Source organism: Rhizobium sp. ZX09 (assembly GCF_017357485.1).
Classification (GTDB): Bacteria; Pseudomonadota; Alphaproteobacteria; order Rhizobiales; family Rhizobiaceae; genus Agrobacterium; species Agrobacterium pusense.
Genome location: NZ_CP031363.1, coordinates 172,234 through 228,152, shown reverse-complemented (window position 1 = coordinate 228,152; position 55,919 = coordinate 172,234). Strand labels below are relative to the sequence as shown.

The following is a 55,919-nucleotide window of genomic DNA, read 5'->3' as shown; positions in this document are numbered from 1 at the left end:
TTTGCCTGGCGGATGTTCCAGACCATGATCGGGGTGACTGCCGCCATGATGATGAGCGCGATGACGGCACTTCGGCCGCTATCACCGCCGCCGCGGAACATCCAGTCGAACATGAGATTGGCCAGAACCATGGTGTTCCATTGCCCGTTGGTCATGGTCAGCACGATATCGAAGACCTTCAGCACGAGAATGGTGATCGTCGTCCAGACGACGGCGATAGTGCCCCAGATCTGCGGAACCATGATCTTCCAGAAGATCTGCCAGCCATTGGCGCCATCGATGACAGCCGCCTCGATGGTCTCTTCCGGAATACCGCGCAAAGCCGCCGACAGGATGACCATGGCGAAACCGGTCTGAATCCAGATGAGGATGACCATCAGGAAGAAGTTGTTCCAGAAGGGCATGGAAATCCAGACCTGCGGATTACCACCGAAAAACTCGACGATGGCGTTCAGCAGGCCGATCTGCACCTGACCTTCGGCGCGGTATTCATAGATGAACTTCCAGATGACGGAAGCGCCGACGAAGGAGATCGCCATCGGCATGAAGACGATGGATTTGGCGATGTTGCCCCACCAGATGCGATCGGTCATGACGGCGATGACGAGGCCGAAGAAGGTGCAGGCGGCCGGCACGACGGCGAGCCAGAGAATGTTGTTGAAGATCGACTGACGGAAACCGGCATCGAAAAACGCCCAGCGATAATTGGCGAGACCGACGAATTCGCTGCCGGTGCGGTCGTAGAAGGAGAGGATCAGCGTCGCTATGACGGGATACACAAGATAGACGAGCAACAGGATCAGCGCCGGGCCTATGAACAGCCAAGGCCGGACGGCGGCACGGCGATTGAGATTGCGGGATGCGTGAATGACGTCTCCCGAGCGGACGGGAAAGATTGCCTGCAACGCCTTATCGGATAGCCAGTAATAGGCAGCACAGGCAAAAACGCCCGCTACCATAACGCCGATGGCGGACACCAGTTGTTGAGCCATGTTCCCTCCCTGATCCTCTCCGCGCCGCGTTGATTTATGCGGCTGTCGGGCCGTTCCTGCGGAAGAGGCCCGGCAGCGAGCCGCCAGGCCTCGTCTTAATCCGTGTTACTTCAGGCCGTCCCAGGCCTTCTGGATATCGGCGGCGACCTGATCGGCAGACTTGCCACCGACGAAATCGATCATGCCGGTCCAGAAAGCGCCGGCGCCGATCTTGCCGGGCATCAGGTCGGAACCGTCAAAACCGAAGGTCGTCGCGGTGGTCAGGATTTCACCCTGACGCTTCATCTGCTCATTGGCATAGGTTTCGACGTTCACACCCTTGTACGGCGTCAGGAAGCTGGACTGCGCCATCCACACTTCATGGGCGATCGGCGTCTGCAGGAATTGTACGAATGCCTTGGCAGCGGGCGCTTCCTTAGTGATGGTGACGAGCGTGCCGGCACCGAGAACCGGCTTGCCGAGGTCAGGCTTTGAGGAATAGGTCGGCATGTAGAAGAAATCCGCATCCGTTCCGACCTTGGTGCCCTCAGGGAAAAAGGAGGGAATGAACGATGCCTGATGGTGCAGGTAGCACTTCGGCGGAATGTCGAAGAGGCCCTTGGGGCTGTCGCGGAAGTCGGTGGAGGCCACGGCCGCAACGCCGCCACTCACATATTTCTCGTTCTTGGCGAATTTGCCGAACTCGTTGATCGCGGCAACCACGGCCGGATCGGTGAATTTCACCTCGTTGGTCGTCCACTTCTGGTAGACATCCAACGGCTGCGTCCGCAGCATCAGGTCTTCCACCCAGTCGGTTGCCGGCCAGCCGGTCGCACCACCGGAGCCAAGACCAATACACCAGGGCGTGCCGCCATCGGCAACGATCTGGTCGGTGAGCTTGAGCAGGTCTTCCATGCTCTCGGGAACTTTATATCCCGCTTCCTCGAAATTCTCGGGAACATACCAGACGAGCGACTTCACGTCGGCCTTGAAGGGGAAAGCGAAATAGGCCTTGTTGCCGTCCTTGCCCTTATAACTGCCGAGATCGACCCAGGATTTACCCGCGCCGTAATTTTCCTCGACCCATTTGGCCGTGTCGTCGCCGAGCGGCACAAGAAAACCCTTGGCGGCGAGATCGGCGAGAAGGCCAGGCTGCGGCAAAATGGCAATATTGGGCGGCGAGCCGGCCTGTGTGTCGATGACGATCTGCTGCTCGTAGTTTTCCGACGAGGAATAACGGACATTCACGCCTGTCGCGTCAGCAAAATAGGCGAGAACGGACTGGAACAAAGCCTCGTCCTCACCACGCCACGGGCCGAAAATCGTCAGCGTCTGGCCTTTAAGGTCAGCATGGGCCGCCTTGAAGTCTTCGTAGCTTTTCCAGTTGAACTTGGCGTCCTGGCCCGGCGCGAATTTCAGATCGGCGGCAAAGGCCGAACCCGACAGCAGCACGATTGAAGCAGCCGTCGCCAAAAGGGTCTTCCGCATGTGATTTACCTCCCATCACATAAAAGGCTCAAAGCGTCCTCTCCAATCAAAGCGCTTTGGCTGCCTATTCATCTCATTGTCATCAAGATGGAGTCAAGAGGCTCTTTATTCGGAAACGCTGCCTAACCTTCGAAATAGTCATATTGATTTAGGAAGGCGGCTATCATTTTCGATTGAGAAAAGCGGATGGGGCTGTTAAAAATCTAAAGCGCTTTGGGAAAATGAGGAGTGGCTTTTGGCCTTTTCCGGGCGCGCGCATGGAGGAATGACAGACATGAACCTGAAACAGCTGTCGCAACTGCTGGGCATTTCGCAGACGACCATCAGCAGGGCGCTCAACGGCTATCCCGAGGTCAGCGCGGAAACGCGCCGCCGCGTCATGGAAGCCGCGGAGAAGACGGGATATCGCCCCAATGCCGCGGCACAGCGGCTGGCAACCGGCAAGGTCGGCTCCATTGGGCTCGTGATGCCGATTGGCGAACATCACCGTTCGGATGTGCATTTCGGCGAATTCCTGAGCGGTCTTGGTGAGGAAGCCTCGCGCAGCGGCTTTCATCTCGTCATCATGCCCACCGAGCCGGAAAAGGAACGCGAAGCCCTTCGTGGGCTCGCCGCTAGCGGCAGCGTCGACGGCATCTATCTCGCTTATATGAAGAATAACGATCCGCGCATCGCCATGATGCAGTCGCTTTCCCTGCCCTTCCTCGTGCATGGCCGCTCCATCGGCGTGGAGGAGGATTATCCCTACCTCGACGTGGACAATGAAGGCGCCTTCCGTGATGCGACCCAGCTTCTGCTTCAGCTTGGCCATACGCGCATCGGGCTGCTGAACGGTCCGGAAGGCTATGATTTCACCTATCGGCGCTGCCTTGGGGTGGAAAAGGCGCTGGCGGCAAACGGCCTGGCCTTGCATGCAAGCAATAAGAGACACGGCAGCATGACCGACGAGGAAGGTTATCTCGGCATGGAGGCCCTGCTTTCACGCCCGGAGAAACCGACCGCCATTCTCTGTGCCAGTACCGCGCTCGCACTTGGCGCGATCCGCTCGCTCAACCAGCGAGGCCTGAAACCCGGCAAGGATATTTCCCTCATCGCCCATGACGATGTGCTGCCGCTTTTGAAACCCGATAATTTTTCCGTGCCGCTCACCACCACGCGCTCGTCGCTGAGAGCGGCAGGCGTCCGCGTGGGCCAGCGCCTGATCAATCACATCAAGAACGACCAGACGGAGCCCTATCAGGAACTCTGGAAGGCGGAACTGGTGGTGCGTGCCTCGACGGGGCCGGCTCCGAAAGCGTAGCCGGCCGGTTTCAACCGCCTAGAACTTCGGTGCCGCCAGGCCTTCGGCGCGATGAGCGGCGATGACGGTGTTGGCCATCAGCATCGCGATCGTCATCGGGCCGACACCACCGGGAACAGGGGTGATGGCCGCGGCAACGGCGCTTGCTTCATCATAGGCGACGTCGCCCACCAGCTTCGTCTTGCCTTCACCCTTTTCGGGTGCGGGAATGCGGTTGATGCCGACGTCGATGACGGTCGCGCCGGATTTCACCCAGTCACCCTTCACCATCGCCGCGCGGCCAACCGCCGCCACCAGAATATCCGCCGTCTTGCAGATGCCGGCCAGATCCTTGGTGCGCGAATGCGCCATCGTCACAGTGGCGTTGGCATTGAGCAGGAGCTGGCCCATGGGCTTGCCGAACAGGTTGGAGCGGCCGATGACAACAGCGTTCAGGCCGGAAAGGTCGTCTCCGTGAATGCCGCGCACCAGAAGCATGGCGCCTGCGGGCGTGCAGGAAATGAGACCGGTGGCAAGATCGCCGGTCGCGAGCTTGCCGGCATTTAGCACGCTGAGGCCGTCGACATCCTTCTCGGGCAGGATCGACTGGATGATTTCATCGGAATTGAAATGTTTCGGCAGCGGCAGCTGAACCAGAATGCCGTGGATGGAGGTGTCGGCATTCAGTTCACCGACCAGCTTCAGGAGGTCAGCCTGTGTGGTCTCCTCCGGCAGCGTGTGCTGGATGGAGTTGAACCCGCATTGCTTGGCCATCTTGCTCTTGGAGTTCACATAAGCGTGGCTAGCCGGATCATTACCGACGATGACGACCGCGAGACCGGGCTTGACGCCCTTTTTCGCCTCAAGCGCTTCTGCCGATGCGCGGACCGCCTCCGTTACCGAGGCCGCCTTCGCCTTCCCGTCAATCACAACTGCCATGCGTCCTGCTCCTCATGGGTTACGTAGGCTCCGTATGGTGCCCCCGTCGCAGGAATGCAAGCTAAAATGCGGCGTTTTCAGGCGGTTTTGCGGTAGTCTTCTTGGTGGTCGGCATAATCGACGAGACGCTCCCTCAGGAGCGCCAATTCCCGTCGCAATTCCATCAGCTCCTCCGCTTCCGCCTGGGCATGATCGGCATGGCCGGCAAGCGCATCAGCCAGCAGCGGCGGCAGCGCGGACGGTGCCTGACCGGCGATCCCAACCGTGCGGTTGCCCATCAGAACCTGCCTTACACGCTCGTCGAGCGGCATGCGCTCATCGTCGTTAACCGCACCGCAGTAATAATCGGCGAAGCTCTCCTCGTCGTGGCCAGCATCCAAGCCGGCCGTTTCGGCATCAGGAGATTGCAGATCGTCAAACACAGCCGGTTCGATTGGCTCGAATTCCGAAAATTGCGCGGGTTCCTCCTCGGGGAGCCGGATTGCCGCTTCCGGTTCGAAGGCGGAGGCATCCTGCTCTTCCTCGTCAGGGCGACGGTACGTCAGAAGATAGAGACTGCCCAGCAACCCGATCAGGCCGCCGCCGCCCGCCATCATGGCGGCCTGGGCAAGATCACGCGATAGTTCTCCCGGACCTGCCTTTTTCGCGAGGCGGGTCTCAAGGGCGGGCGTCGCAGCAGAGGAGAGATCGCGGCGTTCGCTCGCCTCCAGATAGGTGTTTCTCGCCGTTTCGAGCTCCCCCTGCAGCCTGGAGAACTCTCCCGGAGCAACACCGAGACCATTCAGGCGATCAAGGTTCTTTTTCCGCTCGGCTTCAGCATCGGCGATTTCCTCAGCGAGGCGCTTCTCGTCCGCTCGCAGTGCGTCGAGCAGTTGGCGCAATGCTGGAGCAGCGAGTGCCTGTACGGCATCCTCCGCATTCCTGGCGGCGATGTGTCGGGGATGTTTCGGGCCGTAATCGACCGAGATGCTGGAAAGCGCCATACTGGCGGCGGCATGTTTCTGCCTGATGTCCTCGAGTGCAGAAAAGGCGATGCCGGAGGGAAGCGGTTTGGAGAACAGATCGTTGGGTTTCAGGGCCGAAGCCGCCGCCAGATCCGCCTGCAGCGACTGCTGTTGTCGGGTCGCCGCGGTGATTCTTTCGTTCACGTCACGCAATTGCTGCTCGAGCTGCTGCACCTCGGTCACCGCATCGCCATGGCGCATCTGGAAACCGCTTAGCGCCGCCTCGGCCTCGTCCATCCTTGTCCGTGCCCGCTCCATCTCCCGCATAGCGGGCGTCATGGTGCCGGCCTTGCCGTCCGCCATGATACGCATCGAAAGATAGTCGGTAAGCCGCATGGCCGCTTCTGGCGTCGCAGCCCTCGAAGTCACGATCAGCGTCGTCTCGTCGGGCGACAGTTCAAGCCCTATCCCATCTCCCACCGCGCTGTTAAGCGCCTCACGCGGGGAGAGCGGACGCGCATCCGCGCCGGTCAGAAGATCGACCAGCAGGTGAAATTCACCCTGTTTGCGAACGCCGACCAGATCGGCAGGCTTCAGCTTGAGATCGCTGCTGATCCGGTCCAGCCCGCGAGGTGAAAGCAGGGTGCGCCGCGCCATCGCCAGAAAGCGGGTCGCATCTGGTGCATCATAAGCGGTCTGTGATACCTCGATCTGCGCCTGCGAAACATAGCCGCGAAAACCGGAATCAACGAGCAGCAGCGGAAGGGCTGCGCCGGTTACCGTGGCGGCCGCGACGCATCCGGCGGTCAAAAGCCGAAGACAATGCCTGCGCCACTGCGACGCGGGCGCGGCAATCTCATCCCCTTCCGGGCGGGTCGCCGTCATATCTGGACTGTGATCAACCATCTGAAGCCGTCTGCCACCTTCGCCGCCGCCCGCGGACGGACAGCTGTCAAAACCTTACGAGAGGTTAAAGGATCGTGGCAAACAAATGGTTAACGGACCTTCGCCGAACTCGCCTCAGCCCTTGCCGAGAGCGATATGCCAGGGTTCGGCGCAAAGGCTGTAAAGCCAGCTCATATGCAGCCTGCGGAAGATTTCAGGCATGCCTGCCACTTCGGACGATAATATCTTGAAAAGCGGCCCGACTGCGATGGCGACTCGCGCGTCCTCGCGGTTGACGGTGCGATGCAGCCACATCTCCTGATTTTGCTTCGTCATTCCCGCCAGCAGCATATCCACTTTCACGCCGGACGTCTCGCCGCTCAGCATGACGAAGTCGTGCCAGGGCGCATGGCTACGCAGCTTGGCAAGAACGACACCGAGCTGGGCTGCATCGTCACCCGCAACGCCGATCCGTTTCGGTACTGCCATATAGGTGAGAAGCGCCATGACAAAGGCAACGCCATCGATCACGACCGGCAGAGGCTCACCATGTGCGCGCCGCGCGGCAGCGTTCAACGCCTTGCCCTGCGGGAAAAGCAGGCAGCTTTCGAGGACCTGCCGATAGCCGATGTCCTTGAGTGAAAGCTTTGCCTTTTCAAGGGTGAGAAATGAGAGCGACGTGTGTCCCTCAGAGGCGGAAGCCCTGTCGCTCACATGTTCCAGCGCTGCGTTCCAGTCGAGGTCGCAGAAGTGCAGCCCGTAAATGTCCCGCTGCTGTCCCGGTCGTGCAAAACCCGTCGTTACGTTCATACCCAGCCCCCGATGCAAGCCCCGCCCGTCACGCGCAGGTTTCTGCGGGTTCGCGGTTCATGGACCGTTTATACATGTGCTGGTTGAATTTACGCTGAAAGCAATCAATAGAATTCCAAGGCCCACGCGAAGGAATGATTAACCACGTGGATCACGCGACCGTCCCTTGCCTCTGGCCATGCCGAAGGCACGAAGCGGCGCGGCGCTATCAGTGGCCTGGCGCGGCGGCCGCTTCCTTGCCGGCGTCGGCTTTTTCACCTTCTACGATCTTGATGGAACGGGGTGTTCCATTCCCATTCTGCTCACGAATGTCGGCTTTGGACAGATAATCGAGTTGCTCGATCAGCACGTCCTCGACCACCTCATCATCGAGCCTCTTGTTCAGCCCCTCGCGGATGCGCTGCTTGAAGGCGTCGGGATCGAAAGTGGAGATATTGGCGATGTTGACCATGGAAGAACCCGCCAGGAGCGTGAACAGCTCATCGGTCATCAACTGGGTTGCCGGCAACTCGATTTTCGCCATCTTGTCCTTGTCGACGCGCAGCGAAATACGGCTTAGGAAGTAACCGTTTACCCCGCCATCATTGATGACGGGAATGGTGATGCTTTCGCCCTTGACCAGTTGCAAGCTGGCCTTTTTTGCGCCCGCCTCATCCGGCGCGGGCGCCGTCGCCATCTGGACGGAGAAATACACCGCGCCGAGCGTGACGGCGCAAACCCAGACGCCGGTGAGAAGAAGCTTCAACATCAGGAGGCTGCGCCGTACATGAACTGTTCCTGGGAGTAGGTACCATCCGTGTCGGCTTCCTGGATTGCGTTCTTCAGGAGGTCGGCGACCGCACGAACTGCATTCAGATGTGCCTCGACGCGGCTGGCATTGGTGGCGAGCTTGGACTTGATGCCCTTGACCTGCTCCATGTAACCGGCAGCGATTTCCTCGCGCGGGGTATCCCGGAACAGCATCGTCAGCTCATAAAGGCACCGGCTCTTATGGGCATTGGAGACCTTGAAGTCGAACCGCGGGTCCTTACCGATATTGTCGTTCTCATGGTCGATGATCATTTCAAGGCGGCCGAGAACGGATTGGATACGGTGGTCGTTCGACATAAGGTCCATGCTTGTCTCCTCGTTAGGGTTTTTCATTCTCAAGCCTCGTCCGTTTTCTCATTGGAAACGCCGAGGACCTGCCGCTCGAACTCCGCCACCATCCGAATTGCAGCATTATGGTCTTTTTCATTCATCGATACGTCGGTTATGCCTTTGCTTTCGGCCTTCCGAAGCGCATCCTTGTATGCCTGCTCTGCAATGCCAACACCGCCATTTCTGGAGATCGTGTCGGCAAACTGTTCGGCCATCATGCTCTTCCAGATTTCGCCGGCATTACCTTTGCCGTAAACTTCCTCGCTGTCTTTCGGCAGCATGTTGGCTACGAAGGTCTGGAGGACAGAGGCCTCATATTTGCGATATGTTTCAGGAATTTCGGTGCGAGCCGCGCGAATATTCGTATTGCCAAGGCCCGCCTTCGAGGAGGCGCCATCCAGCATATCCACCGCGGCGCCAAACCCCTTGCCGGCATCTGCAAGGCTGGTTGCGGCAAAAGCCGCCTTATTGGCCTTGAGTTTCTCCTGGGCAACCTGGACTTCCTGGGGGTCCGCAGCACGCACCACATCCATCACCAGATCACTTATAACCGATATCGCCACGTCCCGATCTCCCGAGCTGACGAACGCGCGGCACGAACCGGCACGTTCACCCAATCAAGAAACATCGCTTTAGGCGTCCTCAAAAAAACGCCCGCGATGCAACAATGGAGCAGACTATGAATCGCCAACCTTGCTGGAGGCTGGTGTCCGGGAAGCATTCGTAATTTCTAACAAATCATAGATTGCATTGTCGTCGGCCTCACGATCCTCGAGATCACGGGCCAGGTGCATCCTGTCCTCCAGCCTGTCGGCCTTGGTTTTTTCTTTGAGCACCCTGTTTTCCTGCAATTGCTGCACGCCGGAGAGCTGACGGTCCTTGACGACCAGACGGCCGTAACGATCCGAATAATGCCTCGAGAATGTCTGATGCACCGGCTCCATCGAACTCATGGCTTCCAGCACGCTGTCCATCGATTGCGCCACCTCGCTTCGCGTGCGGGTGGTGTCGGCCAGTTCGACCTCGGCCATTTTTTCCATGTGGCGCTGGACCGTGACCAGACGCTTGAGTTTCTCCGACCGCTTGTCTGAGGCCACCGCGTTTCTCCCGATCAAAAGCCGATGAAGACCGGGCCGAAGCCATCCACGAACTGGCGGATGAGGGCCGCGACCGACAGATAGAGCATGAAGATGCCGCCGGCGAGAACAAAGGGCGTCGATATGAAGTAGACGGGGATTTGCGGTGCAAGCTTGTTGATGAGGCCGACCGCGACGTTGAACATCAGACCATAGATCACGAAGGGGCTAGCAAGCCGAAGCATGATCGAAAACGACGCCCTCAGCGTGTCGGTCAGTGTAATCAGCATCTTCTGGCCGCTGATGAGCGCGCCGACCGGCGTGGCGGTATAGGAATCCACAAGGGCCTTGAGGACGATGTGGTGAAAATCCAGCATGAACAGCACCAGCAGTCCGCCGAAGGTGATGAAGTTGGATATCTGGTTTTCCTGGGCGTCTTCGATGACATCGGCGCCGCCGGGCGCACTGAGGCCGACCGATGCGCCGATAAGGGCGCCGGTGAACTGAAAACCAAGCGTGTAAAAGCGCGCGATCAGCCCGTACATCGCACCGATCGCGATCTCCGTGGCGATGAGGCCGACGACAGTGCCCTGATTCGCGCCGGAAATTTTCGGATAGATCGTATCCCACAACACCGGCAACAGGGCCATGGACACAGCCACACACAGCAACATGCGAATCTGCGGCGAAATGCGCGAGCTGGAAAAGCCCGGCATGGTCATGAAACAGGCGCCGATACGGCAGATGGCAAGGAACAACGCGATAATGGTTCCCTGCGGGTCGGTTATCATGAAATGGCGCCCAGGATCTTGATCTCCAGCCCCTTGGCAAGTTCCACATGCGAGAGAACCGGCAGGGTCGCGAAGAGTCGCTCGATAATCATGCGCACATAGGACCGCGTTTCCGGTGAGGTTACAAGCACAAAGGGCAGGCCGCGATCCATGAATTCACGGATAACTTTCGACGCCTGTTCGGAAAACTCCTCGAGATGGCGGGGGTCGATATCGAATTCGACGATTTCGCCCTTCTGGTCGCGCTTCAGCGCCTGATGGAAGACCATGTCCCACTTGTTACCGAGACGCAGGACGCGGAGTACGCCATTGTCGGCCAGATCACCGCAGAGCTGCTGCGACATGCGCACCCGCACATGTTCGACGATCTGTTCCGTCTTGCGCACATGCGGCGCAAGTTCGGCGACGGCTTCGAGAATGAGATGCAGGTTGCGGATCGACACACGTTCGGCAAGCAGCAGTTTCAGCACGGCTTGCAGGCCGGAATAGGACATGTGCGACGAACAAATCTCGTCGGCGAGCTTCTTGTATTCGGGATCCAGCCTGTCGATGAGTATCTTGACGTCCTTGTAGGACAGAAGCTGCGGCAGATTGTTGCGAATGACTTCGCTCAGATGCGTCAGCACCACGGAGACGTTATCGATCGGATGGAAGCCTTCGCGCTTGAGATCCTCGGTGAAGGTTTCGAGGATCGATACCGCCGGCATGCCGAAAGCGGGTTCGCGGATTTCGTCGCCCGGGATGCTCGGCTTGCGCCCTGCCCCTGTCACGACGAGAACATCTCCGACGCGCAGATTGCTCGATGCGATGGTCGTGCCGTGAACGCGGATCTGATAGGCCTTCTCCGGGATCATGATGTCGTCGGAAACCTTGATCTCCGGCACGACGAAACCGTATTGCGTTGCGAATTTCTTGCGCATCTTGCCGACGCGGAAAGCCAGTTCCTGATGCGCGCCGAGAAGGCGGGTCGAAACCTGTTTGCCGAGCGCCAGTTCGATCTCGGCGGTTTTCAGAACCTGCTTGACCGAGTCTTTTTCCGCCTCTGTCGTCTGGAGAATCTTGCTCTCCTCCTCCTGGCGACGAAGCGCGCTTTCGGCTTCAGCCTGGCGCGGAATATACCAGCTGCCGAACGCCATGATGCCACCGAGGAACATGAAAGGCAGGAAGGGCAGGCCCGGAATAATGGCAAGCAGGCCCATCAACATGGCAGAAACCATCAATGCGCGCGGATAACCGCTGAGCTGATTGACGACCGCCTGATCCGTCGACCCCGCCGTGCCGCCACGCGACACGAGCAGGCCGGCTGCCAGCGATACGATGAGGGCCGGAATCTGCGAGACGATACCGTCACCGACGGAAAGCTTGACGAAAACATCGGCCGCTTCGCCGATCGGCATGCCGTGCCGGAAATAACCGATGATGATGCCGCCGAAAATATTGATGGCGGTGATGATGAGGCCCGCAATCGCATCGCCGCGGACGAATTTCGAGGCGCCGTCCATCGAGCCGAAGAAAGAGCTTTCCTCTTCCAGCTCGCGGCGGCGGCGCTGCGCCTCCTTCTCATCGATGATGCCGGCGGACAAGTCCGCATCGATCGACATCTGCTTGCCGGGAATGGCGTCGAGGGTAAAGCGTGCGCCGACTTCAGCGATACGCGTCGCACCCTTGGTGATGACGATGAAGTTGACGGTGATCAGGATCAGGAAGACGATCAGACCGATAACGAAATCGCCTGACATGACGAGACTGGAGAAGCCGGCGATTACACCGCCGGCCGCCGTCGGACCCTCATTGCCGTGGGAGAGGATGACGCGCGTCGTCGCGATGTTCAGCGACAGGCGTATCATGGTCGCGATCAGCAGCACCGTCGGGAATGACGAGAAATCCAGCGGCCGTTGGATCCATAGCGCCACCATGAGGATGAGGACCGAAAGCGCGATGGAAAACGCCAGGCCGATATCCACCAGAACGACCGGAATGGGCAGGAACAGAACGCAGAGGATCGCCACGATGCCCAGTGCGAAGCCGATGTCACGCGTGCTCGGACTGACCTTGGGCAAGGAAATGACTGGTGGTTGCGCCATAAATTTCGTCCTGTCTCTTCATGAGAAGGGCGACGGAAAAGCCGCCGCACGGTTCCGCGGCATCGTTTCGCGAAATCGCTCACGCAATTCGGCCCGATGCTTCAACCTATCCCTAGCCGCCGAAGCTTGCGCGAGGATGGCATCCTGGCCGGATCGATATCAGAAGCCCGATTGCACGCGTGAAAAGACGAGATTGGAAAAAAGCGCTATCTGCGCGCCCACAAAGGGGGCGGCTACGCCGAGGACAATCATGATCGTGACGATCTTGGGAACAAAGGTCAGCGTCATTTCCTGAACCTGCGTCAGGGCCTGAATGAAGGCGATGGCGACACCGACGATCATCGCGGCGAGAACCGCAGGACCGGCCGCGACGAGAACCGTCCACACTGCCGCCTGCATGATATCAAGCGCATCGGCCTCGTTCATCGTCGCATCCCTCGTTCCGGAAAGGCGGCATTATACCGCCTTATCAATATCAGGAACCAGCTGGCGTATCCGAATCGGTTCCGCTATCAGATTTATCCGTGATCGGACCGTTGGAGAAGGTCACACCGGCCTGCAGCAGCACCTTGTCACCAGCTTCGGTGATGGCAACGACGCCGTCTGAATAGACTTCGACTTCCTTCACCACGCCCGTGACGGTATCGTCGGCGCTCTTTACCGTCTTGCCGACCAGATCCGACGCACGGGTCAGTGCTTCGGCCTGCAGCATGCTCTTCAGATGGGTGTTCGTCTTGATGGTCTGCTCGACCTGCGAAAAGCTTGCAAGCTGCGACATCTGCTGACCAGCATCCATCGGGCTGGTCGGATCCTGGTTCTTCATCTGGGCGATGAGGAGCTTCAGGAAGCTGTCATAGTTCAGCGAGGCCGCGTTCTTGTCGTTGCTGCTCGCCCCGGCATTCGCCCAGGGGTTTGCCGCCGCCGCATTGACTGCATCTACCGCCATGGTGCGATCTCCTTGCGAATCTGTTCGATCGTTGCAGGGGTCATTTCCTGATTGTTGAGGATTTTCTCCTCGATCGGGTAAAGGCCGCGGATGGCCTTCAGCGCTTCGAAAGCCTTGCCGGAGGCAACCAGCCCGTCGATGCGCTTGAGCTCCGCAAGGACCTCGTCATGCTGGAAGCAATTCAAGAGCATGCTCACGGACTTGCGGAACATGTTGGTGGACTGTTCCCGCCCCTCCGGATTGATAAGGATCATCTGCGCGATGAAATAAAGCTGTCTCAGCGGGGTGGTAGCCTGGTCGGGCTGCAATACGTGGTTCTCGAGCAGGAACGTGACATCGTTCAGGAATTCCAGCGCCACCTTGCGATCCACACGCAGAACTGCGCCGTTGATGAAAATCTTTTCGCCCGACTTCAGCGAAATTCGAAGTGTACTTTTCATTTCAGTCCATCCCTGATGATGGTTGTCACGTCAATTATGCCCTGGAAATTCGTCGACTGACGTTTCCGGATCAGTTCGCACTCTTTCAGTATCCAGATCGCGATCGAAATCAGATTGGCCCTCAGTTCCATGGCCAGTTGATTATCCGGCTGCTTGAGATCCTCAATGAAGCGGATCCAGACCCGTCGAGTGTAAAAAAGCGCTTCGATCGTGTGCCGCTGAGAAGAGGAGTCCTTCGCCTCCGCAAGCAGTTCGATCGATTTGGTCAACGCCTGTCGCTCGCGGTCTTTCGCGTTGGCGACACCATCCTCCATGATTTCGGCGTAGGAAAACTGGTACATTCATGTATCCTTTATCTGCCGCCACCCCTGTTCATCAGAGGTAGTTCACCAGACTCATTTTTTGCAGACGCGACGTGAGGCTGTATGCGATCTCAATCTGCTGCTGCAGCAGATCGAGACGGGTCTTCGCCTCGTAGGTATCGATCCCCTCGATATCCAACAGATGTGTTTCGATGATCTTCTTCTGGCCAGCCAGAGAGTCATTCGACTTTTTGACGCGCTCCTGCGAAAGGCCAAGACTGCTTGCCTGCTGGTTCAGCCCACTGATCGCCTTGCCGATAGTCGTCACCGACTGGGTGGCGACCGCCTCGCGGACCGTGCTCGAAACATTGTCCTTGAGGAAGGTCATCGCCGTGATTGCCGTCATCGCGAAGTAACGCATGCCCTGCGAATTGCTGTTGGTCGACGTTTCGACCACTTCGTTCTGGCTGATCCGGCTCGTCATGTTGGTATCGCTGGCGTTGGAACCGAACCTCGTCCAGAAATCGACATTCTGTCCCACAGCGAGACTGCTGTGCGGCGGGTTGGTTACGGTCGTCGTACCGTTGAATACGCCTTCCATATGCGTCATGAAGGCGTTGACCTGATCTTTGGACAGGTCCGAGATACTCCCCACGGCCGGCGTCTGTGTCGCCATGAAATGGTTCAGTTCGGCGTCATAGGCAGCTTTCAACGGCGAACCGTCGGCGAAATAATCCTGGACCGGCTTCACATCCGTATTCGTACCGGAAAACAGATACTCACCATCCACGGCCGTGTTGGCAAAGCTGGTGAAATTATTGAAGGCGATCGTGATTTTCTGGTTGACGGTGGCCAGCGTGGGCTGCTCGCTGCTCGTATTGGGCACCAGAACATTGAGGATTTCCTGGGCGGCCTTTGCCATGCCGTCCAATGCGGTCTGCGACGATTCAAGACGCTGTGTGGCGAAGGAGTTGACCGTGACGAGCGAGGAAATCCGCTCCACGTCCCTGTTGAGATCGAGGCTGCGGGCCGTATTGGCACCCAGCGTCACACCAAGATCCGCGTGCTTGCCCGTGGTCAGCTCGGTATTGAGATTCGTCATCTCAAGCTGAGCCTTGAGGATGGTGCTGCGCATGCTGTTCTGCATCGCCAGCGATGAAATGAATGACGTTTTCATCCTTACCTCACCATGTCCATCAAGGACTTGAGCATTTCATCAACGGTCGTCACCAGTTTCGTGGCCGCCTTGTAAGACTGCTCGATATCCATGAGCAGCGACAGCTCCTCGTCCAGGCTAACCGCCGTATTGTTCGAATAGGATGTCGCAGAGCGCTCATAAAGCGCGCTTTTCGCTTCGTTTGCCGAAGTCGCACCGGACCGTTCCTGTTCGAGCCAACCCATCGAGTTGGTGCCGTATTTCAGGATGCTGGTATTCGTATCGATACGTGTCGACGCGGCGAAATTCATGGGCGCGTCGAATGCGGTCACATAGCTGTCGATCAGAGCGGAAAACCCGGTTCCGCCCGTAGCTGCGGGATTGACTATATAAGCGGTACCGTTGATGCCGCCGTCGCGCAACAATTCCGGATTGCCACCTTGCGAAATAATTAACGCGGAGTTGACGGTAATGGTCGCAGCGAGCCCCGGTACGACGACGCCGGCGGGAGGAATCTCGCTCGTTGCGGTTGCCGTCGACCAGGTGAAAAGGCCGGGCTTCGCCGTCAGAGGCGTCGCAGGCGGCGCCGGCTGGGTAATCGGCTTTTCCGCAAACATCGTGATCAGGCCGCGCGCGATTTCGTCGAGCTGGCTCTGCATGGTCGGCGCAAGTTCATCGCGAACCTGCATCAAACCCTGAAGCGATCCTTCCGCCGTCGTGTTGCTGCCGCTGCCGGCCTTGAGCGCCACGCCGTCCACATAAATCGCGTTGCCGGTGGTCGTCGCGTCGTAGCCCGGCTGCGCCTTGAAGGTTACCGGACGCGGTACGATCTCGAACAGCGTCGCGCCGTCGGTCGTGTAAAGCGCGACGTCATTATTCGGGCGGTTGACGACATTGATGCCGATGATGGACGAGATGTCCTTCAGCAAGGTCTCGCGCTGATCGAGTGCATCACTCGGATCGCCGCCGATCGCCGTCTGCGCCTTGACCTCGTTATTGGCTTCCTCGAATTTCGCGAGCAGGCCGTTCAGCTTGTCGACCTGAAGGGAGATTTCTTTGTCGGCACGCAGACGCATCGCCTGCAATTCGGCAGACGCCTTGTTCAATGAGCTGGCGACATCCGCGGCGGACGTCACGGCCGTTGCGGCAAGAGCAGCATTGCTCGGCTTGGCGGCATAGCCGCTAAGGCTCTTGAGCAGTTCCTTCATGTAAGTGGACGGCGCGCTTTCGTAGTCGTTGCCGCCGAAAATACTCTTCATCTCCTCGAGACCGGTCAGAACAGTGTTCTGCCCGGTGGCCAGCGAGGCGCTGGAAATCGTCTGCCTGAGAAGACTTTCATTCTGGGCACGGCCATTGGAGACGATACTCGCTCCGGCCATGGTCGTGCCGAGAATGGCGGTTCGCTTGACGTAGTTCGCATTGCCGACATTGGCAATGTTTTTCGAGGTAACGTCCGTCTGCTTACCTGTATTATTGAAAATCGACTGCGCAGTATTCATTGCTGACGTGAGCGACATTCATCTGTCCCCGTAGGAATTACTATCTCTTCAGATTGATCAGGACGTCCATCAAATCCGATCCAGTCTGGAAGACCTTCGAATTCGCGGTATAGATGCGCTGGGATTCAATCATGTCGGTGAGTTCGCTGGCGATATCGACGTTCGAGCCTTCCAGCGCGCCCTTCTGGACGTAACCAAAGCTGCCCGATTGCGGGAAGCCGATGGTAACGACACCGGACTCGTTGCTCGGAAGATAAACGTTGCCGTTCTGCGGGCTCAGGTTGTCGACGCTCGGCACGGTGGCCAGCGCCAGCTGGTAAATGTTGCGGCGGCCGCCATCCTGGTAAACTGCCGTCACTACGCCATCCTTGCCGATTTCGACATCCTTGATCTGGCTCGGACCGTTACCGTTCAGGATCGCCGTGCCGGGCGTGAACTTCGACGAAAACTGGGTCATGTCGGACAGGTCGATGTTGATCGCCTGCGCCACGCCGCTGTTGTTGTCGTCGATGGTGATGGATTTGGGAGACGTAGTCGTCAGCTTGTTGGTCGCAGGATCGAAGGTCAGCGTGACGCTTTCCTGCACAAGGGATGCCGGCGCAGTCGCCGTATAGGGGAAGCCACCATTGGTCGACTGATCCTGACGGTAGACCGCCACTTCCCAGGTGTTGTCACCAGTCTTGGTGTAATAGAAGTCGTAGAGCACCTTCGCGCCGCCGCTATCGAATGCGGTCAGCGAAGTCTTGTTGCCGAACTTCGCCGTTGCGGAGTTGGTGCTGGGGAGCGACGCCGCCGCTACGGCCGTATCGTCGCGATTGAGGTTGGCCGGGAAGCTGCCCTGCGTGGAGGGCGATGCCGTCAGGCCGAAATTGTTGACGTTAATGGCTTCAAGACCTGTGAAGCCGTTAACGACGGCAGCCGGCGGGTTGGAACCGTAGGGGTAACCCATCAGCTGGAAGCCAGCGGCGTTTTCCAGATAGCCTTCCGAGTTTTTCACGAAAGAGCCGGCACGGGTGAGATAAGGCGTGCCTGCACCATCCTGGACAACGAAGAAACCGTTGCCCTGAATGGCAAGGTCAGTACCCGAGGTGGTGTAGGAGAGGTTGCCCTGCTCCGAAATGCTGTAGCGAACGTTGGACTGCACACCGCCGGAAGCGTAGCTGCCCGACGAGGAGGGCAGAACGAGCGACGAGAACGACGTCGATGCACGCTTGTAACCGGTGGTGCTTGCGTTGGCGATGTTGTCGCCAACGGTGCCCAGCTTGTTCGCCTGTGCATTCATGCCGGACACGCCGGTTCGCATAGTGCCGAAAATACTCATTCAAAAACCCTCGTGGTCATCTTTCAAGGAGAAGGTAAAGCGTTTGGCTTGCGTGAAGCTGTCTGAAATACCGCGTTTGAAAAAGACCACGCGGGTCAATGAAAATCATTGCCAATCAATGCTGTAGCCGAGGAACCGCTTGGAATCGACCGGGTCGTAGCCAAGTTTCTTGCGCAGCTTCTTGCGCAGCTTGCTGATGTGGCTTTCGACGACGTTTTCTTCGACGTCATCATCGAAGATGCCGTAGATGGCATTGAAAATCTGCGCCTTGGAAACGCGGCGTCCGCGATTGGCGATCAAATATTCAAGAATGCGGCGCTCGCGGCGCGGCAGGGGAAATACCTCGCCGCCCACTTCCGGGTCGCGTCCATCGGAGAAGACCCGGATCGGACCGGCGTCGGTGAAATTCGAAATGACCTGCAGCCGGCGGCGAATAGCCGCCGCACGTGCGAGGATTTCCCGAGGGTGAACGGGCTTGCGCACGACATCATCAACGCCGCTGTCGAACAGCGCGAGTGTCGCTTCCAGCGAGGGCTGGTCGCTCACCGCGATGACAGGCGCCGTCGTGCGATCCCTGATCGCCTTTGGCAAGGAGAAGCTCCGGTCGCCCTGGCCGATCAGGAAGGCTTCCACAGCCGCAAGATCGCTTTCCGCCGCCGTCGAGACCCATTCCCCGAATTCGACCGGATCGAACCCGGTCGAGGGAATGCCCTCACGTCCAAATAGAGATGTATAGCCGTCTTTAACGAGCTCGCGCTCATCAACCACTACGATCATTCGTCCGCCTCCGAATCAGTGTGGTGTTTTCCAATGAGGCATTGGTACGAATCGGGGGATTCAGCGACAACTGTAGGAAATCATCGATAGTTATTAATAATTGATTAACCATTTTGTGCCGATTTGATCTATATATAGTGGGTGTTAACCATATATGGCACAAAATTTTTGTGTAAAAATTTCCGAAATCGCTAAAAAACGCTTGAAACGCCTTTTTCGGGCTTTGTCTCGCCACATTTCCGATAGCGAGTCCCAACCCCTGATAAAGCAATTTCAGGTTGTTATCCGTCGCAGAAATTTTTCGCGTTGGGCGTCCATTTCCCGTAGCCCGTCGCCACCAGATTGGCGATGACCCGACAGACATATTTCTTCTGGGCCGGGTCATTATTGGGCCCCGCGTGATAGCGGGCAACCGCCATCGTCCAGGTCTCGTGCCTGTTGTGGAGGTTACGCAGGAACATGGCGGCATATTCTACATTGCGACGTGGATCGAACATTTCGCGCGCAGATGTGAAATTTTCGCCGTGGAAATAATGATTTATCTGCATGCATCCGAGGTCGATCAGCTTGGCGCCATTGCGTTTGGCAGCCTCAAAAGTCATCAAGGCCTCTTCGGTAGAGGCCGCAAATACCGGTTTTCCTTCGATATTCATGGCGTTGGGATCGAGCCGCCCCTTGCGGCCAGTCTCCGTCAGGCCCACTGAATAGAGAATTCCCTCCGGCACGCCGTACTTGCGTGCCGCAGACTGGATCTCTCTTTCACACACGCCTGACGTTGCCGAGGCCGATGCGTTTTCAGAGATAGACGCCATTGTCAGCAGAAGTGCGGGCAGAGCCAAGAGTGCCGTCCATGCCTTCATTATGCACCCCCAAATTATCGCCATTGCCTTGCCGGCCGCCTCGTGCACCGGACTCGTCACGGTTGCGGCCCGCAGCCGCCTGCTGGCCCTGTTGCTGCGCCTGCTGATTTTGCTGATTGTTGGCTTGTGTGCCCGTTTGGTCACTCTTATCAGAAGAAGCGATGCTGATCGTGATGTTATCGACCGTCAGACCCTGCGCCTTGAGGCCATCAAGGATGCTCTTGCTGTCTTCCTGGAGCTTTTTATAGGCCGCGACGCTCTCCACAGTCATATGCACGGCGAGTTCGTCACCGGCAAGACGCAGTGACATCGTCACCGATCCAAGTTCGATCGGCGTCATATGCAGCTTCAGCGTATGCACGACCTTGCCGGTGCTGCTCTGGGCGGCTGCGTTGGACAGCGCTGAACCGGGCTGCATGGCGCTGACCCATTCCGGATCATTGGCGATCAGGCCGGTCAGAGCCGAGGCATTGGAGGAGGGCGCCAGACCGATGAAGCGCCGGGAATCGAGAACCGTTACGGTATCGGCCGCCTTGCCGCTGCTTTCCCGCGTGTCGAACTCCACGCGGCCTTCGCGCTGAACCGTGCTCATATCAAGAGCGCGGGCTGCACCCGAACGCGGAGACGCGAAGCGGAATGACGAGGCATCGCCTTCGTTTTCCGAAGCCGAACCCGCCGCATCATTGGCAGCTGCAACCCCAGTCGGCATGTCTTTGGCCGGATGTTCAGCCTTGCTGCGGACAGGTTCAGCCCTGTCGGACTTGACCGTGTCGGTCTTGCCGGCAATTGCCTGCGCAATTTCTTCCAGCGGCGTCTTGGCCGTGGCCATTGCCCCGGCGCTGGCCGTAACCAGCTGCAGTTCGGCGAGCTTCGGATCGAGAGTATCCGTTATCGCCTCGGCATCCTTATCCGCCTCATCCTTGAGCTTCTTGCCAGGCTTGCCGTCCCCCAATTGTGCCCGCGAGGATTTGACCGCGTTCTGGAACTCGGCAGCTGTGTCGTGAACTCGACCGTCCCCGGCATGCTCGTTGACGATGACATTCAGGAAGGCTGCAGGCCGTTTGACCGGAACGTCCATCTTTTCCCCCTCGCCGTCGGCCTGTCCGTGCTGTTGCCCTGCTGAACCAGAATCGTCTGACCGCGAATGCGGCGCCTGCGGCGGTCGCTCGTCACGAACCGTGGAAAGGGCATCGCCAAAGCTGCCGCCTCTCGCCTCGTCACGTGCGGCAGCACTGCCTGCGCGCGGATCGGACGGTGGCGCATTCGTTAGCGCATTGATGGTTGCGTCGATCATGGTGCCCCCTCGCCTTTCTTCAACAGGCTGTCGATTTCATCGAGCTTGCTGCGGCCGCTTGTCACGAGCTGCCGGACATTCTCACCGCCATCGTCGGCCTTGTGGCTTTCAACCCGCCATATGCTTTTTTCCCCGCCAGCCACCGCATCATTTTTGGCTGCGTTCTGTCTGGCGCCCTGCGCCGCCGCGTCGACATCAGCACCTGATAGCGAGGGAGGACGAACCACCTGTTCGGCGATCGCCCTTGCGGCATCTCTGAGGGCCCTGTCCCGGTCCGAAAGCTGCGTTTCGGGAATTTGTCCGATCGTCTCGATCGCGCTCACCACATCGGGTGTTCCAATGTTGGAAAGGCTTTCGTAGAGATTGGCCTGCGCTTCCGGTTGATCCGGCGCGGCGGACGACAGCGTCTTCGCTTTAAGCGCCGCCATGCGGGCCAGCGAATCCTTGCCGCTGATCGCCGCAAGACGCGAAAGACGCAGATAGGCTTCCTTCTGCCTTTCCGCATCCATCATCGCGAAGGTCTCCACTATCGCGTCTTCGCCGACGGAATCAGAGCGTTTGACCACCAGCGAGACCAGAAGATCCGCGAACTGGCTTGCATAGGGCGAATGCAGGAACCGCCGCGCGTAACGCTGTGCGTATTCGACGCCGCGTTTTGCATCGCCGTCTTCAACCGCAATGGCGAGCGAGCGGCGCAATGCCGCCTCCTCAACGATTGTCCCTGGCGCTTCAAGCCGGGCAATGTCGTAAAAGCCGAGCGCGGCCAGAGGATCGCGCGGGATCGTGACATTGCCACCGATCAGCGCCAGATAAGCGCCTATCCGCGTGCCGCGATATTCAGGCACCATTGCCGCGATGCTCTGCGCCACCAGCGTCCCCTTGCCCGACAGATACTTGCGCAGGATATCGGCGACGCGGCTGTCGAAATTGCCGTCCACATCGCGCGCGACCAGCAATTCAAGCGTGGCGGGATTGCCGCCGCTCATCGCATAAATCAGCGCCGCATCGACATTGCGTGGGTCCTTGAAGATCGCCGAGGGCGCGCTTTTCAGCCGCTCGTCAATGGTCTGGAGCAGGAACCGCTGCATTTCCGTTGCCGAATGGTCTCCCTTGGCAACCGAATCCTGCACGAATTGCAGGGAGCGCAGCATGGCATAGGGCATGAGATTGTCTTGCGACTGCGAAAACGCCTTGAATGGTCCGGCACCGAGACCACAAAGCGTCGCCGCAAGAAGAAGCCAGCGTTTCGAGGTTTTCGTCACACTCACCCCCGATCAGCCTCAAGCAGGATTTCGATACGGCGGTTGGCATCCGCCAGGGGATCTGCCGGGACCTGTAATCTGCGGTCCGCAAACCCAGAAACCTGCTTTACCCGCTCTTCCGACAGGCCGCCGCGCACCAGCATGTAATAGGCGCTGTGCGCGCGGTCCATGGAGAGGCGCCAATTGTCGTTGGCCTCGCCCTTGAACTGCCGCCCATCCGTATGGCCGCGGATTACCACGCTGCCACCGCGCTCCTGAAGCAGTTTGCCGATCTTTTCCATGGCGAGAACCATTTCGCGCCGGGGAACGGCCGATCCGATATTGAACATCGGTGTTTCCGTCTGGTCGGAAATGGTCAGCAGCAATCCGCCTTCCGCAGGCGTCACGACCAGCCCTTCCGAGAGCCTGCCGGTTATGCCGGATATCTGTTTCTCGATTTCTTCGCGCAGCGTATCGGCCTTTTCCCATTCAGCATCGCTCGCTTTTTGCTGAACATCCTTCGCCTCTTGCTGCTGCTCGGGCCTGGGCCGTACAAGCGCTGCCTGCTCGGCGGCATCCGGCCGTTGCTGCGGTACAACCGAGGCGACGTCCATGGGCCTGCCGTCTTGCGCCTTGTCTTCCGGCGCCTGAGACGATTTAACCGCAACGGCCTGAGCGCTGTCGGCAGCATTCTCCTGCTTGTTTTCGGCGGCCTGCTGCTCAACCGGTTTTTGTTGCTGATCGGCGCGGGTGATTTTCACCTGTTGCGTCCAGAAATCAGGATCGAAGGGATCGCGATAGGCCTCGCCGCCGCTTGCGCCGGTTGCAGGGCCGGAATCGGCAGCACCGCCCTCGCCCTTGGCGCTGACATTGGCCTGCTGACCGACCTGCTGGGCGATTTCCGCCAGCACGGAATAGGGATTTTCGAAAAAATCCGCTTCGGAGAAATTCGACTGTTCACCTGTCTGGGACGTCAGGTCTTCGCCCGTCGCCGCGGCGGATCCCTTGGTCACTTTCTCTGCCTGAATGTTGGACTGGTCCTTTTTCTGGACGCCCTCTTCCTTGTCCACGGGCTTTTCCAGCCCCTTGGACGAGGGTTTCTCATCGGACAGTTTTATCGGATTGAAATAGCTCGCGACCGACGCCTTGGTTTCCTCATTGGCGGCATTGACCAGCCACATGACGAGGAAGAACGCCATCATCGCCGTCATGAAGTCGGCATAGGCGATCTTCCACGCACCACCATGCGCACCGTCGTGGCCACCTTTATGGCGCTTGACGATGATGATCTCGTTTTTGCCGTGGTGATGGTTTTCGCCTTCACTCATTTCATCACCTTGCGAAGACTGGAGGCCCAGGCGGACATGCGCGTCACGAAGACGCTCTCACCCAGCTCGACTGAAAGATCGATATCGGCGGTCTCGGTAAACTTCATCGTCTCTTCTTCAAAGCCGGGCTGGGTCTTCAACTGCTCGAACAAATCCTTCGGACCTTTCACGACAAGCGTGACGGCGTCACCATCCGGCATGGAAGCGCGCACCACATCCGCCAGCGCCGAGACTGCTTTAAGCGACAGTTCTTCCGTCAAAACCGGAGCAAGGATTGCGGCGGTCTGTTCGCTGAGGGTGGCGGCAATCGCATCAATGCCCTCTCGCAGCCCGCGCGACAGAAAGACCGCGATTTCCTCCAGATAGGCGGATCGCAGCGCCTCCAGCTCAGCCGAATGGGCGGACAGCAGCTCGTCGCGTTCCGCCTGCATCTTTTCGGTGATTTCGCGTGTCGCATCCTCATGGCCACGGGCGTAAGCGGCCTGCCTTTCACTCTCCACGTCGACGGTTTCGAATTCATCGAAACCGGATGCAGCGTCGGCAAATGGCGCAACGCCATCGGTATCCGCCAAGGGATCGCCGAAGGCCAGTCCTGCCGGCTGAGCGTCACCGAAGTCCTTCAGATATCTTGCGATGGAGGTGGTCATGCACGCCCCCGGCAAAACAGGGGACGAGACATGTTTCGCTGCCTGCGATCTGGAACGTTCTGTCGCATTTCCGGGCGGAAAACCGGGGTCCGCTTTTCCTGGAAATGCTCTAAGCCGTTTGGCGGCACCACCGTCATCCTTGCTACCCTGCCCGTCTCTTCCATGATTCCCGGAGGACCGCGCCATGCGATCCGCCCCATATTGCCCCGACGTTAGGTGTTCAAACTTGTGCGAGGATGAAGGCGGAACTGTTCAGCACGTCTGCGCCACGTTTCCGCGCATGCCCATGCGAGGAAGCTCCATTACTTGAAGAGCTGGAGAATATTTTCCGCGTTGGCGTTGGCGATGGAGAGTGACTGGATACCGAGCTGCTGCTGTGTCTGGAGCGCCTTCAGCTTGGTCGATTCCTCGTTCATGTCAGCATCGACAAGACGACCGATGCCCTTGTCGATCACGTCCATCAGGCTCGACACGAAGTTCTCCTGCATGTCGATACGGCTCTGCAGCGAGCCCAGGCTGGACGCCGCGCTGGTCATCGCTTCGAGCTGGCCGTCGACAAAGGACATCATCGCATCCAGCACGTCGGCTTCGGTATATTGCTCTCCCGTCATGGTTCCCATTTTCTGGGCGAGATCGGTGAGCTTGTTGATGTCGAGCGTGGAGACGGAGATTCCGAGTTTACGAGTGTCGGGGTCAATTGCCGCAGTGACATCGTAATACCAGTTGGTGCTCGGCGATGTCGTGGTCGCGACGGGAGTAGTGCTGTCGGTCGCCGGAGCGCCCGCCGCTGCCGGGTCGGTGGAGGTGAGCTTTACCCACACACCATCACCGATCTTCAAATAACCCTCCGTATTGGCGGCATTGGTATAGATGCCGGTCGCCTTGACGGAAAAACCTGCCAGTGCCGCCACTTCGCTATCTTTCAGCGTCGGAACGACATAATCCTTGTCGGTGACGGTGGGAGCGGCGGGTGCCGCGGGCGTATCGGTCGTGCGCATCGTCACGATCGTCTCGTTCTTGCGCAGGAATCGCGCTTCGGTGTCGAGAATGCCGAACTTGCCGCCGCTCAGATCGAAAAGCACCGTGCTCGAATCGAGTGAATAATCGACCGTCGTCACCCCGACTGCGCCTGCGGCGGTGCGGGTAAATGAAGCGACGATCTTCTTGATGACCGGCTCTTCCGCGGGCGGCGTCTTGCCGTCGCCGATCTTCGCCTGGAGCCAGTTTTCGCCGGAGAAAGACGCCGATTCGGAGATGCTCTTCAGCTGATCCTGGAGCTGCTTGATTTCTTCCTGGATCTTCGTCCGGTTGCTGCCCACACCATAAGCGGCAACCAGCTTCGCCTTCAGCGATTTGACCGTCTCAATAGCACTTTCCACGGCTTCGAAGGCGGTGTCGACCTTGGCGGCGCCGAGACCAAGTGCGTCCTGAACGGCCGAAAGCGCCGCATTGTCCGAGCGCATGGTCGTGGAGATAGACCAATAGGCCGCGTTATCCGCTGCCGTCTCGACGCGGTAACCGGAGGAGACGCGCGCCTGCGTGGTCTCGAGGTTCTTGTCGATCATGCGCAAGGTTTGCAGCGCGGCCATTGCCGCCGCATTGGTCATAATGCTGGTCATGGGTTCCACCCAAATCAAAATGTAAGAAATAATCCGGCGCTGCGCCGGAAACGAGCAGAGGCATCATGCGCATCGGCGGTGGTTAAATTGATCCACCGCGACCTGCCGTTCGTTAACAAATCGTTAATTCGATAGGTACCAAACAACAACGCTGATTTGCAAGGCGTTCCTCGCTTTCCCATAACGGTTTTGCGCGCGGTGGCAGGCTTCGGGCAAGGTCGGGTGAAAAAGCGATCAGGCAAAACCGTCGCGACCGCCGTTTCGGCAGTCGCAACCGGTCATCGGCTGGATATTCGGCGGATGGTTCAGGCCGCTTCGCCCTGGTGGGTCGAAACGAATCGGGCGGCCATCAGGCTATGGCGGAGGAACTCGGTGTTTTCGTCCGGATTTTCCGAAGGGTTCTGAAACGACACGTGATTGATTTCGACCGCCGCATGTTCATTGGCCAAGATCAATTGTGCATAGACCGTGGCGCCCATCGGTTTTATTTCGAGATCGAGAACGATCTCCGGCGCGCCTTCCCATTCGAGTTTATATTCGCCGCCGGCGCCGAAATTGATCGTACCGGGATGATAATAAAGCTCCGCAGCCGATGACACGAGATCGGCAATGCTGCCGTAGCACTCGAATCTGAGCAGCGAAATCAGGTCGGCCGGGTCTAGCAATCGTAGTTCTGTAGCGATCGGGTTGATCGCCTCTGCGACGATCATTTCCCGCTGTTCAGAATAGGCGGATTTTTTCATTGGTCTTATTGAACCCGTATTTTCGATGACTTCATGGCGTAAACCCGATGAACAAGCTCAGCCACAGCCTTGTAAAAGGCTGGTGGAATCACACTATCGATCGAGACTTGCGCAAACATGGAGCGCGCAAGCGGCGGGTCCTCAAAAACGGGGATATTATTTTCTTCCGCAATCTCGCGGATTTTCAATGCGATAAGGTCCTGGCCCTTGGCAACGACAACAGGCGCGTCGCTTTCCTCACGCACGTAACGCAACGCCACCGCAAAGTGTGTCGGGTTGGCGATGACGAGGGTCGCGCGAGGCACGTTGTTGATCATGCGGCGGCGGGCACGGTCGCGGGCAATCGATCGCTGACGGGATTTGACGACCGGGTCGCCCTGCGACTGCTTGTATTCTTCCTTCACCTCATGCTTCGTCATTTTTAGCTGGGTGAACCAGTGATGGCGCGTCCATAAAACGTCCACGGCGGCAAGCAATGCGGTCGAAAGCAGGATTACGATCATCATCTTTTTAACGATCTCGACGACCCGGACAAAGATAACCTGCGGATCGGAAAACATCAGGTCGATGAGGCTGTAGAACTCGCCGCGCAGAGCGAAGAACATGATGGTCGAGACGATCATGATCTTGAAAACGGACTTTCCGAATTCCACGAAACCCTGCTTGCTATAGATGCGCGTGAAACCCTTGGCGGGCGATACGCGGGACCATTGCGGGCGCACCCGTTCCAGCACCGGCGACGGCAGGTTCTGGAAAAACGAAGAGGCGAGGCCGAAGACGATGAACATGATCATGGCCGGCATGAGCAGATAGGCCATGGACGTGCCGAGGAAGTACAAAAGCGACAGGGCGTCTGGCCTGGTGCTGAGGTCCCATTGTTCGGGCTGGCCGAACAGGTCCTTCAGCGTCTCGCCGATGCGGCTGGCACCGTCGGGCAGAAAGAAAACGAGATAACAGTAAAAGGCCAGTGAAGACGCAAAGATCGGCACTTCACGGGAAAAGGGCAGATTGCCCTTTTCCGCCGCATCACGGAGTTTTTTCTCCGTTGGGGCTTCTGTTTTACTGTCCTTGTCCTGATCGTCTGCCAAGGCACGTTCCCGGGATAAAAAAAGGCCCGCCGATCCCGGCAGGCCGTCGTCCCGAAACTAGCGCCGGCGGCTGGCCACCGCAATGGCCGCCTGCAGCAGATGAGCCGGTTATCAACCGGCTTCCACTCAGGCCGCAGCCGATTGTTCTTCCGCGGCAGCGTCCTTCAGCTGGATCTGGCCGGAATTGGCCAGCCGGATCGCCTCCTGTGCAACGGCACGGCGGGCAATCGCCACTTCGCGGGTGTTGATCGAGGCCTGCGGCACCGCAAGGTCCGATTCGATCATGCGGCGCTGGCGCGGGCTGATGCTGGAAAGCACACATTCCTTGATTTCCATCGTGGCGCCGCGCAGCGCCATCGTCAAAACATCGGCCGACACATCGTTCAGCAGCATGACGCGGCTGCGCTGCGGCATGAACATGAGGTCGTCGAAGAGGAAGATCTTCGGCTTGACCTTGTTTGCGGCTTCCTTGCTGAGCGTCTCGAGCGAGCTGAGCAACGTATCGACCTGCGGCTTGTCCAGTTCGTTCATCAGGTCGGCAACCTTCGTGGAACCGCCGGCATTGCGCTCGGCTTCGATTTCGTTGATGAGGTTGACCACACGCTTCTCGATGATCTGGGCGGCCGTCGGGCTCACCTCCTTCATGTTCACCGTGCGGTTCATGATATCGGCGCGCTGCTCTTCCGGAATGGTCAAAAGAACCTTGGCACCGAAGGACGAAGGCAGCATGGAGAGAATATAGGCAATGGTCTGCGGATGTTCGCGCAGCAGGAACTTGCCGACGAATTCCGGCTCTGCTTCCTGCAGGCGGTCCCAGATCGATGCTTCATAGGCCTGGAACGCTGCGCGGCGGCCGAGAAGGCTGTCCACTTCTTCAGGGGTCAGACCTTCTTCGAGAATGCTCTCGATTGCCTTGGCATTGTCCATCAGACCCGTTCCTTCGGTGAACAGGTCCTCGAACTCGGCCACGATCTGCGCAAGTTCATCGGGAGGAATGACGCGAAGGGTCTGGGCCGAGGAAATGATCATCTGCAATTCGTGCTGCGTGAAAAACTTCAGCAGCTTGCCGGCGACGCCCTTGCCCATGGCAAGAAGCACCGCGGCCGCCTTGTCGGCCTGAGACAACGGTTTGCCCGCAATTGGGTTACCGAAATCTTCAAAGTCCATCATGGTCTTTCCTCTCCGTCCCCACAGGGATCAGGCTTTCTTCGTACTCAGTACTTCAATCAATTTTACGCCGAAGCGCGTATCGTCGTCTTCCAGAACCGTTATTTCACCGCGCGCAATACGGCGGCCATTCACCATGATCTCGACCGGCTCGCCGATCTTGCGGTCGAGTGCGATCGTCGCGCCCTCCTCCAGGCTCATCAGCCCCGAGACGAGCATTCGGCTGGTGCCGAGAACGATCTGGACATCGATCGGGATATCCATGATCAGGTCGATGTTTTCGGACAGGCCGCTGCCCAGCGGTGCCTTTACGCCCGCAACCTGCGGGGCGGCGGCAAAATCGTCCATCGCAAAATCGGCCGCTCCGCCACCGAAGGCGGAAAGGTCGGTATCCGTAGAAACCTCGTCCGTATTTCCGAAATCGCCGAAGTCGCCAAAATCGGAGAGCGAGCCTTCCGCATCCGTCTTGAGGACGCCACGCAGATCGCCGATAGCCTGGTCGAGGTCGCCGCCGTCTTCAAACGACGGCAACGCCGCATCATCGGTCACAGGTGTTTTCTTCGTAGCCATGCGCTGATTATTCCCTTTGAAACTTGCGTCAGCCTGCCCAAACCCAAAAAGGTCGGGCAGGATTTTAACCCATCAAATGTCGTAAGATCTCGTCGTCCGTGCTAACATTGTTCTTGACCCGAACCATGTAGCGGTCGCCTGACTTGCCGAATTCGCAATTATAGAGCTTGGAACCGTTAGCACTGACCTCAACGCCGATATCGTCCTGGTTGAGGGCCTGAAACGGAATGACATCGCCGGCCACCAGCTTCGAAATCGTACGGAGTGTCAGCGTTTCGAGCTTGATGCGCGCCTCAAGCGTGACCTGCGATCTCTTCACCTGTTCCGAGATCATCTCCATCCACTCTTCCTGCTTCTTCAGCGCCTGAGCTGAAGCCTTGGGAGCGACGATGGATGTCTTGAGCAACGGACGCTGCGGTATGATCAGCGAGAATTCCGACGACACTTTGCCAATGTCGATTTTCATGCGGATGTTAACGCCGTAGAGGCCCGCAATCATCTCGTCGAAGGCACTTTTGCCATTGGAATTGAACGGCGGCTCGATAGCCGCTTCAAAACCGCCCGGCGCATTGACTCCGGAACGGAGCACGCCGCCGATACGTCCTAGGACCATGGCAGCCAGATCGAGCTCGATATGGGAAAGACTGCGCTCATCGGGTTCGCCGATGCTGTCCGGTGCTGCACCGAGCATGCGCTCCATGAGCGCGATGACGAAGCCATTACCGACCGTCATCATGAAGTTCGGGCACCAGTTGCGCAGGGAACAATCGGCCACCGCGACATTCTGCCCGACATTGGCGATCAGGTCGGTCATGAGCCCCGATTCGGAGCCGATATATTCGACGTCTATCGCAATGCCGGTCTCGCTGTGAAAAATATCCGGCAGGAATTCGCTGTAGAGGTGGCCGATATCGGAACCGATCTTCGCGATCGTCCTGCGGTCGGAAAGCCCGCCGGTGAGTTTCGCGAGCAAGGCGGTGTCGATGGCGGGAGCTTTTTGCGCTGCAGCTTTTGCCATGGTCATGCCGCCTTGTTTTCGCCGCCGGGATTCATCATCTCCTGCTCGACGGCGTCGATGGACGGCCGCTCGTAGTTGGAGATGGTCTTGCGGCCATATTCAAGCGCGACCTGCGGCACCGAACCGTTCATGTAGGCGATCAGCGTCTGCTTGACGATGATGTAGAGGCGATGCTGCTTGGTGCGGACGATCTTGACCTGCGAGGCGAGCGGATTGCAGATCGAATAGGACAGGATGATACCGAGCATGGTGCCGACCAGCGCGGCGCCGATGAGGCCGCCCAGCACTTCAGGCGATTCATTGATCTTGCCCATCGCCTTGATGACGCCGAGAACCGCTGCGACGATACCGATGGCAGGGAAGGAATCGCCCATGGTGGTGATCGCGTGGTAAGGCTTCAGCTTGTCGTGGAGGATGGTCTCGATTTCTTCATCCATCAGCGCCTCGATTTCGTGGCTGCGGGCATTGCCGATGATGATGAGGCGGACATAGTCACAAATGAACGAGGTCAGTTCCTTGTTCTTCAGAACCGATGGCGCGCTCTGGAAGATCGAGGATTCCTCGGGATTGTCGATATGAGCCTCGATCTCGTTGCGCGATTTCGTGCGCAGGTCGCGCATCAGCGAATAAAGCACGCCGAGCACGTCGAGATAGTTGCGCTCCTTCGGAACCGAGTGCTTGAAGGCCTCGCCGAGCGCCTTTCCCGAATCCTTCACGACCTTCATCGGGTTCGCCATGATGAAGCCGCCGAGACCGGCGCCGCCGATGATCATCAATTCGAACGGCTGAATCAGCACGTCCAGATGACCGCCCATCGCCATGTAGCCGCCGATGATGCAGCCGAAGGTGATTATAAGTCCAATTACAATATTCATTGATCGACCACGCCCGAACAGTGTTCCATGCCGCCATGTCTAAAAAATGTGGCTTGCGTGAACCTGTCCGCAAAGCCTCTCCGCGCTTCAGCCTCCAGCCAGTTTCGCACAAGCAAGCCGCGGCACTATGCCGGCAAAGGCGGACGTGCGCCTTGAGATCGGGATCAAACGAGAGCGGCGGTTCAGTGACTTCCACCTACACCAGCTACAGACTGATCAGTCAGGATATCGGCAAGTCGCTTGAGCGGGTGTCGAAGCAGCCGGACGTGGCGCGTGAGACCGAATATTACCGCGCAAAGATCGGCGACGTGAAATCCATAGACGATTTCATGGCGGATACCCGCCTTTACAATTACGCGCTCAAGGCGCACGGGCTTGAGGATATGGCCTATGCGAAAGCCTTCATCCGCAAGGTCCTGACAGAAGGCGCGACCGACAAGAATGCCTTCGCCAACAAGCTTTCTGACAGCCGTTACGCGGATTTCGCGAAATCGCTGAATTTCGCGGATCTGGGTGCGGCGGCGACTTCGGTCGATGCAGCCCAGTCGGGCGTCATTACCAAATACACCCGGCAGACGCTGGAACAGGAAGCGGGCGACGACAATAACGGTGTTCGTCTCGCCCTTTATTTCGAGCGCAAGGCGCCGACGATCAAATCCGGCCTCGACTTTCTGGCCGACGATGCGCTCGCGCAGGTGTTTCGCACGGCCTATAACCTGCCCGACGAATTCGCCGGGGCAGATGTCGAGAAACAGGCCGCCCTCATCGAAAAAACGATAGATGTCAAGGACCTGCAGGATCCTGAAAAGGTCGGCAAGCTGCTGGAGCGTTTCACCATCATGTGGGAAATGCAAAACCCCTCGACGACCTACGATCCCCTCGCCGTCTTCGGCTCCTCCAGCGGCTACGGTATCTCCGCCGACCTGCTGATATCCATCAACTCCCTGAAACTCGGAGGCAAATGATATGCAATCCGGACTATACGTCGCCTTGTCCTCGCAGATCGCGCTGGAGCGTCGTCTTACCACCATTTCCGACAATATGGCGAATGTGAACACGGTCGGCTTCCGCGGTTCCGAAGTGAAATTCGACGAAATGGTCGCCAAGAACCATAATGACATGAATGCCAAGATCGCCTTCGTGTCCCAGGGCAACGACTATCTCTCCACGCGCCAGGGCGCTTTCGAGCAGACCGGCAATTCCTTCGATTTCGCCATCAAGGGCGATGCCTGGTTCTCGCTGGATACGCCCGACGGTCAGATTCTGACCCGTGACGGCCGCTTCACCATGCGGCCTGACGGCGCGCTCATCTCCTCCAGCGGTTACCCGGTCCTCGACGCCGGCGGCGGCCCGATCCAGCTCAATCCGAATGGCGGCCCGATTACCGTGGGTCTTGACGGAGCCATCAGGCAGAACGAAAACATCGTCGCCACGCTTGGCATCTTCCAGGCGGATTTTTCGCAAGGTTTCCTGCGCCACCCCAATAGCGGCGTGAAGCCCGTGGCTCAGCCGGTCCCCGTCGTCAACAATCACGAGGTCGGCGTCGTTCAGGGTTATCTCGAACAGTCGAACGTAAACGGGATTTCCCAGATGACGCAGCTCATCCAGGTCAACCGTGCCTTCGAAAGCATCTCCTCTCTGATGCGCGATACCGAATCGACCTTCGGTGAGGGCATCAAGACGCTTGGTGGCGCGCGCTGAGGAACTGACCAATGACAATGCCGGTATCCATGCTTTCGGCTGAAGCCATTTCACCGAAGCTCGCCCAACTGGCCGGCCTTGCCGGACATTATGCCGATCCGGAATTTTCGGTGGCGCCGGGCGGCCACGTTCGCACCATCGCAGCCGGGCACTATACCGTGTCCGGCCTGTCCCGGCATGTGCGGCTTGGCGAGTTTGTCGCCCATCGCAGCCCGACCGGCATCCATCTCGGCGAAGTGGTGCGCGTTGAGCCGGATATCTGCTACGTGTGCCCTATCGAGCCGGGCGAACCGATCGGCATTCACGATACCGTCATCCGCAAGGGCGCCTTCCGTGTCGCGCCTGATGATAGCTGGTGCGGACGCACCATCAATGCGCTTGGTGAACCTATCGACGGCCATGGACCGCTTGCCGCGGGCCTTGAACGCCGTTCGATTTCCAACAATGCGCCACCCTCAATGACCCGCAAGAGGGTGGAGACCCCGTTCAAGACCGGGGTGCGGGCAATCGATATTTTTTCGCCGCTGTGTCTCGGCCAGCGCCTTGGCATTTTCGCCGGCTCGGGCGTCGGCAAATCCACGCTGCTGTCCATGCTTGCAAAGGCTGACGCCTTCGACAAGGTGGTGATTGCACTGGTCGGCGAGCGCGGACGTGAAGTGCGCGAATTCATTGAAGATACGATGGGCGAGAACATGAGCAAGTCCATCGCCGTTGTCGCGACGAGCGATGAAAGCCCGATGCTGCGCAAGATGGCGCCACTTTCCGCCGTCACCATTGCAGAGCATTTCCGCGATCAGGGCGACAATGTCCTCCTCATCATTGACAGCGTGACGCGATTTGCCCATGCGATCCGCGAAGTGGCCGTTGCTTCGGGTGAACCGCCGGTGGCGCGCGGTTACCCCGCCTCCGTCTTCACCGAGTTGCCGCGTCTTCTCGAGCGGGCGGGACCGGGCGCCGAAGGCACGGGCACCATCACCGCCATCGTTTCCATTCTGGTGGATGGAGACAATCATAACGATCCGATCGCCGATTCGACCCGCGGTATTCTCGATGGTCACATTGTGCTCGACCGCAGCCTTGCAGAAGAAGGCCGCTACCCGCCGATCAATCCGCTCGCCTCGATCTCGCGTCTCGCCAAGAAAGCATGGACGCCGGATCAGGAAAAGCTGGTCTCGCGCCTCAAGGCGCTGGTGCATCGCTTCGAGGAAACGCGGGATCTTCGCCTCATCGGCGGTTACCGGCCGGGCACCGACCCAGACCTCGACATGGCGGTGAAGCAGGTTCCGATCATCTATGAAACGCTGAAACAGCTGCCGAACGAACCCGCGGCACAGGATGCCTATGCTGACCTTGCGACCGCATTGCGCGGCGGCGCGCAGAACGGCCAGCCGCAGGTAACCCCGAGAATGAGAGGCTGACCGTGAAGAAAAAGCGGAATAACGATAGCTACGATGAAGGCGTGCTGCCCAAGCCCGTTTTCTTCACACCCGACCGTATTCTGGCATGGACAGGCATCACGCTTGCCGCTGCAGCGGCCTTCTTCCCCTGGTACGTGTTCTTCAACGAGGAAAAATTCGGCATGAAGGTGGCTGGCGGCGACCGCACCCGCGATCTGCCCCATACCGGCCCGCGGGAAGTCTTCAGTGTTTCTCCGATGGCGATGACCAATCGCAACAAGGAAGACACCCCACCGCCGGCCGAACTGCCCGACATGCTGACGACGGCGACCGTGAACGCAGGCGGCAAGGAAAAACAGAACAATCTCGCAGCCGGGGTCGAGGACCAGCCCTTCCCCGGCCAGACCGCCTTCCGTCTGCTGCATGTCTCCAACGGCCGCGCCCTGATCGAAGACGGTTCGGGCATGTATATGGTGAGGGTCGGCTCGACCCTGCCTGATAATGCGCTGCTGACGAAAATCGAGCAACGCAACGGCGAGTGGTTGATAGAGACATCCTCTGGAAAAACCTATCACCCCGAAAAATAAAAGAAATTTCTTCCGATCAAAAGGCGCGCGGCATCTGCTGGCGCGCCTTTTTTCGTTGTGCAGGCCGCGCATCCATGCGCCTTTTCCCGTCGTCGCACCCCTTCGTCTTCTCCGCAAGTCTGACGCAAGATTAGCCCCGTAGGTTCGGGGCATACGAGATGGAGAAGTCTATGCAACCGATTCAACTGTTCGAACTGGCATCCCGCCAAGCGGAATGGCTGAGCGTGCGGCAGGAAGTCGTGGCGACCAACATCGCCAACGCCAACACACCCAAGTTCCACGCCAAGGATGTCAGCCCATTCGAAGCGGTCATGCAGGCCACCAGCCAGCAGGTCGGCATGGCGAGGACCAACCCTGCCCACTTCGGCGAGAGCACACTCAGCGACAACATCGCGGTGCGCGACAACCCCGTCAACAACGAGATCGGCATGCAGGAATCGGGCAATTCGGTCGCGCTTGCGGAAGAAATGACCAAGACCGGCGAGATCAAGCGACAGTACGAGCTGAATGCCAATCTCGTCAAATCCTTCCATCGCATGATGCTGATGACGGTTAAGAGGTAAGCCATGGATCCCTTGAGTGCGGCGAGCAAGATCGCCGGCAGCGGCCTGGAAGTGCAGTCCACCCGACTGCGCATCGTGTCTGAAAACATCGCCAATGCCAGATCGACGGGTGACACACCAGGCGCGGACCCCTATCGCCGCAAGACAGTCACCTTCGGTTCGGAACTCGACCGTGTCAGCGGCGTCGAGCGCGTGACGGTGAAAAAGCTCGGCGTCGATCGCGGCGACTTCATCAACGAATACGACCCCGGCAATCCGGCCGCCGACGCAAACGGCATGGTGAAGATGCCGAACGTCAACATCCTGATCGAAATGGCAGACATGCGCGAAGCAAACCGCAGCTACGACGCCAATCTTCAGGTCATCCGCCAGACACGCGACCTCGTCGCCTCCACCATCGACCTTCTGAAGGCATCGCAATGATCGACGGCATCAAACAACTCGGCTCCCTCTCGCTGACGCGCGGCGCCGGCAGCGTTTCCTCGCTCACCGACAATATTTTCGGCAGCGAGAAGACGACACCAGCGCAGCAGACCGGCCAGAGCTTCGCAAGCGTTCTCGGTAATGTTTCCGTTGACGCGATGAACAACCTCAAGAAGGCCGAAGTCGCTTCTTTTGAAGGCATTCAGGGCAAGGCGAATACGCGTGAAGTCGTCGATGCCATGCTTTCGGCCGAGCAGTCGCTGCAAACCGCCATCGCGCTCCGAGACAAGATCGTGTCGGCCTATCTCGACATTACCAAGATGCAGATCTAGCCCAGCAGGAATATTGACATGAGAGCTCTTGCCATCGCTGCCACCGGTATGGACGCCCAGCAGACCAATCTGGAAGTCATCGCCAACAACATCGCCAACATCAACACCACCGGTTACAAGCGCGCGCGGGCGGAGTTCACCGATCTTCTCTATCAGACCGAGCGCATGCAGGGCGTGCCAAACCGCGCCAACCAGGCGATCGTGCCCGAGGGCGCCAATATTGGCCTCGGCGTGCAGACCTCGGCCGTGCGCAACATCCACACCCAGGGCAATCTGATCGAGACCGGCAACAAGCTCGACGTCGCGATCATCGGTCAGGGCTGGTTCCAGATCGAGGCGGCCGATGGTTCGACGCTCTACAGCCGCGCCGGCGCCTTTAACAAGAACGCCGATGGTAATCTCGTGACGGTGGATGGCTATAACGTCATTCCGAATATCAATATCCCGACCGACGCGCAGGACATCACCGTTACCCGCACGGGTCAGGTGACGGCCCGTATCGGCAACGCCGCCGACTTCACCGAGCTTGGCCAGCTGACCATCGCCAACTTCGCCAACGAAGCCGGCCTGAAGCCGCTCGGCGACAACCTCTTCGCCCAGACACCGGCTTCCGGCGACGCCGTCATCGGCGTGCCCGACGATCCGAGCTACGGCTATATCAAGCAATCCTACCTCGAAGGCTCGAACGTCGACGCCGTCAAGGAAATCACCGACCTCATCACGGCGCAGCGCGCCTATGAGATGAATTCCAAAGTCATCACCACCGCTGACGAAATGGCTTCGATTGTCAGCAAGAACCTGAAGTAAGAACGGAAAGGCAGGCGAACATGAGGTTTGGCCGGAAAAATAACAGCTGCAAAAGGGCACTCGCCCGTATGTGCCTGGCGTCTGCCTTTTCAATCGGCGCTTTCGCGCCTGCCTTCTCCCAGGCGCCAATGGCGCTGGTTCCCGTGCGTACCATCTATCCGGGCGAGACGATCACGTCCGAACAGGTGAAGCCGGTGGAGGTGACCAATCCCAATATTTCCGCGGGTTACGCGAGCGACATCAGCGAAGTGGAAGGCATGATCTCCAAGCAGACCCTGCTTCCCGGCCGCACGATCCCCGTTGCCGCCCTGCGCGAACCCTCGCTCGTCACGCGCGGCACCAGCGTCAAGCTCGTCTTCACCATCGGCAATATGACGCTGATGGCTTCGGGAACACCGATGACTGATGGCTCGCTCGGCGAAGTCGTACGGGTACGCAACATCGATTCCGGCGTCATCGTCAACGGCACGGTCATGAAGGACGGAACCATTCAGGTGATGGCGAAATGAGAGTGCTTCGTATCCTGGCCGCGGCCATCCTGTTTTCGGCCCAGCCCTTCCTTTCCGTTCCGGCAGCCCATGCGGATACGTCCCGCATCAAGGATATCGCATCGCTGCAGGCAGGACGTGACAACCAGCTCATCGGTTACGGTCTCGTGGTCGGCCTGCAGGGCACGGGCGACAGCCTGCGTTCTTCGCCGTTTACCGAGCAATCCATGCGCGCGATGTTGCAGAATCTCGGCATCACCACGCAGGGCGGCCAGTCGAATGCCAAGAACATCGCCGCCGTGATGGTGACGGCCAATCTGCCGCCCTTCGCGAGCCCCGGCAGCCGCGTCGACGTGACAGTGAGCTCACTCGGCGATGCCTCTTCGCTGCGCGGCGGCAACCTCATCATGACGTCGCTTTCCGGCGCCGACGGGCAGATTTACGCGGTCGCGCAGGGCGCACTGATCGTCAACGGCTTTTCGGCGCAGGGCGATGCGGCAACGCTGACCCAGGGTGTCACCACGTCGGCGCGCGTGCCAAACGGCGCGATCATCGAACGGGAGCTGCCGTCGAAGTTCAAGGATTCGGTCAATCTGGTCCTTCAGCTGCGCAACCCCGACTTTTCGACGGCCGTGCGCGTCGCAGACGTCGTCAACGCCTTTGCCCGCGCCCGCTATGGCGATCCGATCGCCGAACCGCGCGATTCGCAGGAAATCGCGGTGCAAAAGCCTCGCGTCGCGGATCTCACCCGGCTGATGGCGGAAATCGAAAACCTGACCGTCGAGACGGATACCCCGGCCAAGGTCGTCATCAACGAACGCACCGGCACCATCGTCATCGGTGCGGATGTGCGGATTTCGCGCGTCGCCGTCAGCTACGGCACGCTGACCGTGCAGGTGACCGAATCACCGCAGGTCATTCAGCCGGCACCCTTCTCGCGCGGCCAAACGGCGGTGCAGCCGCAGACGGATATCATGGCCATGCAGGAAGGCAGTAAGGTTGCCATCGTCGAAGGGCCTGACCTTCGCACGCTGGTTGCCGGTCTCAACAGCATCGGGCTCAAGGCTGATGGTATCATCGCCATCCTGCAAGGCATCAAATCCGCCGGCGCCCTTCAGGCGGAGCTTGTGCTGCAATGATGGAACGTCAGACCAAAAACCTGCTTTCGAATGGCCTTGTCCGCTTCGCGGCGGTCGCGTCGCTGCTGTTCCTGCTGCCGGCCGCCGGCGCGGAGAGCCAGCAGAACGTGGTTTCGGAACTCAGCACGCAGGATGAAATCCAGAAATTCTGCACCAACATTGCCGATGCAGCCCGGGATCAGCGTTATCTGATGCAGAAGCAGGAGCTCGAGAAGCTCCAGTCGGACGTAAACGAGCGCATTTCCGTGCTGGAAAACCGCAAGGCTGAATATGAAGACTGGCTGGCGCGCCGCGAACATTTCCTCAACCAGGCCAAAAGCAACCTCGTCGACATCTACAAGACGATGAAGGCGGATGCCGCCGCACCGCAGCTCGAGAAGATGCATGTGGAGATTGCTGCTGCCATCATCATGCAGCTGCCGCCGCGTCAATCCGGCCTCATCCTCAGCGAGATGGACGCGCAGAAAGCTGCCACCGTCGCCGGCATCATGTCGCAGGCAATCGACAAAAACACTTCGAAGGATCCTTCATGAGCACGCGTCGTCTTCCGGCCCTCCTCCTGCCGCTCGCTCTCCTGGCAGGCTGCCAGAACAACCAGACCCTGAAGGAAATCGGTAACGCACCGGCGATGAGCCCGATCGGCAGCGGTCTGCAATTCAGCCAGACACCGCAGATGGGCATGTATCCCAAGCAGCCGAAACACATGGCAAGCGGCTATTCACTGTGGAGCGACAGCCAGGGCGCACTTTTCAAAGACCTGCGCGCGCTGAACATCGGCGACATCCTGACCGTCAACATCCAGATCAACGACAAGGCCGATTTCGACAACGAAACCGAGCGTAACCGCACCAACTCCAGCGGCTTGAACTGGAAGGCCAAAGCCCAGATACTTGGCTGGACACCGGACGCGGATTCCAACATCAAATACGGCTCCGACACCGATACCCAGGCCAAGGGCAAGACCAAGCGGTCTGAAAAGCTGACGCTGCTCGTGGCCGCTGTCGTGACGGGTATTCTCGAAAACGGCAACCTCATCATCAGCGGCTCGCAGGAAGTGCGCGTGAACCATGAAATCCGCATCCTCAACGTTGGCGGCATCGTGCGGCCGCAGGATGTGGATGCTCAGAACATGATCTCCTACGAGCGCATTGCCGAAGCGCGCATCTCCTACGGCGGTCGCGGCCGTCTGACGGAAGTGCAGCAGCCTCCGGTCGGGCAGCAGGTCGTCGACCTGTTCTCGCCGCTCTGACGCCGCACACGGGGAACGGACTGATCCATGGAAAACGAACAGGCAGAGGGCAAGAAGAAATCCTCCCCTCTGATCATGACCATCGCAGGTGTTGTGATCCTCACCCTGCTTGGCGCGGGCGGAGGCTGGCTCGTCGGCGGCATGATCGCACCGAAGATTGCCGCAACGGAGGCCCATGCCACCGCTGCGGCCGGTGGTCATGGCGAGAAGAAGGAAGAGGGTGTCGAGAAAATCGCGGCCGAACCGAACCGTATCGTCCAGCTCGATCCCATCACCACCAATCTCGCCTACCCCTCGACGAACTGGGTGCGGCTGGAGGTGGCGCTGATGTTCAAGGGGCCGGTGGAAGTCGGACTGGCCGAGGATATCCATCAGGATATCATTGCCTATGTCCGCACCGTTTCCCTTCAGCAGCTGGAAGGGCCGCGCGGCTTTCAATATCTTAAGGATGACATTCAGGAACGAGTTGACCTGCGCTCTCAAGGGCGCGTATCCAAGGTCATGTTCCGGACCTTTGTCATCGAATGATTCGATTTCTTGTAACCATCGCCGTCCTCCTCGCTTTGCCGGGCCTTGCCAATGCCCAGCAATTTCCGTCCGATCTGTTCAACACGCAGATAGACGGGTCTGTCGCGGCATGGATCATCCGCACCTTCGGGCTTCTGACGGTTCTTTCCGTCGCGCCCGGCATCCTGATCATGGTCACGAGCTTTCCGCGCTTCGTGATCGCTTTCTCTATCCTGCGCTCCGGCATGGGGCTCGCTTCCACGCCGTCGAACATGATCCTTCTGTCGATGGCGATGTTCATGACCTTCTACGTCATGTCGCCCACCTTCGACAAAGCCTGGACCGATGGCGTGCAACCGCTGTTGCAGAACCAGATCAACGAGCAGCAGGCCGTGCAGCGCATCGCCGAGCCCTTTCGCACCTTCATGAACGCCAATACGCGTGACAAGGATCTGAAGCTGTTCGTGGATATTGCCCGCGAACGCGGCCAGGAAGTGATGACCGACAACGTCGTCGATTATCGAGTGCTGGTTCCGGCCTTCATGCTGTCGGAAATCCGGCGCGGTTTCGAGATCGGTTTCCTTATCATCCTGCCGTTCCTGGTCATTGATCTGATCGTCGCCACCATCACCATGGCCATGGGCATGATGATGCTGCCGCCGACTTCCATCTCCCTGCCCTTCAAGATCCTGTTTTTCGTGCTGATCGACGGCTGGAACCTGCTTGTCGGCAGCCTCGTCAGATCGTTCAACTGACGGGCATTCGTGCCAAAATAAAACTTCGTTAATCGTGTTTGTTAACCCCGCAGCCCCACGGCAGCGGGGTTTCGCGTTTTAAGGCTTTGGTTACCTAATTTGCAAGGGGCCGGATAACTATAATCGTCAGGCAATAGCTAACCATTTTCAATAACTCCTGAGTAACTATAAGTAATTCATCACCAAAGCAGCCGCCAAAATTAATACTTGCGCAATTCTTTGCTGGGAAACTCCAATCCACACGCAGCGGGTTTGGTTTCCAGAACATAGTATTTCTGGACCGAGTGGCATGAAGCCGAAACGTTGTGGCCGGTAATACCAAGTCCGGAATGTCCCCACTCCAGTATCTCGTAAAAACAAGGGACACATTTATTATGGCAAGCGTTCTTACAAACATTAACGCCATGTCTGCTCTTCAGACGCTGCGTTCGATTTCTTCTAACATGGAAGACACCCAGAGCCGCATTTCCAGCGGCATGCGCGTTGGCTCGGCTTCCGATAACGCCGCTTATTGGTCCATCGCGACCACCATGCGTTCCGACAATGCCTCGCTCTCCGCCGTTCAGGATGCTATCGGTCTTGGCGCAGCAAAGGTCGACACGGCTTCTGCCGGCATGGAAGCGGTTATCGACGTTGTGAAGCAAATCAAGAACAAGCTGGTGACGGCTCAGGAATCTTCCGCCGACAAAACGAAGATCCAGGGCGAAGTCAAGCAGCTTCAGGAGCAGCTCAAGGGCATCGTGGATTCCGCGTCCTTCTCCGGCGAAAACTGGCTCAAGGGCGATCTCTCCACCACAGCTACCAAGTCGGTCGTCGGCTCCTTCGTTCGTGAAGGCGGCACCGTTTCGGTCAAGACCATCGATTACGCTCTCAACGCCTCCAAGGTTCTGGTAGATACCCGCGCAACGGGCACCAAGACCGGCATTCTTGATACCGCTTATACCGGGCTCAACGCCAATACGGTAACGGTCGATATCAACAAGGGTGGCGTCATCACGCAGGCCTCCGTCCGCGCCTACTCGACGGACGAGCTGCTTTCCCTCGGCGCAAAGGTCGACGGCGCTAACAGCAACGTTGCTGTCGGCGGTGGCGCAGCCTACGTCAAGGTCAATGGCAGCTGGGTAAAGGGCAGCGTCGTGGCGGATGCTTCCATCACGTCTTCCACGCCAATTGCAGGCAAGTTCGCCGCAGCTTATACAGCTCTTGAAGCCGGCGCGGTAGCAGCAGCAGGCGACGCCATCATCGTTGACGAGACCAACAGCGGCGCCGGTGCGGTCAACCTCACCCAGTCGGTCCTGACCATGGATGTCAGCGCCATGACCGCAACCGATGTCGGCAGCTATCTCAAGGGCGTCGAAAAGGCTCTCACCAGCCTGACAAGCGCGGCTGCCGAACTTGGTTCAATCTCCATGCGTATCGGCCTGCAGGAAGACTTCGCTTCCAAGCTGTCCAATGCTCTCGATAAAGGCATCGGCCGCCTCGTTGACGCCGACATGAACGAAGAGTCCACCAAGCTCAAGGCTCTCCAGACGCAGCAGCAGCTGGCGATCCAGTCGCTCTCCATCGCAAACAGCGACTCCCAGAACATTCTGTCGCTGTTCCGTTAAGACCTAACATTCCCCAGCCTTCCAGGGCTGGGGTCAAAATTTAGACCAGCTGCGTGGTGGCTGACCAAGCACCTGGTGAAATAAAGCAATAAATGGCTGGAGGCTGAACCAGCTATACACATGAAAGGCCGCGTCTTTTGAATAAGATGCGGCCTTATCATTTTTTTAAGGTCCTTCAGATACGCGCGCGCACGCAAGAGTTGAAAATTTAAATCAAAAGGTGCTGATTTTTGACTCAGCTTAGGGCTTCATTAACCAAAGAGAGATTAGCTAAAGCCATCGAAACGGCGGGCTAACCTTTAAAAATCAGCCGGTTAGCAGGCATGATGCTGTGCGCCGTTCCCGGTGAAACCGGAATGTCCCTTCTTTAATCAGCCATTCAAGGGGCACTATATTATGACGAGCATTCTCACCAACGCTGCGGCCATGTCGGCTCTCCAGACCCTGCGCACAATCGGCCAGAACATGGAAAATACCCAGGCCAGCGTCTCTTCCGGCCTGCGGGTTGGTTCCGCGTCCGACAACGCCGCTTATTGGTCCATCGCGACCACCATGCGTTCCGACAATGGCGCTCTTTCCGCCGTGCAGGACGCACTTGGCCTCGGCGCAGCCAAGGTCGACACCGCTTCGGCGGGTATGGAATCGATCATTGATGTCGTAAAGCAGATCAAGAACAAACTGGTTGCCGCAACAGAAGACGGCGTTGACAAGGCCAAGATCCAGGGCGAAGTGAAGCAGCTTCAGGATCAGATCAAGGGCATCGTGGATTCCGCGTCCTTCTCCGGCGAAAACTGGCTCAAGGGCGATCTCTCCACAACGACCACCAAGTCCGTCGTCGGCTCCTTCGTTCGTGAAGGCGGCACCGTTTCGGTCAAGACCATCGGCTACACGCTGGATGCATCCAAGGTGCTGGTAGATACCCGCGCAACGGGCACCAAGACCGGCATTCTCGACTCGGTTTACACCGGCCTCAACGCCAATACGGTAACGGTCGATATCAACAAAGGCGGCGTCATCACGCAGGCCTCCGTCCGCGCCTACTCGACGGACGAGCTGCTTTCCCTCGGCGCAAAGGTCGACGGCGCTAACAGCAACGTTGCTGTCGGCGGTGGCGCAGCCTACGTCAAGGTCAATGGCAGCTGGGTAAAGGGCAGCGTCGTGGCGGATGCTTCCATCACGTCTTCCACGCCAATTGCAGGCAAGTTCGCCGCAGCTTATACAGCTCTTGAAGCCGGCGCGGTAGCAGCAGCAGGCGACGCCATCATCGTTGACGAGACCAACAGCGGCGCCGGTGCGGTCAACCTCACCCAGTCGGTCCTGACCATGGATGTCAGCGCCATGACCGCAACCGATGTCGGCAGCTATCTCAAGGGCGTCGAAAAGGCCCTCACCAGCCTGACGAGCGCGGCTGCCGAACTTGGTTCAATCTCCATGCGTATCGGCCTGCAGGAAGACTTTGCTTCCAAGCTGTCCGACTCCATCGACAAGGGCATCGGCCGCCTCGTCGACGCCGACATGAACGAAGAGTCCACCAAGCTCAAGGCTCTCCAGACGCAGCAGCAGCTGGCAATCCAGTCGCTCTCCATCGCAAACAGCGACTCCCAGAACATCTTGACGCTGTTCCGTTAATCGCAACGTCAAAAAATCAGGCCGCGCTTTTTTGAAAGCGCGGCTTTTATTTTTTATCGCTGGATTTATTTTCCCGCGCTTGCCTTAGCGTTTTGTTAACCACTCGCCCCTTAAAACGATCCCATCGAAACGATTGGTTAACCAAGACGAAGAAAAGGTTAGCAGGCATTACGCCGCACTTTCGTTCACCGGTGTGATCCGGAATGTCCCTTCTTTAATCAGCCATTCAAGGGGCACTATATTATGACAAGCATTCTTACCAACACTGCGGCCATGTCGGCTCTCCAGACCCTGCGCTCTATCGGCCAGAACATGGAAAATACCCAGGCCCGCGTTTCTTCCGGCCTGCGAGTTGCCGGCGCTTCCGACAACGCAGCATACTGGTCGATCGCCACCACCATGCGTTCCGACAATGGCGCTCTTTCCGCCGTGCAGGACGCACTCGGCCTCGGCGCAGCCAAGGTCGATACCGCTTATGCCGGCATGGAATCAGCCGTTGAAGTCGTGAAGCAGATCAAGAACAAACTGGTTGCCGCAACAGAAGACGGCGTTGACAAGGCCAAGATCCAGGGCGAAGTCAAGCAGCTTCAGGATCAGCTCAAGGCAATCGTCGATTCGGCGTCCTTCTCCGGCGAAAACTGGCTCAAGGGCGATCTCTCCACAACGACCACCAAGTCGGTCGTCGGCTCTTTCGTTCGTGAAGGCGGCACCGTTTCGGTCAAAACAATCAGCTACACGCTGGATGCATCCAAGGTGCTGGTGGATACTCGTGCAACAGGCACCAAGACCGGCATTCTCGACTCGGTCTATACCGGCCTCAACGCCAATACGGTAACGGTCGATATCAACAAGGGTGGCGTCGTTACACAGGCCTCCGTCCGCGCCTACTCGACGGACGAGCTGCTTTCCCTCGGCGCAAAGGTCGACGGCGCTAACAGCAACGTTGCTGTCGGCGGTGGCGCAGCCTACGTCAAGGTCAATGGCAGCTGGGTAAAGGGCAGCGTCGTGGCGGATGCTTCCATCACGTCTTCCACGCCAATTGCAGGCAAGTTCGCCGCAGCTTATACAGCTCTTGAAGCCGGCGCGGTAGCAGCAGCAGGCGACGCCATCATCGTTGACGAGACCAACAGCGGCGCCGGTGCGGTCAACCTCACCCAGTCGGTCCTGACCATGGACGTCAGCGCCATGACCGCAACCGATGTCGGCAGCTATCTCAAGGGCGTCGAAAAGGCTCTCACCAGCCTGACGTCTGCCGCCGCTCAACTCGGTTCGATCAAGATGCGCATTGATCTGCAGGAAGACTTCGCTTCCAAGCTGTCCGACTCCATCGACAAGGGCATCGGCCGCCTCGTTGACGCCGACATGAACGAAGAATCCACGCGATTGAAGGCTCTCCAGACGCAGCAGCAGCTGGCGATCCAGTCGCTCTCCATCGCCAATACCAGCTCCGAAAACATCCTGTCGCTATTCCGTCAGTAAGCGGCGCCCGTTGGCTACGGGCGGTTTCGTCCCGCTCTGGCAGCAACAGAATATTCGGATATGGAAACCGCGCTCCGCAAGGGGCGCGGTTTTCCCGTCTGCCAAGCTTTCACGAAGCAGCAACACGCCGGAATGCGGTGAGCAACATGCAGGGTGCAGGGCTTGAGTAAGCGCGCAACTTGTTGAATTGTCGAGGTAAAATGGTGCTGCTAGAGAGATTTGAACTCTCGGCCTCTCCCTTACCAAGGGAGTGCTCTACCCCTGAGCTATAGCAGCATCCGGTGCCGAAGCATTGCTTCAGCATCAAGCGTGGCGGCCTATTGCCACAGGTTTTTGACGAGCGCAAGTCGCAAAACGATATTCTTCATAAAGCGGCGCAAAAAAGCGTCCCCCCTGTTGAAAACAGCATTTTTCAGATATTGCTGAATCTATGACCGAACATCACGACAAACAGGTGAAGACAGCGCTCTGCGGCGACTTTTCCGCGGGCGTATCCGACGCAGCGGCCAGCGGCAAGCCGCAGGCGGGGCCCGGCGAAAAGGCGCGCCAGCGCGAGGCGGAACGGAAGGCGCGTGCCGCGAAGAAACTTCGCGAAAATCTTTTGAAGCGCAAACAACAGGTTCGCGCGCGCCGTGCTGGCGACGCAGACGACACCATTGGCCTGCCTGCCGCAAAAACGGACGAATCATCCTCATAGAGAATTCACAGCATAAAATTGAAACGCCGCGGAAATTCGTCTAAGGACGCGCCTTTCCGCAAGGCACGATAAAGAAAGGCGGGCACAGGCCCGTAGGGACGCATGGATCGCATCAGAATTACGGGTGGCAACAAGCTCAACGGCATCATCCCCATCTCCGGCGCCAAAAACGCCGCCTTACCGCTGATGATCGCATCGCTGCTGACCAGCGATACGCTGACGCTCGAAAACGTGCCGCATCTGGCTGACGTGGAGCAGCTGATCCGTATCCTCGGCAATCATGGCGTGGATATTTCCGTGAATGGCCGCCGCGAAAGCCAGGGCGAAGCTTATTCCCGTACCGTGCATTTCACCTGCCGCACCATTGTCGATACCACCGCTCCGTACGAGCTGGTCTCCAAGATGCGTGCAAGCTTCTGGGTCATCGGCCCGCTTCTGGCGCGTGAGGGCCGCGCCCGCGTCTCCCTGCCTGGCGGCTGCGCCATCGGCACGCGTCCCGTTGACCTGTTCATCGAGGGCCTGCAGGCGCTCGGCGCGACGATGGAGATCGATGGCGGCTACATCAATGCCTCGGCCCCCAAGGGCGGCCTCATCGGCGCGGTCTATACCTTCCCCAAAGTTTCGGTTGGCGCGACGCATGTGATGCTGATGGCTGCAAGCCTTGCCCGTGGCACAACCGTCATCCACAACGCCGCCCGCGAGCCCGAGGTTGTCGATCTGGCGCACTGCCTGATCGCAATGGGCGCGAAGATCGAAGGCGCCGGCACCTCCACAATCACCATCGAAGGCGTTACCTCGCTTTCCGGCGCGCGCCACCGGGTTTTGCCCGATCGTATTGAAACCGGCACCTATGCCATGGCAGTGGCCATGACCGGCGGTGATGTCGTGCTGGAAGGCACGCGCGCATCGCTGCTCGACAATGCACTTGATACGCTCAGGCTCGCGGGCGCTACGATCAGCGAGACGGAAACCGGCCTGCGCGTGGTGCGCAACGGCAATGGCATTCAGCCGGTCGATGTCGTCACTGAACCGTTCCCCGGCTTCCCGACAGACCTGCAGGCGCAGTTCATGGCGCTGATGACCCGTTCCCAGGGCGTTTCCCACATTACCGAAACGATCTTCGAAAACCGCTTCATGCATGTGCAGGAGCTTGCCCGGCTCGGTGCGAAGATTTCGCTTTCCGGTCAGATGGCCCGCATCGAAGGCGTTTCCCGCCTCAAGGGTGCGCCTGTGATGGCGACCGATCTGCGCGCTTCCGTGTCGCTGGTCATTGCCGGCCTCGTGGCCGAGGGCGAGACCATGGTGTCGCGCGTCTATCATCTAGACCGCGGCTTCGAACGCCTCGAGGAAAAGCTCACCCGCTGCGGCGCGTTGGTCGAGCGCGTCAGCGATTGATCCATTCATCGCCGCTCATCCGTTTTCTACCCGTTGCACAGCGGGCCGGGACTGCCTATTTCCATTGTAAGTCATGGAAATAGCGGTCCGCACCGCACAAGAAGGAAGAAAAAGATGAGCGGCCTGAAATTGCTCGCGCTGGATACTGAAGATCTCTCCGTCATCTCGACCCATATGCAGGACAGTGTCTTCAAGCTGAAGGATGTTGCCTTCGAGCCGAAACACGGCCAGTTCACCTTTTCCGCCAACCGTTTCGTCTGGGAAAGCGCCGATAAAAAGCACCTGCCACCGGAACGCTGCCGCACAGTTGTTTTCCTGAAGCGTGTCTCCGCCGTTCGTTCGCAGTCCATCAACCTGGCCGACAGGGAGCAGGTTCTTTCGCTTCTGGCGATACGTTTCACACCGAATGGCGGAGGCCCGGATGGCCTTGTGGAACTGGCCCTTTCCGGCGGCGGCACCATCGCGCTTGATGTCGAATGCATCGAGGCGCAGTTGACTGATGTGAGCGGTGCGTGGGAAACCGCCACCAAACCGCATCATCCCGACAGCGAATAAGCTTTCCGGACTGTCGGGACGGTTGCCTTTCCGTCCCGTTTCGATTTATGCCACATACCAGAGCCGCAATCGTTCTGCGGTAAGTCGTGCACCCCGTGGGGACAATGAAAGGGTAATGGCGTGGCAATCTGGCTGGAGCAGGCATCGGCTGATTTCGAACAGAAATTCGCTGCCTTCCTGACAACCAAGAGAGAAGTTTCCGAAGATGTCAATGCGACCGTTCGCGACATCATCAATGATGTACGACATCGCGGCGATGCGGCCCTCGCCCATTACTCCCGGAAATTCGACGGCATCGATTTTGCCGCGGTGCCGATGCGGGTAACGACTGATGAAATCGATGCGGCGATTGCCGCCGTCGACACGAGCGTGATCGAAGCGCTTGAACTCGCAGCCCGGCGTATCGAAAAACACCATGCGCGACAGATGCCGAAGGACGATATTTACGAGGACGATATCGGCGTCGGCCTCGGCTCGCGCTGGACCGCAATCGAGGCCGTGGGCCTTTATGTGCCAGGCGGCACGGCCAGCTATCCAAGCTCAGTGCTGATGAATGCCGTGCCCGCCAAGGTTGCCGGTGTGGAGCGCATCGTCATGGTCGTGCCCGCGAATGGCGGCGCGGTCAATCCGGCCGTTCTGGCTGCCGCGCGTATTGCGGGCGTCGAGGAAATCTATCGCATCGGTGGCGCGCAGGCCGTGGCGGCACTGGCTTATGGCACTGAAACCATCGCGCCGGTCGCCAAGATCGTCGGCCCGGGCAATGCTTATGTGGCGGCCGCCAAGCGTCAGGTCTTCGGCACTGTCGGCATCGACATGATCGCCGGCCCTTCCGAAGTGCTTGTCATCGCCGACAGGGATAACGACCCCGACTGGCTTGCTGCCGATCTTCTGGCGCAGGCGGAGCATGATCGTGGTGCACAATCCATCCTGATCACCGATGATGCCGAGCTCGGCAAGGCGGTGGAAGCAGCCGTCGAGCGGCAGCTGAAGCGTCTCTCGCGTTCCGAAACAGCAGCGGCGAGCTGGGCGGATTTCGGCGCGATCATTCTGGTCGAAAAGCTCACCGATGCCATTCCGTTGGCCAATCGGATCGCCGCCGAACACCTGGAACTTGCCATCGATGACCCGGATGCGCTAATGGCCCACATCCGCAATGCCGGGGCGATTTTTGTCGGGCGCCACACCCCCGAAGTGATCGGCGATTATGTGGGCGGTTCCAACCATGTTCTGCCGACGGCGCGCTCGGCCCGTTTTTCCTCAGGCCTTTCGGTGCTGGACTTCGTCAAGCGCACGTCCATCCTGCGGCTTGGTCCCGAGCAGCTGCGCCAGCTTGCGCCGGCAGCCATCACCCTTGCCCGTTCCGAGGGGCTGGACGCGCATGCGCGCTCCGTCTCCATCCGCCTCAACCCGGAAAGTTAAACGATGGCGTCAGGCGACTTCCGGCTCTGCGACGTGGTACTGGACGACAGCATCGGCCGGTCCACCCCCGACGTGGAGCATGAACGCGCCGTCGCCATTTTCGACCTGATCGAAGAAAATACCTTTGAGCCTGCCGGACATGACGGCGGGCCGTACCGGCTTTATATATCGCTCGTCGATTCCAAACTGGTTTTCTCCATCAAGACCGAGGACGACAGGGATGTCTCCACCCATATCCTGTCGCTGACGCCGTTCCGTCGCATCATCAAGGATTATTTCCTGATCTGCGAAAGCTATTACGAGGCGATCCGCTCTTCCACGCCGAGCCAGATCGAGGCGATCGACATGGGCCGGCGCGGCATCCACAATGACGGGTCGCAGACGCTGATGGACCGGCTGTCCGGCAAGATAAAGGTGGATTTCGACACGGCGCGCCGGCTCTTCACCCTTGTCTGTGTGCTTTATTGGCGGGGTTAGAGATGAGCGATCCTGCCGCAGCGCCAAACGAGGGACGAGCGCCGAAATCGGTCCTGTTCATGTGCGGCATGAATTCCATCCGCTCCCCCATGGCCGAGGTGATCGCCAAACGATTGGTCGCGCCCGGCATCTACATCCAGTCGGCAGGTGTGCGGGCGGGCGAGCGCGACCCCTTCGTGGATGCGGTGCTGGAGGAGCAGGGTTTTTCGCTCGGCAAGCACAAACCGCGTACTCTGGAAGAGATCGAGGATGATTTTTTCGATCTGATCATTACATTAACACCAGAAGCTCATCACGCCGCACTGGAACTGACGCGCTCGAACTCTCTCGATGTGGTCTATTGGCCCACCATGGATCCGACGGTGGTCACTGGCACTCGGGAGCAAATACTCGACGCCTATCGTGAGGTGCGGGACCATCTTGCAAAACTGATTGCCGAACGCCTGCCGAAGCGGCAACAGCCGGTGGCGGATACGCTTTCAAAAGACTGAAAACTGCCTCGGCCTGTTAAAATCGATCGCGATTTTCAAGCCGATGCTTTAGAGGTTCACAAATGTGCCGGGATTGTGTAGTTTCCGCGCAATTTTCCCGGACAGGACACGGTCCGGCACTATCAACAGGAAGAAAACCCTTACATGACAAAAGAAGAAGTCCTTGAATTCCCGGGCATCGTAACCGAATTGCTGCCGAACGCAACATTCCGCGTGAAGCTTGAGAACGACCATGAAATCATCGCCCATACGGCGGGCCGCATGCGCAAGAACCGCATCCGCGTTCTCGCAGGCGACAAGGTTCTGGTCGAAATGACGCCTTACGACCTGACCAAGGGCCGCATCACCTATCGCTTCAAGTAATCCGTTTCCGCATCCTACGCCCGGCAGCGCAATGACGAATTCAAAACAAAAGCTCGTTCTGGCTTCTGGATCGCCGCGGCGTCTGGAGCTGCTGCATCAGATCGGCATCGAGCCGGCTCGCCTGATGCCGATGGATATTGACGAGACGCCCGTCAAGCTCGAGCATCCGCGAACGCTCTGCCGCCGTCTTTCCTTGCAGAAAGCGGAAGCGGCGCAGGCGGCGCTGAAAAACGAGCAGGCCTGGAAGGACGCCTATGTTCTGGGGTCCGACACGGTCGTTGCTGTCGGTCGACGTATCGTGGGCAAGGCCGAATATACGGAAGAGGCTTCAGCGGCCCTGCATCTTCTTTCCGGACGCAGCCATTGGGTCTATACCGGCATCTGCCTCGTAACCCCGGGCGGCAAGATCCGGCAGAAAGTGGCGGAGACCAAGGTACGCTTCAAACGCCTGTCGACCCGTGAGATAGATGCCTATATCGCCTCCGGGCAATGGCGCGGCAAAGCGGGCGCTTATGGTATTCAGGGCATCGCCGGCGCGTTTGTTCAGAAATTGACGGGCTCTTACACCAATGTCGTCGGTCTGCCGCTCTATGAGACCATGTCGCTTCTTGCCGGTGAAGGGTTCGAGGTGACGTCTGGCTGGCTGGAGGGATAGGCTGTGGCAAAATCCTCCACCGAAGGCGCTGGAAACGTTACGCCGCTCCGCAAATCCCAACCGTGCCCGGAATGCGGCCGACCATCGACGCGGGAAGACTACCCGTTCTGCTCGGATCGCTGCCGCTCGCTCGATCTGGCCCGCTGGCTGAACGGTTCCTACGCCATTCCCGTAGCGGATGATGAGAGCAGCGCCGGCGGACGGGATGGTGACAAGAATTCCTCCGACTGAGGACATCCGCCGGACATTCCGGCGGAACCAGATATTTTAGAACTTTTACTCGCAATTGATATTCGCCGGACCGCCAATGGTCCGATAATTCGCTCCAAACCGGCTGATGCCTATAACAGACAGCCAACAAGGTCCCATGATGGACGCAGGCCCGCAAAAGAGAGTCAGTCTCCGCGCGCTGCTTGTTGCGGTGCTCGTCGTCTGTTTCGCCATATCGGCCACGGTTCTGCTCGCCAATGACAAAAAGCATCTGAGAAGCCTGCTCACCTATCTCAATCTGGCGCCCGCTCCTCTTTCCGCCGTACCATCTGCCAGGGCAAAACCCGTCAAACGGCAGAAGCCTGCCGCGAGAACCATTTATCTGCCACCTCACCTGCTGAAATTCGAGCGCAATGGCGCAAGAGCGTCTTTCGCCCGCGATTTCATCATCTCCGGTAAAGACCTTTGCGACCGATTCACGGCCGAAGGCTTCTCCAGCCCGCAAGGCTGGCACCCTAGCCCGGTGAATAACCGCAGCTTCGAATGTATGGCCGATCTGGGCGAGGCAACGACGGCGGACCGGGCTGACGCGGCATCGCTTTTCCTGGAAATCCGCGGCGAGGTTTCCGGGGAAATCCGGTCCGTCAGGCTGAAGGCAGTTGCACCGCAGACATCGGCCGGACGCGCTGTCAACGCGAAGCTTGCGGCAGCACTTGCCATGATTATCGAGCAGACCCGTTGGAGAGATATTGGCTCGGTGCTTGAACCGGCGCAGAAGATGCAACCGTATCAGGCGCGACACTTCGGCATTTCGGCTTCCGTGAAGCCGGAACCCACCGCGCCGCACCGCGTGAATGTGATTTTGCTCGCGACCGAAACTTCGGCCGGACTGAAGCTGACACGCAGCTTCTTCGATCGTGATCGATGGCTTCGCCCAGCCAGCGCGTCAGACCGCCCGACTGACTATCGTTCAGTCAAGAAAAACAGGGCAAGGTGATGCGCAGCCGGTTCATCCTATCGCCGCCAGTTTACGCCGTATTGGAGGAATCATCTCGTTTTTCTGGGCCTGGCGCTTGGCCTCCCATTGCAACGCGGTGCGGACGATGGTCGAAAGATCGTTGAAGCGCGGACGCCAACCAAATTCTGACTGGATCCGTCCCGAATCCGCCACCATGGTGGCGATGTCGCCGGCCCGGCGCGGACAGTGGATGACCGGAAAATCATGTCCGGATTCCCGCTGCACGGCATGCAGGACGTCAAGCACCGAATAACCGACGCCATAACCGCAGTTGAGCGTTCTTGTGCCGCCGCCGGCGCGCAAATGGGCCATGGCCAGCATGTGCGCTTCGATGAGGTCGCTGACATGGATATAGTCGCGAACGCCGGTGCCATCGGCTGTCGGATAATCCGTCCCGTAAACCTCCACGTGATCCCGGCGCCCGGTTGCAGCTTCGCATGCCACCTTTATGAGATTAGCGACGCCTGTTGGCGAAGGTCCGGCGCGACCCTGGGGGTCGGCTCCGGCCACATTGAAGTAACGCAACGCCACGTAGTTGAAGTCATGTGCGCGCACGACATCGCGCAGCATGATTTCAGAAGCGAGTTTCGACAGACCGTAGGGATTTTCGGGGCTGAGGACCGCCGTTTCTGGCACCGGGCCTTCGAAAGGCTGGTTTCCATACACAGCGGCTGTGGAGGAGAAGATGAAATTGCGGATATCATTCCGCACCGCGGCAGCGACAAGCGCGCGGGTGGTGCCGGTGTTGTTTTCGTAATATTCGAGCGGCCGGCTGATGGATTCGGGAACGCTGACGGAGCCGGCGAAATGGAAAATGGTCTCGATCTGATTTTCTTCGAAAATCTGGTCGAGCAACGCGGGATCCGCCGCATCGCCGAGATAAAAACGCGCCGCTGGCGCGACGGCCCAGCGCGATCCGGTCGAAAGCCGATCGACAACGACGACTTCTTCCCCGGCATCGAGCAAAGCCCACACCATGTGGCTTCCTATATAACCGGCCCCACCCGTGACCAGAACAGCCATGACACTACTTCCCTGTTTGCTTTTCTTGAGCTCATCAAAGCCAATAATTCTTCATCATTGATTACTTGCACAGCGAATACCCAGCCAATCTTCCGCCTCTGTGAAAAGGTGGCTTACGATTGGTTAGTGCGATGCAAGGCATTTTATTTATTGTATGAAAATGTTCTCATAGACGGAACGAGGGCGCATTAGCACAAAAAAACCCGCACGTCGATGGCTACGCCGTGGGGTTGTAATTTTCGCGCTTCGGCGTGATGCGTGAAGACGAGCCGGACAGAGGCGTGCCGATGCTATGTAGGCGCCGCGAAAGGGCAGAGATGCCGGCGAGCGAGGCTTACCGACTAAGGATGTAAGAGGCCAGCCTGTCGGCCGCGTCTTCTATCTGCCTGGGGTTGCGCAGGAAGCAGGCGCGGAGGAACAATTCTCCCCCTGGGCCGAAGGCAGTTCCGGGCGCAAGGCCGACGCCGGTCTTATCGACGATATCAATCGCGGTTGCGCGGCTGTCCGTCACTCCATCGATCTTGAGGAAGGCATAAAGAGCGCCATCCGGTTTCAGAGTTTCGACGCGGTTCGTTGCAATCAAGGCGTCACAGAGAATATCGCGTGAGGTCAAAGCGCGCTCGTAATTCTCGCGAATGAAACCATCGCCCTTGTCGAGGGCCGCGACCGCGCCGCGCTGCATGAATTGCGCCACGCCTGACGTGGAATATTGGATAAGGTTTTCGATCACCTGGCCGATGACTGGCGGAGCGACAAGCCAGCCGACCCGCCAGCCGGTCATCGACCAGTTCTTCGAGAAGGAATTGGCGAAGACGATCTTCTCGTCCGGCTCCATCACATCGAGGAAGGACGGCGCGCGGCTGCCGGAATAATGATAAAGCGCATAAATCTCGTCGGCGACGATCCAAAGATCATGTTTGCGGGCAAGCGCCAGAACATCACGGAGATTGTCTGCCGTCGCCGTCCATCCAGTCGGGTTGGAAGGCGTATTGATGAAAAGCGCCTTCGTCTTGCGGGTAATCGCGCTTTCCAGCCTGTCGATATCGAGATCCCAGCGGCCATCACGAAAATCGATGCCGACCGGAACCGCCTTCGCCCCTGCCACACCGATGGCGGCAACGATATTCGGCCATGTGGGTGAAAGATACACCATCTCGTCGCCCGGTGACGTCAATGCCTGAACAGCAAGCACAATCGCCTGCATACCTGAACCGGTCGCATAAAAATGCTCCGGCGGCAGCGACGCCGCGAAATGGCGTTCGTAATAACGGCTCAGCGCCTGGCGCAGTTCTGGAATACCGCGCTGCCAGGTATAGAAGGTCTCGCCATTGTTCAGACCATCGATGGCGGCCTGATTGATGAAGTCGGGGCTTGGCAGATCGCCTTCGCCAACCCACAGCGGCAGGAGGTTGTCCCGCCCCCGGGCATAATTCACGACTTCGACAATACCGCTCTCGGGAGCCGCCAGAGAGCGTGCACTCAGACTGTTCAAAATGGACATTAAAGACACTCCGTTTGGTGCCTTCTTATCGCATCGCACCCGCCATGTGCATGATAATCCGTGAGGCGGCCATGGATTTTCTTTATGGATCATCCCGGCAGGAGATCGCCGGCCGCATGGGCCGGCGGTTAAACCAGATATATCTGGCTCAGCG

The 55,919-nt window shown here is 58.6% G+C and carries 62 protein-coding genes and 1 tRNA gene (2 of these 63 only partly in view); 28 read left to right on the top strand and 35 right to left on the bottom strand.

The annotated features are described in order from the left end of the window. Together BTN45_RS01120 and BTN45_RS01115 are read right to left on the bottom strand one after the other, a co-directional pair. A protein-coding gene (locus tag BTN45_RS01120) for a sugar ABC transporter permease (protein WP_022555634.1) crosses the window boundary here: on the bottom strand, positions 1-992 show its 5' portion. 22 nt of this gene lie to the left of the window's left edge; the window shows 992 of its 1,014 coding nt (coding positions 1-992); it begins with the start codon at positions 990-992; the stop codon falls past the left edge of the window. Positions 993-1,097: 105 nt separating this feature from the next. Then, positions 1,098-2,459, bottom strand: a complete 1,362-nt coding sequence (locus BTN45_RS01115; protein ID WP_207588599.1) for an ABC transporter substrate-binding protein — start codon at positions 2,457-2,459, stop codon at positions 1,098-1,100. A 274-nt stretch (positions 2,460-2,733) separates the two neighbouring features. On the opposite strand from BTN45_RS01115, the gene BTN45_RS01110 reads away from it, so the two are divergent. Continuing rightward, on the top strand, positions 2,734-3,759 hold the full coding sequence (locus BTN45_RS01110; protein WP_112555820.1) for a LacI family DNA-binding transcriptional regulator: 1,026 nt from the start codon (positions 2,734-2,736) through the stop codon (positions 3,757-3,759). 18 nt (positions 3,760-3,777) lie between these two features. On the opposite strand, the gene BTN45_RS01105 is transcribed toward BTN45_RS01110, so the two are convergent. From BTN45_RS01105 to motA, 29 genes are all read right to left on the bottom strand, one after another. Next, complete coding sequence (locus BTN45_RS01105; protein ID WP_107340481.1) at positions 3,778-4,677, bottom strand: bifunctional methylenetetrahydrofolate dehydrogenase/methenyltetrahydrofolate cyclohydrolase; 900 nt, start codon at positions 4,675-4,677, stop codon at positions 3,778-3,780. A gap of 77 nt (positions 4,678-4,754) precedes the next feature. Then, a complete protein-coding gene (locus BTN45_RS01100; RefSeq protein ID WP_207588598.1) occupies positions 4,755-6,527 on the bottom strand; it encodes a hypothetical protein in 1,773 nt (590 codons plus the stop codon). A 114-nt stretch (positions 6,528-6,641) separates the two neighbouring features. After that, positions 6,642-7,316 carry a WecB/TagA/CpsF family glycosyltransferase gene (locus BTN45_RS01095; protein ID WP_045532735.1) on the bottom strand — a complete coding sequence of 225 codons (675 nt, stop codon included), beginning with the start codon at positions 7,314-7,316 and terminating at the stop codon, positions 6,642-6,644. Positions 7,317-7,524: 208 nt separating this feature from the next. Further along, on the bottom strand, positions 7,525-8,064 hold the full coding sequence (locus BTN45_RS01090; protein WP_004440034.1) for a flagellar basal body-associated FliL family protein: 540 nt from the start codon (positions 8,062-8,064) through the stop codon (positions 7,525-7,527). Then, positions 8,064-8,432, bottom strand: a complete 369-nt coding sequence (locus BTN45_RS01085) for a hypothetical protein (protein ID WP_006698182.1) — start codon at positions 8,430-8,432, stop codon at positions 8,064-8,066. Before BTN45_RS01085 ends, BTN45_RS01090 begins: the two co-directional genes overlap by 1 nt. 29 nt (positions 8,433-8,461) lie before the next feature. Continuing rightward, positions 8,462-9,019, bottom strand: a complete 558-nt coding sequence (locus BTN45_RS01080; RefSeq protein ID WP_006698183.1) for a rod-binding protein — start codon at positions 9,017-9,019, stop codon at positions 8,462-8,464. 114 nt (positions 9,020-9,133) lie between these two features. Beyond that, complete coding sequence (locus tag BTN45_RS01075) at positions 9,134-9,553, bottom strand: hypothetical protein (RefSeq protein WP_004440029.1); 420 nt, start codon at positions 9,551-9,553, stop codon at positions 9,134-9,136. A gap of 14 nt (positions 9,554-9,567) precedes the next feature. Continuing rightward, the gene (fliR, locus tag BTN45_RS01070) at positions 9,568-10,323 is read right to left on the bottom strand and encodes a flagellar biosynthetic protein FliR (RefSeq protein ID WP_004440028.1); all 756 of its coding nucleotides are present in this window, start codon (positions 10,321-10,323) and stop codon (positions 9,568-9,570) included. Next, positions 10,320-12,407, bottom strand: coding sequence for a flagellar biosynthesis protein FlhA (gene flhA, locus BTN45_RS01065; RefSeq protein ID WP_004440025.1), 2,088 nt, complete (start codon positions 12,405-12,407; stop codon positions 10,320-10,322). The genes fliR and flhA overlap by 4 nt, the downstream gene beginning before the upstream one ends. A 159-nt stretch (positions 12,408-12,566) precedes the next feature. After that, positions 12,567-12,833 (bottom strand): flagellar biosynthetic protein FliQ, encoded by a 267-nt coding sequence (locus BTN45_RS01060; protein WP_003515115.1) that lies wholly within the window; start codon positions 12,831-12,833, stop codon positions 12,567-12,569. Positions 12,834-12,882: 49 nt separating this feature from the next. After that, positions 12,883-13,353 carry a flagellar hook assembly protein FlgD gene (gene flgD / locus BTN45_RS01055; RefSeq protein WP_004440022.1) on the bottom strand — a complete coding sequence of 157 codons (471 nt, stop codon included), beginning with the start codon at positions 13,351-13,353 and terminating at the stop codon, positions 12,883-12,885. Next, a complete protein-coding gene (flbT, locus tag BTN45_RS01050) occupies positions 13,344-13,793 on the bottom strand; it encodes a flagellar biosynthesis repressor FlbT (RefSeq protein WP_004432543.1) in 450 nt (149 codons plus the stop codon). The genes flgD and flbT overlap by 10 nt, the downstream gene beginning before the upstream one ends. Then, a complete protein-coding gene (gene flaF, locus BTN45_RS01045) occupies positions 13,790-14,134 on the bottom strand; it encodes a flagellar biosynthesis regulator FlaF (RefSeq protein WP_004440020.1) in 345 nt (114 codons plus the stop codon). Before flaF ends, flbT begins: the two co-directional genes overlap by 4 nt. Before the next feature lie 34 nt (positions 14,135-14,168). Next, positions 14,169-15,272: a flagellar hook-associated family protein gene (locus tag BTN45_RS01040; protein ID WP_207588597.1), complete on the bottom strand. Its 1,104-nt coding sequence runs from the start codon at positions 15,270-15,272 to the stop codon at positions 14,169-14,171. A 2-nt stretch (positions 15,273-15,274) separates the two neighbouring features. Beyond that, on the bottom strand, positions 15,275-16,768 hold the full coding sequence (gene flgK / locus BTN45_RS01035; RefSeq protein ID WP_004440016.1) for a flagellar hook-associated protein FlgK: 1,494 nt from the start codon (positions 16,766-16,768) through the stop codon (positions 15,275-15,277). A gap of 22 nt (positions 16,769-16,790) precedes the next feature. After that, positions 16,791-18,071 (bottom strand): flagellar hook protein FlgE, encoded by a 1,281-nt coding sequence (locus BTN45_RS01030; RefSeq protein WP_004440014.1) that lies wholly within the window; start codon positions 18,069-18,071, stop codon positions 16,791-16,793. Between the two features lie 105 nt (positions 18,072-18,176). Continuing rightward, positions 18,177-18,848, bottom strand: coding sequence for a response regulator transcription factor (locus BTN45_RS01025; protein WP_006698188.1), 672 nt, complete (start codon positions 18,846-18,848; stop codon positions 18,177-18,179). A gap of 281 nt (positions 18,849-19,129) precedes the next feature. Then, positions 19,130-19,708 (bottom strand): lytic transglycosylase domain-containing protein, encoded by a 579-nt coding sequence (locus tag BTN45_RS01020; protein WP_004440012.1) that lies wholly within the window; start codon positions 19,706-19,708, stop codon positions 19,130-19,132. Beyond that, the gene (locus BTN45_RS01015) at positions 19,644-21,002 is read right to left on the bottom strand and encodes a flagellar hook-length control protein FliK (RefSeq protein ID WP_207588595.1); all 1,359 of its coding nucleotides are present in this window, start codon (positions 21,000-21,002) and stop codon (positions 19,644-19,646) included. The genes BTN45_RS01020 and BTN45_RS01015 overlap by 65 nt, the downstream gene beginning before the upstream one ends. Continuing rightward, entirely contained in the window at positions 20,999-22,270 is a 1,272-nt protein-coding gene (motC, locus tag BTN45_RS01010; protein ID WP_207588593.1) for a chemotaxis protein MotC, read from the bottom strand. Before motC ends, BTN45_RS01015 begins: the two co-directional genes overlap by 4 nt. Continuing rightward, complete coding sequence (locus tag BTN45_RS01005) at positions 22,267-23,571, bottom strand: MotB family protein (protein ID WP_207588591.1); 1,305 nt, start codon at positions 23,569-23,571, stop codon at positions 22,267-22,269. The genes motC and BTN45_RS01005 overlap by 4 nt, the downstream gene beginning before the upstream one ends. Beyond that, the gene (locus BTN45_RS01000; RefSeq protein WP_207588589.1) at positions 23,568-24,218 is read right to left on the bottom strand and encodes a hypothetical protein; all 651 of its coding nucleotides are present in this window, start codon (positions 24,216-24,218) and stop codon (positions 23,568-23,570) included. The genes BTN45_RS01005 and BTN45_RS01000 overlap by 4 nt, the downstream gene beginning before the upstream one ends. 302 nt (positions 24,219-24,520) lie before the next feature. Next, positions 24,521-25,837, bottom strand: coding sequence for a flagellin (locus tag BTN45_RS00995; protein WP_004440000.1), 1,317 nt, complete (start codon positions 25,835-25,837; stop codon positions 24,521-24,523). A gap of 305 nt (positions 25,838-26,142) precedes the next feature. Then, complete coding sequence (locus tag BTN45_RS00990; protein WP_112636815.1) at positions 26,143-26,580, bottom strand: hypothetical protein; 438 nt, start codon at positions 26,578-26,580, stop codon at positions 26,143-26,145. A 5-nt stretch (positions 26,581-26,585) separates the two neighbouring features. Then, positions 26,586-27,668, bottom strand: a complete 1,083-nt coding sequence (gene flhB / locus BTN45_RS00985; protein WP_004439997.1) for a flagellar biosynthesis protein FlhB — start codon at positions 27,666-27,668, stop codon at positions 26,586-26,588. Positions 27,669-27,794: 126 nt separating this feature from the next. Then, entirely contained in the window at positions 27,795-28,838 is a 1,044-nt protein-coding gene (fliG, locus tag BTN45_RS00980; RefSeq protein WP_004439994.1) for a flagellar motor switch protein FliG, read from the bottom strand. 27 nt (positions 28,839-28,865) lie between these two features. After that, positions 28,866-29,405, bottom strand: a complete 540-nt coding sequence (fliN, locus tag BTN45_RS00975) for a flagellar motor switch protein FliN (protein WP_207588587.1) — start codon at positions 29,403-29,405, stop codon at positions 28,866-28,868. A gap of 64 nt (positions 29,406-29,469) precedes the next feature. Continuing rightward, positions 29,470-30,429, bottom strand: coding sequence for a FliM/FliN family flagellar motor switch protein (locus BTN45_RS00970; RefSeq protein WP_022555618.1), 960 nt, complete (start codon positions 30,427-30,429; stop codon positions 29,470-29,472). Next, complete coding sequence (motA, locus tag BTN45_RS00965) at positions 30,426-31,298, bottom strand: flagellar motor stator protein MotA (protein WP_004439982.1); 873 nt, start codon at positions 31,296-31,298, stop codon at positions 30,426-30,428. The genes BTN45_RS00970 and motA overlap by 4 nt, the downstream gene beginning before the upstream one ends. A gap of 185 nt (positions 31,299-31,483) precedes the next feature. Here motA and BTN45_RS00960 point away from each other — a divergent pair, with 185 nt between their 5' ends. The 17 genes from BTN45_RS00960 (at position 31,484) to BTN45_RS00880 (ending at position 45,961) form a co-directional block, all read left to right on the top strand. Then, complete coding sequence (locus BTN45_RS00960; RefSeq protein WP_006698197.1) at positions 31,484-32,263, top strand: DUF1217 domain-containing protein; 780 nt, start codon at positions 31,484-31,486, stop codon at positions 32,261-32,263. Between the two features lies 1 nt (position 32,264). Next, entirely contained in the window at positions 32,265-32,999 is a 735-nt protein-coding gene (gene flgF / locus BTN45_RS00955) for a flagellar basal-body rod protein FlgF (RefSeq protein ID WP_004439975.1), read from the top strand. Positions 33,000-33,010: 11 nt separating this feature from the next. Then, positions 33,011-34,417, top strand: a complete 1,407-nt coding sequence (gene fliI / locus BTN45_RS00950) for a flagellar protein export ATPase FliI (protein ID WP_207588584.1) — start codon at positions 33,011-33,013, stop codon at positions 34,415-34,417. Positions 34,418-34,419: 2 nt separating this feature from the next. Beyond that, complete coding sequence (locus BTN45_RS00945) at positions 34,420-34,983, top strand: hypothetical protein (RefSeq protein WP_022555614.1); 564 nt, start codon at positions 34,420-34,422, stop codon at positions 34,981-34,983. A gap of 170 nt (positions 34,984-35,153) precedes the next feature. Beyond that, the gene (gene flgB / locus BTN45_RS00940; protein WP_004439967.1) at positions 35,154-35,546 is read left to right on the top strand and encodes a flagellar basal body rod protein FlgB; all 393 of its coding nucleotides are present in this window, start codon (positions 35,154-35,156) and stop codon (positions 35,544-35,546) included. A 3-nt stretch (positions 35,547-35,549) separates the two neighbouring features. Beyond that, entirely contained in the window at positions 35,550-35,969 is a 420-nt protein-coding gene (flgC, locus tag BTN45_RS00935) for a flagellar basal body rod protein FlgC (protein WP_004439964.1), read from the top strand. Further along, a complete protein-coding gene (locus BTN45_RS00930; RefSeq protein ID WP_022555613.1) occupies positions 35,966-36,301 on the top strand; it encodes a flagellar hook-basal body complex protein FliE in 336 nt (111 codons plus the stop codon). The genes flgC and BTN45_RS00930 overlap by 4 nt, the downstream gene beginning before the upstream one ends. A gap of 18 nt (positions 36,302-36,319) precedes the next feature. Beyond that, entirely contained in the window at positions 36,320-37,108 is a 789-nt protein-coding gene (flgG, locus tag BTN45_RS00925) for a flagellar basal-body rod protein FlgG (protein ID WP_003503427.1), read from the top strand. A 20-nt stretch (positions 37,109-37,128) separates the two neighbouring features. Beyond that, a complete protein-coding gene (gene flgA, locus BTN45_RS00920; protein ID WP_004439958.1) occupies positions 37,129-37,617 on the top strand; it encodes a flagellar basal body P-ring formation chaperone FlgA in 489 nt (162 codons plus the stop codon). Then, positions 37,614-38,735, top strand: coding sequence for a flagellar basal body P-ring protein FlgI (locus BTN45_RS00915; protein ID WP_022555612.1), 1,122 nt, complete (start codon positions 37,614-37,616; stop codon positions 38,733-38,735). Before flgA ends, BTN45_RS00915 begins: the two co-directional genes overlap by 4 nt. Beyond that, entirely contained in the window at positions 38,732-39,268 is a 537-nt protein-coding gene (locus BTN45_RS00910) for a MotE family protein (protein WP_207588582.1), read from the top strand. The genes BTN45_RS00915 and BTN45_RS00910 overlap by 4 nt, the downstream gene beginning before the upstream one ends. After that, positions 39,265-39,984 carry a flagellar basal body L-ring protein FlgH gene (flgH, locus tag BTN45_RS00905; protein WP_004439948.1) on the top strand — a complete coding sequence of 240 codons (720 nt, stop codon included), beginning with the start codon at positions 39,265-39,267 and terminating at the stop codon, positions 39,982-39,984. The genes BTN45_RS00910 and flgH overlap by 4 nt, the downstream gene beginning before the upstream one ends. Before the next feature lie 27 nt (positions 39,985-40,011). Then, positions 40,012-40,512 carry a flagellar basal body-associated FliL family protein gene (locus BTN45_RS00900; protein WP_207588580.1) on the top strand — a complete coding sequence of 167 codons (501 nt, stop codon included), beginning with the start codon at positions 40,012-40,014 and terminating at the stop codon, positions 40,510-40,512. After that, the gene (gene fliP, locus BTN45_RS00895) at positions 40,509-41,246 is read left to right on the top strand and encodes a flagellar type III secretion system pore protein FliP (protein WP_004439940.1); all 738 of its coding nucleotides are present in this window, start codon (positions 40,509-40,511) and stop codon (positions 41,244-41,246) included. The genes BTN45_RS00900 and fliP overlap by 4 nt, the downstream gene beginning before the upstream one ends. 374 nt (positions 41,247-41,620) lie before the next feature. Beyond that, positions 41,621-42,853 carry a flagellin gene (locus BTN45_RS00890; protein WP_207588578.1) on the top strand — a complete coding sequence of 411 codons (1,233 nt, stop codon included), beginning with the start codon at positions 41,621-41,623 and terminating at the stop codon, positions 42,851-42,853. Between the two features lie 396 nt (positions 42,854-43,249). Continuing rightward, positions 43,250-44,482 (top strand): flagellin, encoded by a 1,233-nt coding sequence (locus BTN45_RS00885; protein ID WP_207588577.1) that lies wholly within the window; start codon positions 43,250-43,252, stop codon positions 44,480-44,482. A gap of 243 nt (positions 44,483-44,725) precedes the next feature. Continuing rightward, entirely contained in the window at positions 44,726-45,961 is a 1,236-nt protein-coding gene (locus BTN45_RS00880) for a flagellin (protein WP_207588576.1), read from the top strand. Positions 45,962-46,162: 201 nt separating this feature from the next. Here BTN45_RS00880 and BTN45_RS00875 read toward each other — a convergent pair. Continuing rightward, positions 46,163-46,237, bottom strand: a tRNA-Thr gene (locus tag BTN45_RS00875). Between the two features lie 154 nt (positions 46,238-46,391). Between BTN45_RS00875 and BTN45_RS00870 the strand changes: the two genes are divergently transcribed. From BTN45_RS00870 to BTN45_RS00825, 10 genes are all read left to right on the top strand, one after another. Next, entirely contained in the window at positions 46,392-46,658 is a 267-nt protein-coding gene (locus BTN45_RS00870) for a hypothetical protein (RefSeq protein ID WP_207588575.1), read from the top strand. 102 nt (positions 46,659-46,760) lie between these two features. Further along, on the top strand, positions 46,761-48,053 hold the full coding sequence (murA, locus tag BTN45_RS00865; protein ID WP_004439925.1) for a UDP-N-acetylglucosamine 1-carboxyvinyltransferase: 1,293 nt from the start codon (positions 46,761-46,763) through the stop codon (positions 48,051-48,053). 114 nt (positions 48,054-48,167) lie between these two features. Next, positions 48,168-48,608 carry a DUF2948 family protein gene (locus tag BTN45_RS00860; RefSeq protein WP_207588574.1) on the top strand — a complete coding sequence of 147 codons (441 nt, stop codon included), beginning with the start codon at positions 48,168-48,170 and terminating at the stop codon, positions 48,606-48,608. A 120-nt stretch (positions 48,609-48,728) separates the two neighbouring features. Further along, entirely contained in the window at positions 48,729-50,027 is a 1,299-nt protein-coding gene (gene hisD / locus BTN45_RS00855; protein ID WP_004439919.1) for a histidinol dehydrogenase, read from the top strand. 3 nt (positions 50,028-50,030) lie between these two features. Next, complete coding sequence (locus BTN45_RS00850; protein ID WP_004439916.1) at positions 50,031-50,504, top strand: UPF0262 family protein; 474 nt, start codon at positions 50,031-50,033, stop codon at positions 50,502-50,504. 2 nt (positions 50,505-50,506) lie between these two features. After that, a complete protein-coding gene (locus tag BTN45_RS00845) occupies positions 50,507-50,995 on the top strand; it encodes a low molecular weight phosphatase family protein (protein ID WP_077986634.1) in 489 nt (162 codons plus the stop codon). A gap of 144 nt (positions 50,996-51,139) precedes the next feature. After that, the gene (gene infA, locus BTN45_RS00840; RefSeq protein WP_003503453.1) at positions 51,140-51,358 is read left to right on the top strand and encodes a translation initiation factor IF-1; all 219 of its coding nucleotides are present in this window, start codon (positions 51,140-51,142) and stop codon (positions 51,356-51,358) included. Between the two features lie 31 nt (positions 51,359-51,389). Beyond that, entirely contained in the window at positions 51,390-52,013 is a 624-nt protein-coding gene (locus tag BTN45_RS00835) for a Maf-like protein (RefSeq protein WP_004439909.1), read from the top strand. Positions 52,014-52,016: 3 nt separating this feature from the next. Further along, a complete protein-coding gene (gene yacG, locus BTN45_RS00830) occupies positions 52,017-52,244 on the top strand; it encodes a DNA gyrase inhibitor YacG (protein WP_004439907.1) in 228 nt (75 codons plus the stop codon). Between the two features lie 139 nt (positions 52,245-52,383). Then, positions 52,384-53,220: a DUF6030 family protein gene (locus BTN45_RS00825; protein ID WP_173614980.1), complete on the top strand. Its 837-nt coding sequence runs from the start codon at positions 52,384-52,386 to the stop codon at positions 53,218-53,220. A 12-nt stretch (positions 53,221-53,232) separates the two neighbouring features. On the opposite strand, the gene galE is transcribed toward BTN45_RS00825, so the two are convergent. The 3 genes from galE to mscL form a co-directional block, all read right to left on the bottom strand. Then, positions 53,233-54,264 (bottom strand): UDP-glucose 4-epimerase GalE, encoded by a 1,032-nt coding sequence (gene galE / locus BTN45_RS00820; RefSeq protein ID WP_004439901.1) that lies wholly within the window; start codon positions 54,262-54,264, stop codon positions 53,233-53,235. Positions 54,265-54,598: 334 nt separating this feature from the next. After that, a complete protein-coding gene (locus BTN45_RS00815; RefSeq protein WP_207588573.1) occupies positions 54,599-55,765 on the bottom strand; it encodes a pyridoxal phosphate-dependent aminotransferase in 1,167 nt (388 codons plus the stop codon). A gap of 148 nt (positions 55,766-55,913) precedes the next feature. After that, on the bottom strand, positions 55,914-55,919 hold the end of the coding sequence (mscL, locus tag BTN45_RS00810; protein ID WP_004439896.1) for a large conductance mechanosensitive channel protein MscL. It continues 423 nt past the right edge of the window; only the last 6 of its 429 coding nucleotides appear in the window; its start codon lies off the right edge, out of view; the stop codon is at positions 55,914-55,916.

Excerpts from the sequence above, each read along its gene's own strand:
- BTN45_RS01115 (WP_207588599.1), bottom strand. The coding sequence starts at position 2,459 with ATGCGGAAGACCCTTTTGGCGACGGCTGCTTCAATCGTGCTGCTGTCG.
- BTN45_RS01110 (WP_112555820.1), top strand. The coding sequence starts at position 2,734 with ATGAACCTGAAACAGCTGTCGCAACTGCTGGGCATTTCGCAGACGACC.
- BTN45_RS01105 (WP_107340481.1), bottom strand. The coding sequence starts at position 4,677 with ATGGCAGTTGTGATTGACGGGAAGGCGAAGGCGGCCTCGGTAACGGAG.
- BTN45_RS01100 (WP_207588598.1), bottom strand. The coding sequence starts at position 6,527 with ATGGTTGATCACAGTCCAGATATGACGGCGACCCGCCCGGAAGGGGAT.
- BTN45_RS01095 (WP_045532735.1), bottom strand. The coding sequence starts at position 7,316 with ATGAACGTAACGACGGGTTTTGCACGACCGGGACAGCAGCGGGACATT.
- BTN45_RS01090 (WP_004440034.1), bottom strand. The coding sequence starts at position 8,064 with ATGTTGAAGCTTCTTCTCACCGGCGTCTGGGTTTGCGCCGTCACGCTC.
- BTN45_RS01085 (WP_006698182.1), bottom strand. The coding sequence starts at position 8,432 with ATGGACCTTATGTCGAACGACCACCGTATCCAATCCGTTCTCGGCCGC.
- fliR (WP_004440028.1), bottom strand. The coding sequence starts at position 10,323 with ATGATAACCGACCCGCAGGGAACCATTATCGCGTTGTTCCTTGCCATC.
- flhA (WP_004440025.1), bottom strand. The coding sequence starts at position 12,407 with ATGGCGCAACCACCAGTCATTTCCTTGCCCAAGGTCAGTCCGAGCACG.
- BTN45_RS01060 (WP_003515115.1), bottom strand. The coding sequence starts at position 12,833 with ATGAACGAGGCCGATGCGCTTGATATCATGCAGGCGGCAGTGTGGACG.
- flgD (WP_004440022.1), bottom strand. The coding sequence starts at position 13,353 with ATGGCGGTAGATGCAGTCAATGCGGCGGCGGCAAACCCCTGGGCGAAT.
- flbT (WP_004432543.1), bottom strand. The coding sequence starts at position 13,793 with ATGAAAAGTACACTTCGAATTTCGCTGAAGTCGGGCGAAAAGATTTTC.
- flaF (WP_004440020.1), bottom strand. The coding sequence starts at position 14,134 with ATGTACCAGTTTTCCTACGCCGAAATCATGGAGGATGGTGTCGCCAAC.
- BTN45_RS01040 (WP_207588597.1), bottom strand. The coding sequence starts at position 15,272 with ATGAAAACGTCATTCATTTCATCGCTGGCGATGCAGAACAGCATGCGC.
- flgK (WP_004440016.1), bottom strand. The coding sequence starts at position 16,768 with ATGTCGCTCACGTCAGCAATGAATACTGCGCAGTCGATTTTCAATAAT.
- BTN45_RS01030 (WP_004440014.1), bottom strand. The coding sequence starts at position 18,071 with ATGAGTATTTTCGGCACTATGCGAACCGGCGTGTCCGGCATGAATGCA.
- BTN45_RS01025 (WP_006698188.1), bottom strand. The coding sequence starts at position 18,848 with ATGATCGTAGTGGTTGATGAGCGCGAGCTCGTTAAAGACGGCTATACA.
- BTN45_RS01020 (WP_004440012.1), bottom strand. The coding sequence starts at position 19,708 with ATGAAGGCATGGACGGCACTCTTGGCTCTGCCCGCACTTCTGCTGACA.
- BTN45_RS01015 (WP_207588595.1), bottom strand. The coding sequence starts at position 21,002 with ATGATCGACGCAACCATCAATGCGCTAACGAATGCGCCACCGTCCGAT.
- BTN45_RS01005 (WP_207588591.1), bottom strand. The coding sequence starts at position 23,571 with ATGAGTGAAGGCGAAAACCATCACCACGGCAAAAACGAGATCATCATC.
- BTN45_RS01000 (WP_207588589.1), bottom strand. The coding sequence starts at position 24,218 with ATGACCACCTCCATCGCAAGATATCTGAAGGACTTCGGTGACGCTCAG.
- BTN45_RS00995 (WP_004440000.1), bottom strand. The coding sequence starts at position 25,837 with ATGACCAGCATTATGACCAATGCGGCGGCAATGGCCGCGCTGCAAACC.
- BTN45_RS00990 (WP_112636815.1), bottom strand. The coding sequence starts at position 26,580 with ATGAAAAAATCCGCCTATTCTGAACAGCGGGAAATGATCGTCGCAGAG.
- fliG (WP_004439994.1), bottom strand. The coding sequence starts at position 28,838 with ATGATGGACTTTGAAGATTTCGGTAACCCAATTGCGGGCAAACCGTTG.
- fliN (WP_207588587.1), bottom strand. The coding sequence starts at position 29,405 with ATGGCTACGAAGAAAACACCTGTGACCGATGATGCGGCGTTGCCGTCG.
- BTN45_RS00970 (WP_022555618.1), bottom strand. The coding sequence starts at position 30,429 with ATGACCATGGCAAAAGCTGCAGCGCAAAAAGCTCCCGCCATCGACACC.
- motA (WP_004439982.1), bottom strand. The coding sequence starts at position 31,298 with ATGAATATTGTAATTGGACTTATAATCACCTTCGGCTGCATCATCGGC.
- flgF (WP_004439975.1), top strand. The coding sequence starts at position 32,265 with ATGCAATCCGGACTATACGTCGCCTTGTCCTCGCAGATCGCGCTGGAG.
- fliI (WP_207588584.1), top strand. The coding sequence starts at position 33,011 with ATGACAATGCCGGTATCCATGCTTTCGGCTGAAGCCATTTCACCGAAG.
- flgB (WP_004439967.1), top strand. The coding sequence starts at position 35,154 with ATGCAACCGATTCAACTGTTCGAACTGGCATCCCGCCAAGCGGAATGG.
- flgC (WP_004439964.1), top strand. The coding sequence starts at position 35,550 with ATGGATCCCTTGAGTGCGGCGAGCAAGATCGCCGGCAGCGGCCTGGAA.
- BTN45_RS00930 (WP_022555613.1), top strand. The coding sequence starts at position 35,966 with ATGATCGACGGCATCAAACAACTCGGCTCCCTCTCGCTGACGCGCGGC.
- flgG (WP_003503427.1), top strand. The coding sequence starts at position 36,320 with ATGAGAGCTCTTGCCATCGCTGCCACCGGTATGGACGCCCAGCAGACC.
- flgA (WP_004439958.1), top strand. The coding sequence starts at position 37,129 with ATGAGGTTTGGCCGGAAAAATAACAGCTGCAAAAGGGCACTCGCCCGT.
- BTN45_RS00915 (WP_022555612.1), top strand. The coding sequence starts at position 37,614 with ATGAGAGTGCTTCGTATCCTGGCCGCGGCCATCCTGTTTTCGGCCCAG.
- BTN45_RS00910 (WP_207588582.1), top strand. The coding sequence starts at position 38,732 with ATGATGGAACGTCAGACCAAAAACCTGCTTTCGAATGGCCTTGTCCGC.
- flgH (WP_004439948.1), top strand. The coding sequence starts at position 39,265 with ATGAGCACGCGTCGTCTTCCGGCCCTCCTCCTGCCGCTCGCTCTCCTG.
- BTN45_RS00900 (WP_207588580.1), top strand. The coding sequence starts at position 40,012 with ATGGAAAACGAACAGGCAGAGGGCAAGAAGAAATCCTCCCCTCTGATC.
- fliP (WP_004439940.1), top strand. The coding sequence starts at position 40,509 with ATGATTCGATTTCTTGTAACCATCGCCGTCCTCCTCGCTTTGCCGGGC.
- BTN45_RS00890 (WP_207588578.1), top strand. The coding sequence starts at position 41,621 with ATGGCAAGCGTTCTTACAAACATTAACGCCATGTCTGCTCTTCAGACG.
- BTN45_RS00885 (WP_207588577.1), top strand. The coding sequence starts at position 43,250 with ATGACGAGCATTCTCACCAACGCTGCGGCCATGTCGGCTCTCCAGACC.
- BTN45_RS00880 (WP_207588576.1), top strand. The coding sequence starts at position 44,726 with ATGACAAGCATTCTTACCAACACTGCGGCCATGTCGGCTCTCCAGACC.
- BTN45_RS00870 (WP_207588575.1), top strand. The coding sequence starts at position 46,392 with ATGACCGAACATCACGACAAACAGGTGAAGACAGCGCTCTGCGGCGAC.
- murA (WP_004439925.1), top strand. The coding sequence starts at position 46,761 with ATGGATCGCATCAGAATTACGGGTGGCAACAAGCTCAACGGCATCATC.
- BTN45_RS00860 (WP_207588574.1), top strand. The coding sequence starts at position 48,168 with ATGAGCGGCCTGAAATTGCTCGCGCTGGATACTGAAGATCTCTCCGTC.
- BTN45_RS00850 (WP_004439916.1), top strand. The coding sequence starts at position 50,031 with ATGGCGTCAGGCGACTTCCGGCTCTGCGACGTGGTACTGGACGACAGC.
- BTN45_RS00845 (WP_077986634.1), top strand. The coding sequence starts at position 50,507 with ATGAGCGATCCTGCCGCAGCGCCAAACGAGGGACGAGCGCCGAAATCG.
- infA (WP_003503453.1), top strand. The coding sequence starts at position 51,140 with ATGACAAAAGAAGAAGTCCTTGAATTCCCGGGCATCGTAACCGAATTG.
- BTN45_RS00835 (WP_004439909.1), top strand. The coding sequence starts at position 51,390 with ATGACGAATTCAAAACAAAAGCTCGTTCTGGCTTCTGGATCGCCGCGG.
- BTN45_RS00825 (WP_173614980.1), top strand. The coding sequence starts at position 52,384 with ATGGACGCAGGCCCGCAAAAGAGAGTCAGTCTCCGCGCGCTGCTTGTT.
- galE (WP_004439901.1), bottom strand. The coding sequence starts at position 54,264 with ATGGCTGTTCTGGTCACGGGTGGGGCCGGTTATATAGGAAGCCACATG.
- BTN45_RS00815 (WP_207588573.1), bottom strand. The coding sequence starts at position 55,765 with ATGTCCATTTTGAACAGTCTGAGTGCACGCTCTCTGGCGGCTCCCGAG.